Annotated in this window: 51 protein-coding genes and 2 tRNA genes (1 of these 53 running past the window's edge); 31 read left to right on the top strand and 22 right to left on the bottom strand. The window is 70.0% G+C overall.

Annotated elements, in window-relative coordinates; all coding sequences use genetic code 11:
• The first annotated feature begins 167 nt into the window (after positions 1-167).
• Positions 168-869 carry a hypothetical protein gene (locus E5671_RS24145; protein WP_160506027.1) on the top strand — a complete coding sequence of 234 codons (702 nt, stop codon included), beginning with the start codon at positions 168-170 and terminating at the stop codon, positions 867-869.
• A gap of 90 nt (positions 870-959) precedes the next feature.
• Here E5671_RS24145 and E5671_RS24140 read toward each other — a convergent pair whose 3' ends face one another.
• From E5671_RS24140 to E5671_RS24115, 6 genes are all read right to left on the bottom strand, one after another.
• Positions 960-2,366: a tyrosine-type recombinase/integrase gene (locus E5671_RS24140; RefSeq protein WP_160506026.1), complete on the bottom strand. Its 1,407-nt coding sequence runs from the start codon at positions 2,364-2,366 to the stop codon at positions 960-962.
• A complete protein-coding gene (locus E5671_RS24135; protein ID WP_160506025.1) occupies positions 2,360-2,554 on the bottom strand; it encodes a helix-turn-helix domain-containing protein in 195 nt (64 codons plus the stop codon). Before E5671_RS24135 ends, E5671_RS24140 begins: the two co-directional genes overlap by 7 nt.
• A complete protein-coding gene (locus tag E5671_RS24130; protein ID WP_160506024.1) occupies positions 2,551-4,017 on the bottom strand; it encodes a replication initiator in 1,467 nt (488 codons plus the stop codon). The genes E5671_RS24135 and E5671_RS24130 overlap by 4 nt, the downstream gene beginning before the upstream one ends.
• Before the next feature lie 151 nt (positions 4,018-4,168).
• Positions 4,169-4,822: a DUF2637 domain-containing protein gene (locus E5671_RS24125; protein ID WP_160506023.1), complete on the bottom strand. Its 654-nt coding sequence runs from the start codon at positions 4,820-4,822 to the stop codon at positions 4,169-4,171.
• Between the two features lie 41 nt (positions 4,823-4,863).
• Positions 4,864-6,282, bottom strand: coding sequence for an FtsK/SpoIIIE domain-containing protein (locus E5671_RS24120; RefSeq protein ID WP_336605831.1), 1,419 nt, complete (start codon positions 6,280-6,282; stop codon positions 4,864-4,866).
• Positions 6,283-6,349: 67 nt separating this feature from the next.
• The gene (locus tag E5671_RS24115; RefSeq protein ID WP_160506022.1) at positions 6,350-6,742 is read right to left on the bottom strand and encodes an SCO3933 family regulatory protein; all 393 of its coding nucleotides are present in this window, start codon (positions 6,740-6,742) and stop codon (positions 6,350-6,352) included.
• 157 nt (positions 6,743-6,899) lie between these two features.
• On the opposite strand from E5671_RS24115, the gene E5671_RS24110 reads away from it, so the two are divergent.
• Positions 6,900-7,382, top strand: coding sequence for a GntR family transcriptional regulator (locus E5671_RS24110; protein WP_160506021.1), 483 nt, complete (start codon positions 6,900-6,902; stop codon positions 7,380-7,382).
• 1,673 nt (positions 7,383-9,055) lie between these two features.
• Here E5671_RS24110 and E5671_RS24105 read toward each other — a convergent pair.
• Positions 9,056-10,396, bottom strand: coding sequence for a tetratricopeptide repeat protein (locus tag E5671_RS24105; RefSeq protein ID WP_202121240.1), 1,341 nt, complete (start codon positions 10,394-10,396; stop codon positions 9,056-9,058).
• Between the two features lie 661 nt (positions 10,397-11,057).
• Here E5671_RS24105 and E5671_RS24100 point away from each other — a divergent pair.
• Positions 11,058-11,642, top strand: coding sequence for a hypothetical protein (locus E5671_RS24100; protein WP_237330228.1), 585 nt, complete (start codon positions 11,058-11,060; stop codon positions 11,640-11,642).
• A gap of 5 nt (positions 11,643-11,647) precedes the next feature.
• Here the strand turns inward: E5671_RS24100 and E5671_RS24095 are convergent, their stop codons facing one another.
• Positions 11,648-12,049 carry a hypothetical protein gene (locus tag E5671_RS24095; RefSeq protein ID WP_160506019.1) on the bottom strand — a complete coding sequence of 134 codons (402 nt, stop codon included), beginning with the start codon at positions 12,047-12,049 and terminating at the stop codon, positions 11,648-11,650.
• 72 nt (positions 12,050-12,121) lie between these two features.
• A complete protein-coding gene (locus tag E5671_RS47075; RefSeq protein ID WP_336605830.1) occupies positions 12,122-12,733 on the bottom strand; it encodes a DnaB-like helicase N-terminal domain-containing protein in 612 nt (203 codons plus the stop codon).
• A 927-nt stretch (positions 12,734-13,660) separates the two neighbouring features.
• Here E5671_RS47075 and E5671_RS45470 point away from each other — a divergent pair.
• Together E5671_RS45470 and E5671_RS24085 are read left to right on the top strand one after the other, a co-directional pair.
• A complete protein-coding gene (locus E5671_RS45470; RefSeq protein ID WP_202121239.1) occupies positions 13,661-13,894 on the top strand; it encodes a hypothetical protein in 234 nt (77 codons plus the stop codon).
• Between the two features lie 227 nt (positions 13,895-14,121).
• A complete protein-coding gene (locus tag E5671_RS24085) occupies positions 14,122-14,835 on the top strand; it encodes a sensor domain-containing protein (protein WP_160506017.1) in 714 nt (237 codons plus the stop codon).
• An 84-nt stretch (positions 14,836-14,919) separates the two neighbouring features.
• Here E5671_RS24085 and E5671_RS24080 read toward each other — a convergent pair whose 3' ends face one another.
• Positions 14,920-15,792: a bifunctional DNA primase/polymerase gene (locus E5671_RS24080; RefSeq protein ID WP_160506016.1), complete on the bottom strand. Its 873-nt coding sequence runs from the start codon at positions 15,790-15,792 to the stop codon at positions 14,920-14,922.
• 371 nt (positions 15,793-16,163) lie between these two features.
• Between E5671_RS24080 and E5671_RS24075 the strand changes: the two genes are divergently transcribed.
• The 9 genes from E5671_RS24075 to E5671_RS24035 all read left to right on the top strand — a co-directional run bounded on the left by E5671_RS24075 (position 16,164) and on the right by E5671_RS24035 (position 25,176).
• Positions 16,164-16,475, top strand: coding sequence for a hypothetical protein (locus tag E5671_RS24075; RefSeq protein WP_160506015.1), 312 nt, complete (start codon positions 16,164-16,166; stop codon positions 16,473-16,475).
• A 199-nt stretch (positions 16,476-16,674) separates the two neighbouring features.
• A complete protein-coding gene (locus E5671_RS24070) occupies positions 16,675-17,919 on the top strand; it encodes an acyl-CoA dehydrogenase family protein (RefSeq protein ID WP_160506014.1) in 1,245 nt (414 codons plus the stop codon).
• The gene (locus E5671_RS24065; protein WP_160506013.1) at positions 17,916-18,824 is read left to right on the top strand and encodes an OB-fold domain-containing protein; all 909 of its coding nucleotides are present in this window, start codon (positions 17,916-17,918) and stop codon (positions 18,822-18,824) included. Before E5671_RS24070 ends, E5671_RS24065 begins: the two co-directional genes overlap by 4 nt.
• Before the next feature lies 1 nt (position 18,825).
• Positions 18,826-19,905, top strand: a complete 1,080-nt coding sequence (locus E5671_RS24060) for an acyl-CoA dehydrogenase family protein (protein ID WP_160506012.1) — start codon at positions 18,826-18,828, stop codon at positions 19,903-19,905.
• A 77-nt stretch (positions 19,906-19,982) separates the two neighbouring features.
• Positions 19,983-20,420 carry a MaoC family dehydratase gene (locus E5671_RS24055; protein WP_336605829.1) on the top strand — a complete coding sequence of 146 codons (438 nt, stop codon included), beginning with the start codon at positions 19,983-19,985 and terminating at the stop codon, positions 20,418-20,420.
• Positions 20,417-21,583, top strand: a complete 1,167-nt coding sequence (locus E5671_RS24050) for a lipid-transfer protein (protein WP_160506010.1) — start codon at positions 20,417-20,419, stop codon at positions 21,581-21,583. The genes E5671_RS24055 and E5671_RS24050 overlap by 4 nt, the downstream gene beginning before the upstream one ends.
• 52 nt (positions 21,584-21,635) lie before the next feature.
• Positions 21,636-22,565 carry a DUF1906 domain-containing protein gene (locus tag E5671_RS24045; RefSeq protein ID WP_237330227.1) on the top strand — a complete coding sequence of 310 codons (930 nt, stop codon included), beginning with the start codon at positions 21,636-21,638 and terminating at the stop codon, positions 22,563-22,565.
• A 173-nt stretch (positions 22,566-22,738) separates the two neighbouring features.
• Complete coding sequence (locus E5671_RS24040) at positions 22,739-23,302, top strand: SigE family RNA polymerase sigma factor (protein ID WP_202121238.1); 564 nt, start codon at positions 22,739-22,741, stop codon at positions 23,300-23,302.
• A 224-nt stretch (positions 23,303-23,526) separates the two neighbouring features.
• Positions 23,527-25,176 (top strand): long-chain fatty acid--CoA ligase, encoded by a 1,650-nt coding sequence (locus tag E5671_RS24035; protein ID WP_336605828.1) that lies wholly within the window; start codon positions 23,527-23,529, stop codon positions 25,174-25,176.
• Between the two features lie 32 nt (positions 25,177-25,208).
• Here the strand turns inward: E5671_RS24035 and E5671_RS24030 are convergent, their stop codons facing one another.
• Positions 25,209-26,477: an MFS transporter gene (locus E5671_RS24030; protein ID WP_160510379.1), complete on the bottom strand. Its 1,269-nt coding sequence runs from the start codon at positions 26,475-26,477 to the stop codon at positions 25,209-25,211.
• Positions 26,478-26,676: 199 nt separating this feature from the next.
• Here E5671_RS24030 and E5671_RS24025 point away from each other — a divergent pair, with 199 nt between their 5' ends.
• Entirely contained in the window at positions 26,677-27,252 is a 576-nt protein-coding gene (locus tag E5671_RS24025; RefSeq protein ID WP_160506008.1) for a TetR family transcriptional regulator, read from the top strand.
• A 58-nt stretch (positions 27,253-27,310) separates the two neighbouring features.
• Here E5671_RS24025 and E5671_RS24020 read toward each other — a convergent pair whose 3' ends face one another.
• Positions 27,311-31,810 (bottom strand): PAS domain-containing protein, encoded by a 4,500-nt coding sequence (locus E5671_RS24020; protein ID WP_160506007.1) that lies wholly within the window; start codon positions 31,808-31,810, stop codon positions 27,311-27,313.
• A gap of 256 nt (positions 31,811-32,066) precedes the next feature.
• On the bottom strand, positions 32,067-32,561 hold the full coding sequence (locus E5671_RS24015) for an SSI family serine proteinase inhibitor (protein WP_336605827.1): 495 nt from the start codon (positions 32,559-32,561) through the stop codon (positions 32,067-32,069).
• 172 nt (positions 32,562-32,733) lie between these two features.
• Between E5671_RS24015 and E5671_RS24010 the strand changes: the two genes are divergently transcribed.
• Together E5671_RS24010 and E5671_RS24005 are read left to right on the top strand one after the other, a co-directional pair.
• A tRNA-Ser gene (locus tag E5671_RS24010) sits at positions 32,734-32,824 on the top strand.
• A 191-nt stretch (positions 32,825-33,015) separates the two neighbouring features.
• A tRNA-Arg gene (locus E5671_RS24005) sits at positions 33,016-33,088 on the top strand.
• Between the two features lie 148 nt (positions 33,089-33,236).
• Here E5671_RS24005 and E5671_RS24000 read toward each other — a convergent pair.
• Positions 33,237-34,448, bottom strand: a complete 1,212-nt coding sequence (locus E5671_RS24000; RefSeq protein ID WP_160506006.1) for an NAD(P)/FAD-dependent oxidoreductase — start codon at positions 34,446-34,448, stop codon at positions 33,237-33,239.
• 117 nt (positions 34,449-34,565) lie between these two features.
• On the bottom strand, positions 34,566-35,510 hold the full coding sequence (sigJ, locus tag E5671_RS23995; RefSeq protein WP_160506005.1) for an RNA polymerase sigma factor SigJ: 945 nt from the start codon (positions 35,508-35,510) through the stop codon (positions 34,566-34,568).
• Positions 35,511-35,731: 221 nt separating this feature from the next.
• Here sigJ and E5671_RS23990 point away from each other — a divergent pair, with 221 nt between their 5' ends.
• Genes E5671_RS23990 through E5671_RS23975 form a run of 4 tightly spaced genes read left to right on the top strand, consistent with a single transcriptional unit; the run spans position 35,732 to position 38,947 of the window.
• Positions 35,732-36,154, top strand: coding sequence for a hypothetical protein (locus E5671_RS23990; protein ID WP_160506004.1), 423 nt, complete (start codon positions 35,732-35,734; stop codon positions 36,152-36,154).
• A 32-nt stretch (positions 36,155-36,186) separates the two neighbouring features.
• Positions 36,187-36,996, top strand: a complete 810-nt coding sequence (locus E5671_RS23985; RefSeq protein ID WP_336605826.1) for an ATP-binding cassette domain-containing protein — start codon at positions 36,187-36,189, stop codon at positions 36,994-36,996.
• The gene (locus tag E5671_RS23980) at positions 36,996-38,336 is read left to right on the top strand and encodes a DUF7224 domain-containing protein (protein WP_160506003.1); all 1,341 of its coding nucleotides are present in this window, start codon (positions 36,996-36,998) and stop codon (positions 38,334-38,336) included. The genes E5671_RS23985 and E5671_RS23980 overlap by 1 nt, the downstream gene beginning before the upstream one ends.
• Entirely contained in the window at positions 38,333-38,947 is a 615-nt protein-coding gene (locus E5671_RS23975; protein ID WP_160506002.1) for a hypothetical protein, read from the top strand. Before E5671_RS23980 ends, E5671_RS23975 begins: the two co-directional genes overlap by 4 nt.
• Before the next feature lie 93 nt (positions 38,948-39,040).
• Here E5671_RS23975 and E5671_RS23970 read toward each other — a convergent pair whose 3' ends face one another.
• Positions 39,041-39,391 (bottom strand): hypothetical protein, encoded by a 351-nt coding sequence (locus E5671_RS23970; RefSeq protein WP_160506001.1) that lies wholly within the window; start codon positions 39,389-39,391, stop codon positions 39,041-39,043.
• A gap of 140 nt (positions 39,392-39,531) precedes the next feature.
• Here E5671_RS23970 and E5671_RS23965 point away from each other — a divergent pair, with 140 nt between their 5' ends.
• Both E5671_RS23965 and E5671_RS23960 read left to right on the top strand, forming a co-directional pair.
• Positions 39,532-40,398 carry a DUF2797 domain-containing protein gene (locus tag E5671_RS23965; protein ID WP_160506000.1) on the top strand — a complete coding sequence of 289 codons (867 nt, stop codon included), beginning with the start codon at positions 39,532-39,534 and terminating at the stop codon, positions 40,396-40,398.
• A gap of 732 nt (positions 40,399-41,130) precedes the next feature.
• Positions 41,131-41,487, top strand: a complete 357-nt coding sequence (locus E5671_RS23960) for an antibiotic biosynthesis monooxygenase family protein (RefSeq protein WP_160505999.1) — start codon at positions 41,131-41,133, stop codon at positions 41,485-41,487.
• Between the two features lie 78 nt (positions 41,488-41,565).
• On the opposite strand, the gene E5671_RS23955 is transcribed toward E5671_RS23960, so the two are convergent.
• Together E5671_RS23955 and E5671_RS23950 are read right to left on the bottom strand one after the other, a co-directional pair.
• Positions 41,566-41,850 carry a hypothetical protein gene (locus E5671_RS23955; protein WP_160505998.1) on the bottom strand — a complete coding sequence of 95 codons (285 nt, stop codon included), beginning with the start codon at positions 41,848-41,850 and terminating at the stop codon, positions 41,566-41,568.
• Positions 41,850-42,143: a hypothetical protein gene (locus E5671_RS23950; protein WP_160505997.1), complete on the bottom strand. Its 294-nt coding sequence runs from the start codon at positions 42,141-42,143 to the stop codon at positions 41,850-41,852. Before E5671_RS23950 ends, E5671_RS23955 begins: the two co-directional genes overlap by 1 nt.
• A 169-nt stretch (positions 42,144-42,312) precedes the next feature.
• Here E5671_RS23950 and E5671_RS46375 point away from each other — a divergent pair, with 169 nt between their 5' ends.
• The 7 genes from E5671_RS46375 (at position 42,313) to E5671_RS23915 (ending at position 51,396) form a co-directional block, all read left to right on the top strand.
• On the top strand, positions 42,313-42,801 hold the full coding sequence (locus E5671_RS46375) for a GntR family transcriptional regulator (RefSeq protein ID WP_237330696.1): 489 nt from the start codon (positions 42,313-42,315) through the stop codon (positions 42,799-42,801).
• Between the two features lie 169 nt (positions 42,802-42,970).
• Positions 42,971-43,732 carry a response regulator transcription factor gene (locus tag E5671_RS23940; protein WP_160505996.1) on the top strand — a complete coding sequence of 254 codons (762 nt, stop codon included), beginning with the start codon at positions 42,971-42,973 and terminating at the stop codon, positions 43,730-43,732.
• Positions 43,733-43,736: 4 nt separating this feature from the next.
• The gene (locus tag E5671_RS23935) at positions 43,737-45,311 is read left to right on the top strand and encodes a sensor histidine kinase (protein ID WP_160505995.1); all 1,575 of its coding nucleotides are present in this window, start codon (positions 43,737-43,739) and stop codon (positions 45,309-45,311) included.
• A 26-nt stretch (positions 45,312-45,337) separates the two neighbouring features.
• Positions 45,338-46,714: a bifunctional glycosyltransferase family 2/GtrA family protein gene (locus E5671_RS23930; RefSeq protein WP_160505994.1), complete on the top strand. Its 1,377-nt coding sequence runs from the start codon at positions 45,338-45,340 to the stop codon at positions 46,712-46,714.
• Positions 46,711-48,876, top strand: coding sequence for an ArnT family glycosyltransferase (locus tag E5671_RS23925; protein WP_160505993.1), 2,166 nt, complete (start codon positions 46,711-46,713; stop codon positions 48,874-48,876). Before E5671_RS23930 ends, E5671_RS23925 begins: the two co-directional genes overlap by 4 nt.
• 100 nt (positions 48,877-48,976) lie before the next feature.
• Positions 48,977-50,494: an MFS transporter gene (locus E5671_RS23920; RefSeq protein ID WP_160505992.1), complete on the top strand. Its 1,518-nt coding sequence runs from the start codon at positions 48,977-48,979 to the stop codon at positions 50,492-50,494.
• 131 nt (positions 50,495-50,625) lie between these two features.
• Positions 50,626-51,396, top strand: coding sequence for a TetR/AcrR family transcriptional regulator (locus tag E5671_RS23915; protein WP_160505991.1), 771 nt, complete (start codon positions 50,626-50,628; stop codon positions 51,394-51,396).
• A gap of 20 nt (positions 51,397-51,416) precedes the next feature.
• Here E5671_RS23915 and E5671_RS23910 read toward each other — a convergent pair whose 3' ends face one another.
• The 4 genes from E5671_RS23910 to E5671_RS23895 all read right to left on the bottom strand — a co-directional run bounded on the left by E5671_RS23910 (position 51,417) and on the right by E5671_RS23895 (position 56,370).
• The gene (locus tag E5671_RS23910; RefSeq protein ID WP_160505990.1) at positions 51,417-51,878 is read right to left on the bottom strand and encodes a PPOX class F420-dependent oxidoreductase; all 462 of its coding nucleotides are present in this window, start codon (positions 51,876-51,878) and stop codon (positions 51,417-51,419) included.
• Positions 51,879-52,348: 470 nt separating this feature from the next.
• Complete coding sequence (locus tag E5671_RS23905) at positions 52,349-53,167, bottom strand: YceI family protein (protein WP_160505989.1); 819 nt, start codon at positions 53,165-53,167, stop codon at positions 52,349-52,351.
• A gap of 171 nt (positions 53,168-53,338) precedes the next feature.
• On the bottom strand, positions 53,339-55,876 hold the full coding sequence (locus tag E5671_RS23900) for an MFS transporter (protein ID WP_160505988.1): 2,538 nt from the start codon (positions 55,874-55,876) through the stop codon (positions 53,339-53,341).
• A 14-nt stretch (positions 55,877-55,890) separates the two neighbouring features.
• The gene (locus E5671_RS23895; RefSeq protein ID WP_160505987.1) at positions 55,891-56,370 is read right to left on the bottom strand and encodes a MarR family transcriptional regulator; all 480 of its coding nucleotides are present in this window, start codon (positions 56,368-56,370) and stop codon (positions 55,891-55,893) included.
• A 172-nt stretch (positions 56,371-56,542) separates the two neighbouring features.
• On the opposite strand from E5671_RS23895, the gene E5671_RS23890 reads away from it, so the two are divergent.
• Positions 56,543-56,715, top strand: partial view of a hypothetical protein gene (locus E5671_RS23890; RefSeq protein WP_160505986.1) — the 5' portion only. The gene runs 34 nt beyond the window's last position; only the first 173 of its 207 coding nucleotides appear in the window; its start codon is at positions 56,543-56,545; its stop codon lies off the right edge, out of view.

Below are 56,715 nucleotides of genomic sequence, written 5' to 3'. Positions count from 1 at the left end.
TCTCTCGCTGAGAGGCACCCTTCTTCGTGGGGGACGTGTCTCACCTTGATCCGCGACTGTCACGCCTTTGACCAGTGTGTGTGGACCAGGTGTGGACCACCGGCCTCCGTTGCGGCGCTCGTGGGGAACACCAGCGGCGTAGCACCATTAACTGGCAGACTCTGGGCGTGACTCCACTGATCCTCGCTGCGGAGCAGCAGAGCAGTGCCTCTTTCACCGCAGCCGCCTTCGTCGCGGCGTGTGCCCTTGTCTTCACGGTGGCCTCGTTTTGGTGGATCAATGCCCACCAGGGAGACCTGAAAGCCTGGAAGCCGCATTCGTTCGCGGCCTGTGTGACCTCTTCGATGGCTCGTATCCGGTTCCCGCTTGTTCTCTACAACACGGGTGCCAAGCCGATCGTGGTGCTTGACGTGCGTTTGCGCTTCCCCGATGAGCCTCGACCCGAACTCGTGCTGCCGTGGACCAGCACACGTGATCGCCTGCGGCCAGAGAAGGAGGACGCTCTTCGTCTACCAGCGTGTTTCGCTGTCGCAGGACGCACAGCTGAGCAACTGTTCATCGAGTTTGGAGCGCCGTATCCCACTTTCGTGCCGGAGGCACGTGACTACAAAGTGGTCATCGAAGCGAAGCTGGGGCACCGGAAGCTGCGGCATCGTGTTCTGAGACGGAGGGTGGAATGGGAGTCTCTCGTGGTGTTCACGCTCTGCGTTGCCCAGATCGCTTACCCCAAGTCCTACATCGCGTACAGCAACTCGCCCCGCGACATCACAGAGGAGGACCGCCGGAAGGCTGAAGCAGCGCTTGGCGACTTGCGCACAATGCTTCAGGTCAGCTTGGCGCGCCGGGTGCCGAAACCTGAGTCCGAGTAACGTCCACCTCGTTATGAGAGCCCTGAATCGAGCGATACACAGGGGAAGGGGGGCGCCCCGATTTAGGACGCCCCTTTCGAACTCGTTCGACTACCGCTCTTCCGTCTCCTCCTCGGCTTCCTCCAGTGCCCGCTCGATTTTCTGGTTCGAGCGCTCTTGACTGCGGTGAATGGCCTTCGCGTAGAAGCGAAAGAGGACCGCGATGCTGTGGCCAGCGCGGCGGGCGACCTCTGCCGGGGAGACCCCCGACTCAAGCCAGAGCGAGACGCCCGCATGCCGCAGCGAGTAGGGCACCTCCGCCAAGGGCGAGGCCGCTTCGGAGTCCGACAGCACCGCGAGCCGTGCCGCCTTCCAGAGCTCCCCGTACTCCTTGGACAGGAGATGCCCGCCCTGGACCGCACGGAACAGGCGGCCGTCATCGGCGGTACCGAACTCCTTGACGTGCTCGCGGATCATACGGACCAGTACGGGCGGAATGGGGACGGGCCGAGTCGCCTTGCGGGCGCGCTTCTTCAGGCCGCGTGAGTCGAACGACTCGCCCGTGTCCGTCCACCCAGAGCCGACGCGGGGCGTGCTGATCGACAGGAGGACTTCTCCCCAGCCCTCTTCGGGCAGGGTGAAGTCCGACTCACAGAGATTGGACGCCTCACCGGGGCGATTGGCCGCGTAGTACAGGCAGCCGAAGAATGCCCTCAGGTGTCGGCCGCGCTCCCCCTGAGATCCCACACCTTCGATCAGCCTCCGTGCCAGCTTTGGGCCGGGCACGAACCGGAAATCGATCTCGCCATCGGTTTCCGGGGGCGTCCAGTCCACCTTGTCGAGGGGGAGCGTTGTCAGCAACTCCCGCTCCACGGCGTAGCGCAGGCAGTTGCTGAATACGGTCCGTTTGCGGTTCACCGTGTTGTCGGCGGCGGCCGTACCGTCCATCCTCTGTGAGAGCGCGTCGAGGGCGGAGCGCACCACGGAGGGGGTGTTGAGGTCGGTGATGTCCACGGACTTGCGGGCGATCCAGTCGAGCGCCGCCGCGATGTCCTCGGGGGGTGTCACCACATCCGCACGGCGGTTCCACTTTCCTTCGTCGTCCAGGACGAAGCGGAAGGCCCAGGAGTAGAGCGCGGCCCGGAGCACCTTCGTCGACGGGGCCCCACGGTTGTCCTTGATCAGCCGAGGCGTAACCGTGGCCAACGCATCAGCGATGCCCGCACGGTGCTTGGCCGAGACACCGGGCCACTTCATGTCCGTGTACGCGAGGGTGTGCGCGTACCAGGTGGGTGGCTTGGGAGCCTGGATCTCAGAGGAAGGCAGACCAGTTTCCGAATCGAACTGCTCGCGGTTGCGCAGGGCGGACAGCAGCTCTGAACGGCGGCCGTCAGCTTGGGCCTTGATCTTGTAGCTCTTGGAGAAGGGACGGAGCCCGACACGCCAGCGGAGTTGGTAGGCCGCAGCGCGATTGGCGCGCTTCCGGATGCTCCAGACCTGAACGTCGTACGTCAGCATGTGGAGACCTCACAGGTGGCGAACCAGGCGTCGAGGTCCGAACGGCGTATGCGGATATGGCCGTTGGGGAGTTTCAAGCACTTCGGGGCATAGCCACGCGCTCGCATTCGATAGAACGCCGCCCGTGAAAGCCCGATCTCGTCGAGCGCTTCCGCCAGGGTGAGCTTCTGGTCACGGTGGGAGGTCACAGCCAGTGAGCTCCTTCGGTCTTGGCGCGTTCCTTCTCGGCGCGGGCTTCGCTGAGGTCATTACGGACTTGAGCGGCAAGGAGCTCTTCTCCGGGGCTGTAGCCGGTGCCCAGAAAGGTCCAGTCGGAGAACACGAGGGTGGTGTCGTCGGTTGCTTCGGTCTCGGCATCTTCCACGTCGAGGACTGCACGGCGTTGTTCCGCCTGCCAGGCTCGGCGCTCTTCTCGCAGTGCGCCGAGGGTGGTGGAGTAGCGCCGGGATTTCGTGGAGAAGTGGCCGCGAAAGCCGAGCATATGGGCCCACTTCCAGAGCTTGAGCTCTTTGAATTCGGGCAGTGCTCCGAGGTCCCAACAGGTTCGGATCATCTGCCGAACGTGTCCGGCCACGGGAAGGTGTGCGAGGGATTCGCGACCGGTTCCGGTGCAGGTATCGCAGGGTTCAGGGACGCCAGCCACAGAGGTGGTCATCCCGCGCCCATGGCAGTCCCGGCAGTAGAGGGGGCGGTCGATGGTGCCGGAGTCTTCAGCGCCTTTGGTGGCGTACTTGGCGATGTATCCGGCGACCGCTTCGGCCGTCACCCGTCCCTTGCCGTCATCGGCAGTGATCTGCCGTACGTCGACCTGCCGCCCCCACCGAAGCGTGCGTGTGCCGATGCGGTCGGAGTCCACGGCGAGGGTCACATGCCGGGCCGCGAGTTTAACCGCCTTGGCGAGCACGCCCGCCGTGGCTTCGGCGGGCGGGGGCGTAGAGCTACCTTCGGGGCCGTCGAAGCGGACGATGGCATGAAAGTGGACGACGCCGCGCTTCTGATACTCGGCGACCTTGGCGAAGGACACCCGTACGACTTCGGCCGCCGCCTTCTGCGTCATGTTCAGCAGGTGGGCGACGTAGCGGCGAAGGTAGGTGGTGAACCGCCCCCACAGCTCGCCCGCGTGCGCATTGAAGAGGACCGCACCGGTGTAGTCGTAGCGGACGGGGTCCACCGGCGTGCCAATGGCAGGGTCGTTGTCAGCATGCTGGCTGCCGCAACGGCAGCCGGGGCGGTCGCGCCAGGTGAGGCCGTGCACTGCGCCAAAGCTGGGGGCGGTGAGGGTCGCGAACACCCTTGGATGTGTGCGGACTTCGGTGGGGACGCTCTTGCCGCCCACCACACCAGCCTTGATCAGTTGGTAGGTGTCCCCCGCGTAGATGCGTGAGCAGGAGGGGCAGCGCGAGGCACGACGGTTTCCGCAGGCCACCAGGATGCGGCCCGTGGGGTCGTCGGCCGTGTTGAAGCTGTGGAGCACACGCCCGGTGAGGGCATGGACAGTCTGGGTGTACCCGGCAAGTCGGATGGGGTGGGTACAACCGCGGACTGCTTTGACCTGGTTGTGGACGCGGTCGAAGTTGTCGCCGTTGGCGAGTTCGATGAGGTCCCGTACAGCCAGGCTCGCCACGTGGCGGAGGTCCAGAGGCTGGGGCATGGGCGACGTCCCTTCGTTCTCAGAGGTACGGGGATGGGGCCCGAACCGCACCGGGGCAGGAGTGGGTGCGGCTCGGGGCAGGGAGAACCGTGGCCGGACACGGCCAGCGGTGAGGGGGAAAATTCGCCGAGCCAGGTGGCCGGCGGGCGGCTCAGGCTTTGAGCTGAGCGGCGATGGTGCTCGCCAGGTCCAGCAGCGGGGCGGGCGCCTGGGTGACCGGATCGGCCGGGGCCGCCGGGGCGGGCGCCGGGTCCGACTCAGGAGCAGGAGCAGGAGCAGGAGCGGGAGCCGGAGCCGCGACGGTAGCCGGGGCCGGGTCAGGAGCTGGGGCGGGCACCGGGTCCGGGTCCGGGACAGGAGCCGGAGCCGGTACGGGAGCCGGGGCCGGGTCGGGGATGGGTGTGGCGATGGTGTGGAAGTGGCGGAGCATCTGGGGGCCGACTGCTCCCCAGCCGAGCAGGAGCAGCGGGGCGACCGCGTCGAGGGCGGCGCGGCCGTAGTGTCCGGCGGCGATGGGTTCGGCCACGTTGAGGGCGAGGGTGAGCAGCCCGGACAGGTGCATGAGCCGGGTCGCGCCGCGCAGTTCCCTGCCGGGCACGCCTCGCAAGGAGAGGTAGCGCAGCCCGACGAGGAGGCCGACGACCGACAGATCGACCATGGGGGCGATCAGTGGGGCGATCGGGCGGGGCACGCCCAGGCGCAGCGCCAGGGACCAGACGTTGCCGAAGCTGAACACGAACGCCAGAGCGGCGATGGTGGCCATGACGATGGTTACGGTCCGCTGCGTCACCCGTTCTCCAGCCATGCGAGTCACCTCCTTTCAGCAGGTCTGAGGGTCAGGGGAGTTCACGCGGCGACGAGCGGGCCGCCGTCGTCGTCCGGGGGCAGGACCTTGCGCAGGACCAGGCGTCCGCCCGCGAGGTCGTCCAGGAGCAGGATGGGGCAGCGCATCAGGTGCGCGGTCGCCTCCGCGATCCGAGCCGTGTCCGCATCGGAGACGTAGGGGGTGCGGATGCGGATAAAGCCCTTGCGGTCGTGCGCCTTCATGACCAGGACGCCGACGTAGTCGGGGCCCTGAAGCTCCACCGGGTCCATGTCGGGCCACTCGCGGATGTTGTCGCCCAGCGCGGCCACGGAGGCGTCCGTGGTCTTCTGCGCGAAGGACAGCCCGTAGGGGCACACATCCCGGATGAAGGTGGGGATCGCATCCCCGGTGGCCTTCTGCGTGAGCGGCAGGGTCACGATGCCCGACGAGCGGCCCTTCTTGACGAGGTCTTCCACCAGGCGCGCGTTCTCCGCCGCCAGGGCCGCGAGCCTCTTGGACTTCTCGTCCCGACCCTTGTGGTCGCGGAAGAAGGTGTGCGCTTCGTCGATGATCAAAAAGACGATCGGCCAGTCCTCACGCGGCCCCTTGTGCCACATGTCCGTGGTGCCGAAGACGCTCTTGGTCAACTGGGCGCGGCGCTCCCGCAGTTCAACGAGTTCGGTCAAGAACGCGTTGGCCTCTTCCACGTCATCGCCGACGTAGCGGAACAGACGGTGCGCGATGCTGGCGTAGTCGCCCTGCTCTGCCTTGGACGCCTTGCCGTCGATGACCGCGAACTGAACCAGGGGCGAGGGCGCGAAGTCACAGATCAGGCGGTTGATGAGTGAGGTCTTCCCGTAGCCGGGCAGACCGGCCACCGTGACACCGGGCACCTCCTTGATCGTCGCGGAGGCCGGGACGCCGTACTCGTCGGTGCCCAGGTTCCAGCACGTCACGTCCTTCGGGGGCGCACCCGTGGGCACGTGGGTGGTCGTGATGGCCAACGGGTCCTCCCGCACGCCACGGATGATCACGTAGCCGGGCTTGAGGTCCGGGGTGACCGAGACCCGCACGCACCCCCAGGCGTCCGCCAGGAACCGGGCCGCCTTCTGGAATTCCTCACGGGACACCTTGGGCAGGCACTTGGCCCGCACCACCACGCCGAACCGGTCGGGCGTGACCTTGATGACGGGGGTCAGAATCCGAGGTTCGGGCTTCTGGCCTTCCTTCGTGGTGAGCGAGGCGAGCATCGTGGGGGTCCGGTCGGTCACGGACAGACCCGCCATCGGGGCAAGTCGCTTCCAGCCGCGCCGCACCCGGCCCGCTTGCAGGATGCTCGCCCGCAGCATTGCATCCGCCCGTATGTAGCGGACGATCCACCACACGAGCCAGACGAAGATGAGGGCCAGGCCCGCCCCGACGAGAATCGGGGCGAGCTGCGAGATTTCGGCCAGGCTCACTCACCCGCCTCCCTTTCACCAAGGCCGCCCAGCAGGGCAGCGGGATACGACGTGCAGTCGGTCGTCATCACGCGGCCTTCTTGGACTCGGTTGAAGCGGCGGGCTGCGCGGCCGGAGCGGGCGGCGTGGCCAGATCCAGGGACTTGGCCCGGTAAGCGACACCGTCGGACAGGTTGCCGTTGTTGATGCGCGCCCACGGGGTGGCGAACAGGTCCACCGGGCGGACCACCGACCCGATCTGGAGGCCGTTGGGCAGTCCCGACTCGGGAACGGTGATGCGCATCATCTCCGCGCGGCCGTCCTCCATCAGCATCACCGTGACGTGGAAGAGCCGTTCACCGGTGTCACGGTCCTTGGACTCCTGCGTCTTCTCCATATCCACGTAGCGCTGCTCGGGCAGCGTGCCGACGATGCCGATCGTCGTGTCCAGAATCCGCACGGGGATACGGGTCATTGCCATGAGATGGCTCCTTCATTGGTTCGGTGACCGCTTGTTCGGCCGCCGAGATCAAGTAGACCTAGCCAGGCTAGCCATGTCAAGTGGGATAGCCGACGTGGCTAGGTGCATTCAGGGGAAGGCCTGGGTTAGGTGGGCTAGGCCGGGCTACTCTGAGGCCATGACGAAGCCGACTACCGACGCCCGCCCGCCATACCAGCGGGTTGCCGACGTCCTGCGGCAGGAGATCCAGTCCGGCCACCTCAAGCCCGGCGAGCAGATGCCATCCCACCGCGAGCTGCAAGAGCGGTTCGAGATCGCGAACATGACTGCCCGCAGCGCGCTGCGCGTCCTACGCGAAGAGGGACTCGTCTACACGGTCCAGGGGCGGGGCAGCTACGTCATGGACCGCGAGGGCGCGGCGGACGGGGGCAGCGTCAACCACGCGCCGCCCGCCTGGTGGACCGCGAGCCAGGACACTCCGTCACCCAAGGGGGCAGCCGAGGCCGAGCAGGAGGCGCCGCAGGGCGCGAGCCTTACGGAGGTCCTGCGCGGCGTGGTGGGCCAGCTTGATGCGCTGACTTCCGAGATGGGTGATCTCAGGCATCAGGTGTCCCAACTTCGGGGGAAAGTCGAGGAGCTAGAGTGCCAAGACGGGCGTTGAGCTCTTCAATCCCCTCATGCAGTTCCCATATCTGCCCACGTAGGTCCGCGACCCTTTCCGTGATGTGTTCCAGCAGCCCGCGGATTTCCTCGCTCAGCGCGTCCCTCCCCGTCCTCGTGCCGTTGCTCATGCCGTCAGTACTCCACACAGCCCTTACCGCCCCGCTTACCAAAGCCGCCCGCAGCGGCCACAGTTGAGTCACAACGCCTGTGGTAAATGCCGTGGTAAGCGACCGTCGCGGCCGTGACTACCAATCTGGCGTACGTGTCGGACACCAGCGCGGGCCGATCCCGCCCCACGGGCAACAGTCCGGCGATTTCCCGCGCTGCGGCGATCTGATCCGTCTCTGTATCCCGCCTTGCGCATCACGCGTCGCCTCCTTCGGTACGCCGCAGGCCATGCACCCGCAGGGACACCTCTAGGTTCCGGAGAAACGCCGGTTTGGGTAACCGGTGATCGTCGGCTATGTTGCCGCCAGCTCACGCCCGACCGCCTCATGCCTGAACCTCCTTCTCTCGGGTCTCATCTGGTACAGGTCGAATTTCCGGCCCCGGTGTGACACCTGCGCCGTCCCAATTTCCAGTCGCCCCCCACATCACAGTCACAGCCCTGCGGACAAGTCGAACCAAGTACGCATAGTGGGAACTCTCTTCCTGGAAACGGGCACCTTCTGACACCCCCGTAGAGGTGTCGTTTCTGCTGAATGTGTGACCCCCGCCAGGCGTGACGCGCACCACTTCGCCTTCAGATCAACTCCTTCCTACGGGAAGGGGATCGCCAGAACTCTGTTTGTGACACCGGACCTGAAATTGCCCAGAACATCCCGGTAACGCCCCCTTACGGCCAGCAGTGCGATCACCCGTGTGATCGACGGGCGCAATGAATCACAAGAACCGGCTGTGGATAACTTTTCGCGACCAGACGCCCCTTGACGCCCAGGAGCATCCTGGCCCGATCAGCCTGTGGATAGATCTGGGCGACCCGGAGCACAGACCAAGTTGAACTTGGGCAATTGCTAATCAATCGGGAATTTCTGCCGCCAAAGTCCGAGCACGGGCAGCGCTCGCACAGAACGAGGCAGGCCGCGCCGAAGCAGCACGCAAGCGCGAAGCCGAAAGCGCTCGGCAGGCGCACGTGTTCAGACTTTCTCTACTGATTCAAGGCGGCCCGCTGACGCGGGCCGCGCGGCGCGGCGGCCGTGCCGCCGCTTCACTCCTGTCTGCCGCCCCGCTGCGCGACGCCCCCGCCACTCGCGCCGCAAGCCCGAAGAGGCGGGCAGCAGGACCCAGGCAGAACCCCGACCAGGTAGCAGCCGAATGGCACGGCCAGGCGCAGCGAGAGCACCACCGAGGCAGCCACGACCAAGCCCAGCGCGCCCAACTCGCCAGGGCAGCAGGAATCCGCGGTGACCACATGCCGTGCTCGCCGAGGCCCCGTGGCTGGGGCGGACGGCCTCCACGGCTTTAGCCACCTCTTCGGGCCGGGGCCCGCGTCGGGCAAGGCCAGGGGGCCACTCGTTCAAATTCCGGGCAGGTGCAAAGCCTGCCCGAGTTGCCGGGAAGCGTACGGCCCCCTGACCATGCCCGACCCCAACCCAAACAGGACACCGGCCAAAGCCGCTCCGGCCGGCCGCGTGGGTCAGTGCGCCGCTCATTGGGCTGAGGCGCCGCAGATCAACTGACCAATGACGGGGGTGCGATCGTTCGCGCGCGGTCGTAGAGGTCGCGGGCCGCAGCGTTCTTCAGGTGCGGCCGGATGAGGCTGAACATCGTCTTCACGCGGTCGTCGGCCCGTCCGGATTGGACCATGGGGTAGTCGTCGAGCGCCTGGTGCCAGGTGGAGCAGGCCGCTTCCAAGTGGCCTATCTCCAGTTGCCGTTCTGCCAGCGTGGCACGGTGCCGAACCCGTGCGCGCCGGTAGACGCTGAAGCGGACCTTGTCTGACTGCTGCATGGCTTCGACTGCCCCAGGCACATCGCCGAGCTCGTAACGCACTTGGCTGATGTGGTAGTTGAGCGACGACGGATCGTACGAGCCGAACGCCTTACCGCGAGACTCGGCACGGTCCATGGCCGCCTCTGCCTCCCGGATATACCGCAAGGCGTTCGCGCGGTCGCCTGTCTGCGCAGCCGTGTGCGCCTGCTGACCGGCCAGGAAGGCCCGCATCCGAGGACCGGCTTTCGGGGACGCTGCGGCAGCAGCATCCGCGAGTTCCATGGCTTTGGACCCATGGTGCAGGTCGACCGCTTGAACGCTCATGCCACGCAAGGTCGTGCAGTACGTCAGGTGATCCTCAGCCGCCCCAGCCAGCTCCAGGGCCTTGATGTAATAGCGCTGGGCGAGCCCGTGCAGCCCCTCATCCACGGCCATGTAGCCGGTCAGGTAGAGCAGGTCCGAGGCAGCGGACTGCATCGCTTGCCGGACATCGGCGGGAGCATCGGCGCGCAGGTACGAGGCGACTGTGTTGACCATGAACGAGGCCGCCATGGGACGTGCGTGACGTCCGCCGAATTGGTCGTCCAGCTCTGAGACGCGCTCAGTCATCGCTATGACCATGTCTACTTCGTTCATGCCGATGCGTGACGCGCGTCCGGACTGCACGGCCTCAGCGCGTCCGATGACGTCGGGCCACCCGGGGATCGTCAAGGCGACCGAGAACAGGCCCGCACCGAGGACTCTGCGGCGGGACGGGTCCATATCTTGCCTCCCCAGATCGATCAGCCCTTCCACGGTATCCGTGGAGACAGGGGAGTGATCGAGGGGAACGGGCAGGCCCGCTTCAGCATGCGTGACCGGACGGCCGAGCCGACGGGAGAAGGCTTCGAGGATGCAGCCCCGCACGGCGTCACGCGGGACGGTGCCGCCAAGCCAGTGGCTCACGGCTGACTCGTCGTAGCGCAAGGGGGTGCCGGTTTCCGTGCCTATGCGGTTTACGGCCCGTGCGAACTGGCGGTACGTCCAACGGCTCTCAGTGAGCAGGTGGCCGAGCGCCCCGTTCGGTTCGCGCTTCGCCATGACTCTCAACTCCCCACGCTCTTGCGTGCTTTCAAGGCTTTCAAGTCCCGAGGGTGCTGCAACGGTACCGCCGTGCGTGGTCGCGCGGTTGCGTAGAGCACACGAAAGATCGGCGAACGGCTCGCCACAGAGATCTCCGCCGAGGAGCTGAGTCATGAGAAGCGAAGCGCGGGCAGTGCTTGCCCAGATGACCGAGAAGCAGGGCACAGACGGAGTGCTGAAGCTCGACACCGGTGACGGGCGCGAGCTGCCTCCAGGGTCGATGAAGTACCCACCGTGCCAGTGCCCCCAGCATCGCGCCGGTCAGGCACAGGAGCCCCCCAGTGACGTGCTCGGAGCCAAGGTTCGAGAGGCCAATGCACGCAGTGCTGGCGGCCAGCCGTGAGCCGGTTAACCGCCCGCGTAACGAGCTACGCCGGGCCCCTCCTGATCATCGCCATCTCGGCATCGATCGGGTTCGTACTCGGTGTGACTGCCGCAAGCCCGACCACCCCATGAACTCCTCCCTGGCCGCGTGAAGTGGCTCCCCCACGGGCGGCCAGGGAGGGCTGTACTGCCGCCCACGTACGGCGGTAGCTCCCCGTTCGACTGCCTTGGCGTGACGGCGGTTGGCAGCCGGACGAGCCCACCGATGCACCAACCAACGAAGGAGAGTGCAGCAGTGTCCACAACGCTAGTACGGCCCGCGCCGGAGATCGTGGCGCGGCGAGCCCGCGACATCCTCGCGATCGTCGAGGCTGACCGGGAGTTCGACCGGTTGCGCACGGCATGCTCGAAGTACGACGAGGACTGGCAGTGCTTCATGGGGTACGCCCTGGTGAACGGGTTCGACGTCGCGAAGGACACCGAGCCTCTGTTCCCCGAGGCCATGCGCGCCATGGCGATCAAGTCGGCCATCTACGAGATGACGGACCAGAATGAGGAGGCAGCAGAGATTCCCGTAGCGGTGCCCGTCGACGAGATGATCCATGCGCTTGCCGCTCAGTTCACCGTGCTCTGCCGCATCCAGGACCGTACGAACATCAGGTTCGTGCACGCCACTGACCGCGAGGCCATCGGCGAGTGGGACCACGGCGACTACACCCACCAGGTCTACCGGGCGGCGTGGGGACCGATGAACGAGCGCTACTGGTTCGGCAAGGAGGAGACCGCCAGGCGCAAGGCGGTCGTCACCGCGAAGTACGGCCCCATCGGCATCCTTGACGGTGGCCGCCGCTTCGCTCCCGGTTTCCCCATGGCGAGCTAGGAGCGCTAGTTGAAGGCACGGCGTAGCGCCAAGGTCGCGTCGACCTCTGGGAAGACACGCCGGATCTCGCGGTCTGCCAGGTCGATCAGCAGCTCCAGCGCGCCAGGGGCTGCGCCGTGCACCAGCTCACGCAGGTACCCATCGAGGTCCGCGACGTCATCGGGTAGCGCGACGTCCCCGAGTAGAGCCACACCGTCCGTCTTGTACGGCGCGGGCGGTAGGCCCACCTTCTCCGGGTGAACGCAGACAGGCACACCACGCAGGGTGTACCTGTGACCGTCCTCGGGACTGAAGGGACACTCACGAGACGGACGCTCGACCACGTCGAACTCACCGAGCGGAAAGAGTCGCGACGGACAGATGCCGCACGCTCGGTGGCCGTCACCGGACACGAATGCCTCAGCCATGGGCGGCAGCGTAGCGCGACCGGCACGGTGAGGACGGCGGGCTCTAGGGTCGCCACTCTTGAGGGCGGCCGATCAGGACGCCGGGCTTTCCCCTGTCGCCGACTGCTTCCAGTCCGGATGCAGCTTGGAGACCCGTTCGAATGCCCTCCGCACCCGGGCAGCGTCCGATTGAGGATCGAACACTGAGGCCAGTAGTTCTTCGCGGGCGTCTGAGGAAGCACGTACCTTTCGCGCGCTGAGGGCGGCAAAGTCGGGCACGCTAATTCCTGCTTTGTAGGCGCCCTTGATGGCTACCTTTACGCACTCGAACAGGTAGTCCTCACCACCGCAGAATTCGAGTTGTCCACGCCGTGCGAGCAGTGTGGCAACCTGCGGTACGCCTACGGGCTTCCCCGCATTGTGGAGATCCATGATCGCCTGGTGGATCAGGCCGTTTCGACTGACGAACGGACTGGCTAGGAAGCTGGAGCGAGTGGCACTGGATGACGAGCTGTTTCCGCTCGCTGACTCTCGTGTGGGGCTGTCACCTGGAGTCTGGGCGGCAGAGACTGCTGCATGCGCTTCGTCCCACAGAGCCTTGAAGCGGTTGATCTCAACATCTGCAACAAGGCGAGGCCTGGCTTGGTGAGCTAGCTGCTCCACAACCACTTCCACCACGCCCCACGACGGCAGAGAGGGCTTCACGAAGGCATGGTGGATGTTCGTGTGGCTGGTTGCCTTCCCTACGGCTAGATAGAGCTTTCTAGCTGAGGGGTAACCCGCCTTGCCGTGCAGTGTGTGGAGTTCGCGATTGAGGGCCCGGAGAGGGCCTTCAGGCAGCTTCGGCCTAAGCCACTGTGGCATGTGGTGACCCCCTGGCTGTCTCCCCCATATGACCTGTCCATGATGTCACCTAGCGTCATGAACTGTAAGGGACCGTAAGAGATCACAAGGGGACTGTCAGAAGCCGTCAATCTAGGCTGACCACTGCTGACGCTGGATCCAAGACATCTACTTGGAGAGGTAAATGGATCGCATCAGCACCCGCAGTCTTCTGCTCTTGCTCGTCGGGGCCTTCACGGTCTACTTGGTCTTGGAGCACCCGACCATGGGAGCAGCCATTGGGGTGGCCGCCGCAGTGGTGGCCCTTCTGCACGAGCTTCTGCAAAGGTAGCCGAGGCAGCGGCGTCCCACGGATCGAACGCAGCGCGTGGTTCGTAGGAGCGGAACCGAGGCAGTGGACCCGGTGTGGACCAGAGGCGGCCGATCCAGTCGGCATCCTAGAAAACGTGCAGGTCAGACGCGGCCCATCCACCCTCCCAGCACGTTCTTGAAAACCGTCGTGGCGAGAGTCACCGTGGGTTCAAATCCCACACCCACCGCAGTGATTGAGAGCCTCTGACCAGCGGAACCGGTCGGGGGCTCTCGCTGTTTCAGGGCCCCGTGGCTGCGCCCTCCTCCCGTGGTTGTCCGGCCGTTCGGGCATGTGAGGGACATTGCGCCGGACTGGGCACGCGCCATGGATGAACCCAATACTCCACGTGGACGCTGCCCGGCGAGCCTCGGAGGAGGTGTGGGGCGAGTGCGGTGTTGTTCTACAAGATCACTGGATTCGTCTCCAAGGAGAAACTCGTGTTGAAGCGCATCGCATCCGCCCTCGCCGTAGCCACCGTCGCCGGATTCCTGGCCGCCGGCACCGCCGTCGCTTCCGACGGTCCCACCGGCACCTTCGACGAGGGCCGCTACGCAGGGCAGTCGTTCACCAACATGGGCGGCCAGTACGGGATCACCACCGCCGGCCATGTGGACGGCGGGCACCGCGACGGGACCGCCCTCAACGGGGTCTTCGACGGGTTCAACCACTGACGGCTTCTCCGTCTGGCTGGTCAAGGGGGTGTCTCTCACTGAGAGGCACCCCCTTCCCGCACCCCGGACGCTTCGGCCTCGCTCGGGGGTGGTGTCAGCAACACCCCCGAGAGGGCGGGTCGCCGTATGTCCCGGGCCGCTCGGATTCGCGAACGTGGAGGACGTCAGCACGGCACGTCCCCGGCATGTCCCCGGCACGTCCCCACCGCGAAGATTCGAGGCCCTTCATGAGCACCAGTGCACTGCCGCAGCCGTACGCAGCCGCTCCCTCTGCTCCCTCCTCCGAGCGCTCCGCGGGGTCGCCGGGCTTCTGGCGGGCGCCGTTCGCCGCCTCCACGTACCGGGAGATCGGCTACACGGTGGCGTCGCTGCCCATCGCCATAGTGGGCTTCACCTTCGCCGTGACGATGTTCTCGCTCGGCATGGGTCTCTTCGTCACCGTGCTCGGACTGCCGGTCCTCGCGGCCGCGTTGGGCGGAGCGCGGGGGCTCGGCGCCGCCGAGCGGGGGCGGGCTCGGGCGCAGCTGGGGCTCGATGTCGCCGGGCCCGCTGCGGTGGAGACGCCGCGGGGCGCGGGTGCGTGGGCGGGGATGCGGGCACGGCTCTCGGACGGCGCGGGCTGGCGGGCCCTGCTCTTCCAGGTCGTGATGTTCCCGTCGCGCGTCGTGTCCTTCGTCTTCAGCGTGACGTTCCTGGTCACCGGCTGGGTGGTCGCGCTCCTCCCGGCGTACTCCTGGGTGTTCCCCCGTTACGTCGACTGGCCCGGCTACCGGCTGTTCGACTACACCTCCGGCGGCGAGCGCCACGCGTTCTACCTGGAGTCGCCGGTGCAGATCGCGGGGGCGTCCCTGGTCGGCCTCGCCATTGTCTTCCTCACACCGAAGCTGGTCCGCGCCCTGACGAACATCGACCGTGCGGCCATCCGTTCGATGCTCGGATAGCCGCGACGGCCAGCGGTAAGGGGCGTCCGCCATTGCGGGCGCCCCTTACCGCGTGCTCCTCTACCGCGCGCTCTTCAGCTCCCGTCACGCGTGTCCCGTCAGCCGTGCCGCCGACGCGATCGTCGAGCGGGCCTCGTGTTGCGTGAGGCCGACCCGGAGCGCGGCAGCGACGAGTTCGTCGGCCAGGGGCTCGCCGATGCCGTTCTCGTAGGCGCGGCAGGCGGCCCAGAACAGGCGGGTGTTGCGCTGCCCCTCATGCGCGGCGAGCACGAACTGGACCAGGCCCTGGCCCCGTTGGACCGGGGCCGGCATCTGCGGGAGCGTGGGGTGGTGGGCGCGGGGCGGGGGCGTGAGCAGGCGCAGCAGCGCTGGCGGACAGTTCGCCGGAGGGAGATGTGCGGTGCCGGCCACGGCGCTGTAGACGCCGTGCTCGGTGCGCGAGCCGGGGCCGACGAGGTAGCCGCCGGCGCCCCTGATGTCGATGCCGGGGGCCAGACGCCCCGCGGAGTTGGGGACGACGGCGTCGGGAGGGCCCGCGAGCCAGATGTGGCGGCCACCGCTCGGGGTCGCCACGACGACCGTGGCCGGGATCGTGAAGAGGTGGCGCAGCGCCAGTTCCCGCAGGGCTGCCGGAGCGTCCGTACCGGACTTGGTGTCCAGGTCGATGCCGATCAGATGGTGCGGGGCCAACCCGCACGCGATGCCGTAGCCGGTGGCCCAGGGGGCGGCGGTGAAGAGCTCGCGGATGCGCCACGGATCGGTCGACGCGTCGTACACGCCGTGTCCGGGGCGGCCGCATTCGCCGTGACAGGGGGCCGGTTCGGGCTGCTCGTGGTGGGGGGAGCGGAGCGCAGGCAGCTTGGTCCGGGAGAGCGGGATCACCGCGAGGCCGCGCTCGGCGGCGGACAGGGCGTGGGCGAGTGCGAGTGCTGTGGCATGGCGGTCGATGGTGGCCATGCCTTCATTTTCGTACAAGCGTTCGAAGAAGGGAAGAGGGGGCGGGCACGGCGCGCGGGCGAAACACGGATGCGCCCGCCGATCTTCCTTGAGAGCCGGAACGCTTCAGCCCGTGCGGCGCCTGGGTTTGGGCGGGTTATTGGGGGCTGAACAGGGGCTTTGATGGAACGAAGCATGTTTATCGACTTGTACTCACGCTTGCGGGGGAATTGGGGCTTCCGGGGTGGTTCGCCGGGGATTCGGTGGGCAACTCTGGACTCGCGACGTCGTACAGAACCCACGAGGCGGTCGGCCAACCGCCTTGAAACAAGCGGCACTTCAGGTACTCCCGGCACGTCGCCGGTGCGTACCCCCGTAACGGAGGAACTGACATGGCAAGCATCCGTACCGCCCGCGTCATCGCTGCAGCCGCAGCCCTGCCCCTGGCTGCCGCACTCTTCTCGGGTGTCGCGACGGCTGACAACGGCGCCTTCGCGAACGACGGATCGAATGCGGGCGTAGCGACTGTCAACGGCAGCGGCGTCGGCGGCAACAACAGCGGCAACTCGTCCACGTCGCAGCAGCAGGCCGTCGGCTCAGGCGCCTCGAACCAGAACAACACCGCCCAGGTGAACGGCTCGGCGTTCACGGCGATCGACCAGTCGAACGAGAACATCGCCGTCAACTTCACCCACCTCTGGTGAGGTGACGGCCCTCCGGGGTAGCTCCTGGGGCCTGCTCGATGGGGTGTGTGACGTTCTGCGCGGCGGTGCATCTGCACCGCCGCGCAGGCGCGTCCGGCTCCCGCATCGAGGGAGATCTCTTGACACCGCGCCAGTTTCTGACGGACAGTCAGAAACCAATGTCGGTGCGACGCCCTTACGCGAAGGAGAGGCCGCCGCCGTGCACCTCGCCCCCACCGAGCGCCAACAGCAGCTGCGCGCCGAACTGCGTGCCTACTTCCGCGATCTGATGCCGGCAGGTCCGCCCGAAGGGGGCGACCTGGAGGGGCAGCGCCGGCTGCTGCGGCGCATCGGGGCAGACGGCATGCTGGGCCTCGGCTGGCCGGTCGAGTACGGCGGGCAGGGGCGCGGGCCCGACGAACAGTTCGTCTTCTTCGACGAGGCCTACCGCGCGGGCGCGCCCGTATCGATGGTCACCCTGAACACCGTCGGGCCGACCCTCATGAAGTACGGCACCGAGGAGCAGAAGGCCACCTTCCTTCCGCGCATCCTCAGCGGTGACCTCGTCTTCGCGATCGGCTACAGCGAGCCGTCGGCGGGGACGGACCTGGCCTCGCTGCGGACGCGGGCGGTGCGCGAGGGCGAGGGGTCAGGGAGGCCCGCGGGGTCTGCGGGGCCCGAGGGGTCTGAGGGGTCTGCGGGGTCCGATGGCACGTGGGTCATCGACGGGCAGAAGATCTTCACGTCGAACGCCCAGAACGCCGACTGGATCTGGCTGGCCTGCCGCACCGACCCCGAAGCCCCCAAGCACCAGGGCATCTCGATCATCCTCGTGCCGACCGACGCGCCCGGCTTCTCGTGGACGCCGATCGAGACGGTGGGCGGTCTGACGACGACGGCGACGTACTACGACGGAATCCGCGTGCCCGCCACGAACCTCGTCGGTGAGGAGAACGGCGGCTGGGGGCTCATCACCAACCAGCTCAACCACGAGCGGGTGGCGCTCGCCGCGATCGGCATGCAGGCCGAGGATTTCTACGCCGCTGCCCTCGCCTTCGCCCGTACGCCCGATCCGGTGACGGGCGAGCGCCGGATTGACGCTCCGTGGGTCCGGTCCAGGCTGGCCGAAGCACAGGCGCGGCTGTCGGCAACGCGCCTGCTCAACTGGCGTTTGGTGGGGGATGTCGGGGCGGGTGCGCTGGCGCCGGGAGACGCGAGCGGCGTGAAGTTCGTGGGAACCGAATCGGCGGTGGAGGTGTACCGAATATGTCAGGAAGTCACGGGCGAGGCGGGCCTGGTCCGGGCCGGTTCATCCGGGTCCCTGACGCTCGGCACGGCCGGTGAGGGGGAGTTGGAGCGGATGAACAGGGCGGCACAGATCAATACGTTCGGGGGCGGGGTGAGCGAGGTGCAGCGGGAGATCGTGGCGACGATGCGCCTCGGGATGCGGAGGGGACGGCGGTGACCGATCTTTCGTACGAGACGCTGAAGGCGTTCGAGGGGCGGGCGGCCGCCACGTCGGGCGTGGGCAAGGACCCGGTCAACGAGCCGATGATCCGGCACTGGTGCGAGGCCATGGGCGACACGAACTCGGCCTATGCGGGGGCGGACCCGATCGCTCCGCCGACCATGCTCCAGGCCTGGACGATGGGCGGGCTCTCCGGACACCAAGGGCGTTCGGCGGCGTACGACGAGTTGTTCGCGCTCCTGGACGGCGCGGGGTACACCTCGGTCGTGGCCACGGACTGCGAGCAGGAGTATCTGCGGGCGCTGCGGCCGGGGGACGAGATCACCTTCGACGCGGTCATCGAGTCGGTGTCGGAGCGCAAGACGACCAAGCTGGGCACGGGCCATTTCGTCACGACCCGGATGGACATCAGAGCGGACGGCGAGCCCGCGGGGACCCACCGCTTCCGAATCCTGAAGTACGCACCCGCGCAGCGAAAACCCCAGGGCAAGCGGCCCCGCCCGGTGATCAATCGGGACAACGCGGGATTCTGGGAAGGCGTGGCCCGCCACCAGCTCCTGATCCAGCGCTGCGGCGGCTGCCAGACGCTGCGCTTCCCCTGGCTGCCCGGCTGCAATGCATGCGGTGCGCTCGTGTGGGACACGGTCGAGGCGAGCGGCGAGGGCACGGTCTACTCGTACGTCGTCATGCACCACCCGCCCTTCCCCGCCTTCGATCCCCCGTACGCCGTCGGGCTCATCGACCTGGCGGAGGGCGTGCGCATGGTCAGCAATGTGGTGGGCGTGCCCAGCGACAAGGTGCGGATCGGGCAGCCGGTGCGGCTCGAATTCCAGCAGGTGGACAAGGAGTTGGAGCTCCCGGTGTTCCGGGCCGTCGAGAGCATGGCGGGGGGCGGGGTCTGACATGGACTTCACACCCACGGAGGAGCAGGCCGCCGCACGGGACCTTGCCGGAGAGATCTTCGGAGACCTGGCTACTCCCGAGCGGCTCACGGCGGCGGGCACAGCATCGGACGCCGAGCTGTGGAAGGCGCTGTGCGCCGCGGGGCTGCCGGGTGCGGTGGAGGAGGTCGGGTTGCTCGGCCTCGTGCTGCTGCTTGAGGAGCAGGGGAGGACGACGGCACAGGTGCCGTTCGCGGCGAGCTGTGTCTTCGGGCTGCTCGCGGTAGCGGCGCATGGCACGGAGGAGCAGCGGGGGCGTCTGCTGCCGGGGCTGCGGGACGGCACGGCGGTCGCGACGGGAGCTTTTCCGGCGCGGGGCGGCGTGGTGGCCTCCGGGGAGGGAGCCCCGGGCGGTGCGACTGCCGCGAAGCTGACCGGGGTCGTGCCATGGGTGCCGTGGCTGCGAGATGCCACGGAGGTCCTGGTGGCGGTGCGCGACCCGGCGCCGCGGGGCGGCCACAGCCTGTGGAGAGTGCGGGTGGCCGACGCGGAATCGGAGCCCGTGGAGCTGACCGCGCCCTGGGCGGCGGGGCGGCTGGTCCTGGACGGGACTCCCGGGGAGCGGATCGGAGGGGAAGGGGCATACGAGGACGTCCTGGCGAGCGCGCGGACGGCCTTCGCCGGACTGCAGGCCGGAGTGTGCGCGGGATCTTTGGCCCGCGCGGTGGCGCACACGAACGAACGGGAGCAGTTCGGCCGGCCTCTCGCGGCCAAGCAAGGGGTTCAACTCCGGGCGGCCGACGCCCATATGGACACCGAGGCGATGCGGGTCACGGCGTACGAGGCGGCCTGGCGGCGCGACGTCGGCCTGCCGTACGGCACGCATGCGCTGACCGCCGCGTGGTGGGCGTCGGAGGGTGGAAAGCGCGTCGTGCACGCGGGCCAGCATCTGCACGGCGGTATGGGAGCCGACCTCGACCATCCCGTGCACCGGCACTTCCTGTGGGGACGGCAGCTGGACGCGTATCTGGGGTGCGGGAGCGAAGTCCTGGAGGAAATGGGCGACTTGATCGCACGGAGCACGCACGAGGGGGCGGCATGACGGGGGGACAGGGTGCTGTAGGAGGAGACGGCGTGACGGGGAGGGGGAGACGGTATGCCGCAGGAGAAGAGGGCGGTGTGAGGGTCGGTGACGAGCTGCCGGAGCTCACCATCCCGGTCACCCGGACGCTGATCGTCTCCGGTGCGATCGCCTCGCGGGACTACCAGGACGTGCACCACGACGCGGCGGCGGCCAAGGAGAAGGGCTCCCCTGACATCTTCATGAACATCTTGACCACGAACGGCCTGGTCGGACGGTATGTCACGGACCACTTCGGTTCCGCGGCGATCCTCCACAAGGTGGCGATCCGGCTGGGGGCGCCCAATTACCCCGGGGACACGATGGTGTTGACCGGTTCAGTGGAGCGGGTCGAGGGCGATACGGCCACGGTCAAGGTCGTCGGGGCCAACGGCATCGGCAAGCACGTCACCGGCACGGTCACGGTCACCGTCCAGCGCGGGACGGTCCCGGGCGCGGCGGTCCCGGGCGGGGCGTCGGCAGGGGGTGCGGCATGAGCGTACGCACACGCGACCTCCTCGGCGGGAAGGCCGCTGTCGTCGGGATCGGGGCCACCGAGTTCTCCAAGGACTCGGGGCGCAGCGAGCTCAGGCTCGCCGTGGAGGCGGTGGGGCTCGCGCTCGACGACGCCGGGCTGAGCCCCGCAGACGTCGACGGCATGGTCACGTTCACCATGGACACGAACCCGGAGATCACCGTCGCGCAGGCGGCCGGGATCGGGGAGCTGTCGTTCTTCTCGCGCGTCCACTACGGCGGAGGCGCGGCCTGCGCGACCGTCCAGCAGGCCGCGCTCGCGGTGGCGAGCGGAGTGGCGGAGGTCGTCGTCTGCTATCGCGCGTTCAACGAGCGCTCGGGGCGGCGGTTCGGTTCGGGCGTGCAGCACCGGGAGCCGTCGGCGGAGGGCGCGGCGCTCGGCTGGTCCCTGCCGTTCGGATTGCTGACCCCCGCGTCCTGGGTGGCGATGGCGGCCCAGCGCTATCTGCACACCTACGGCCTCACCCCCGACGCCTTCGGCCATGTGGCGGTCACCGACCGGAAGTACGCGGCGACCAACCCGGCGGCCTATTTCCACGGAAAACCGATCACGCTCGCCGAGCACGCCGCCTCGCGCTGGATCGTCGAGCCGCTGCGGCTCCTGGACTGCTGCCAGGAGACCGACGGCGGGCAGGCGATCGTCGTGACGAGCGCGGAGCGGGCCCGGGATCTGCCGAAGCCACCGGCGGTGATCACGGCGGCGGCCCAGGGGTCGGGCCGCGCGCAGGAGCAGATGACCAGCTTCTACCGCGACGACCTGAGCGGGCTGCCGGAAATGAGCGTGGTGGCCCGGCAGTTGTGGCGCAGCTCCGGTCTCGCGCCCGACGACATCGACGTGGGCATTCTCTACGACCACTTCACTCCGTTCGTGCTGATGCAGCTGGAGGAGTTCGGCTTCTGCGGGCCGGGTGAGGCGGCGGACTTCGTGGCCGAGGAGATGCTGCCGCTGAACACCCACGGAGGGCAGCTCGGGGAGGCGTATCTGCACGGGATGAACGGCATAGCGGAGGCGGTCCGACAGGTGCGCGGCACGTCCGTGAACCAGATACCCGGCGCGGCGCGCACACTGGTCACCGCGGGCACCGGTGTGCCCACATCGGGGTTGATTCTCGCGGCGGACGGCTGAACGCGGCGCGTGTCCCCGGCACGGCGGGGGCCCCGGGCCGTTCACTCGGCGTATGCGCTGCCGAAAGCTGATGATGGGACTTGTCCTTGCCGTCGCCCTTACTGCCACGGCCGTGGGCGCGCCGCCGACCGGCGCCGTGAGCAGACCCGAGGCCGCGGTTCGCGGACCCGACACGGGTCGCGGACCCGACGCCTCGGGTCGCGCGGCCGGGCCCGAAGGACGTGCGGCCGCGGCGGGGGGTCGTGCGGCCGGGTGGCCGGCGGGGGTCTCGGTCTACCGCGGCCGGGCCTTCGACACCTGCCTCGCGCCGTCCGCCGACACGATGCGCCGCTGGAAGACCTCCAACTACGGAGCGGTGGGCATCTACTACGCGGGCCGCGGCCGGGCGTGCAAGCGCCAGCCGCAGCTGAGCCGCAGTTGGATGCGCACGGTGCGGGGGCAGGGGTGGAAGGTGCTGCCGGTGTACGTCGGGTCGCAGTCGCCCTGCGTCGTCGCGAAGCACAAGAAGCACGTGCGCATGGGGCGGTACCCCGTGCGGCAGGGAACACTGGAGGGGCGTGACGCGGTACGGAAGGCCAGGGCACTCGGGATGCAGCGGCTCAGCCCGCTCTATCTGGACATGGAGGCGTACACCTACCGGGAAAAGTGGTGCGCGCACGGCACCCTGGCCTTCGTGCGGGCCTGGAACCGTGAGGTGCGCAGGTTCGGGTACGTGCCGGGGTTCTACAGCAGTGCGAACTCCGGCGTACGGCACATGGAGACGGCGCGGCGGGCGGGGGTGCGGGATCTGCCGTCGGTGATGTGGTTCGCGCGCTGGCGCGTGCGGCCGCACCTGTACCGCGAGCCGGTCCTTCGGCGCGACGCGTGGAGCCCTGAGCGGCGCATTCACCAGTACGCGGGGAACGTCACGGAGCGGCACGGCGGGCGCACGATCAAGATCGACCGGAACCTCGTGCACGCGCCGGTTGCCCGGGTCCGCTAGGCGGGGAGCGCGGCGCCTTTCGCCGCCTTCTCAGGGATGAACCCTCAGGGGTGTGCTCCGCCTCCTCCACCTTCAGGAGGTGGGGCTACCACCCCGCGTACAACCTGAGGCGGACACCGCTTCGGGACCTGCGGCCGATCCGCTGAAGTAGGGGGCGCTTCTAGCGTGGAGCCATGACCGTATCCATGGTGCCCATGTGCACCAGCGCATCGAAGGCCGCGACGCGGACAGCGAGTCCTTCGGCGTATCCGTCGTTCGCGTCGTACGTACGGGCACGTCAGCCCGTGTTGCTGCGCACCGCGCGCTCGCTGACCGCGAATCCGAGCGATGCCGAGGATCTGCTGCAGACCGCCCTCACCAAAACCTATGTCGCGTGGGACCGGATCGAGGACCATCGGGCCCTCGACGGCTATGTGCGCCGGGCCCTGCTGAACACCCGGACCTCGCAGTGGCGCAAGCGCAAGGTCGACGAGTTCGCGTGTGACGAGCTGCCCGAGCCCGAGGTGGCGCCGGTCGCGGACCCGGCCGAGCAGCAGGTGCTCAGGGACGCGATGTGGCGCGCGATCATGAAGCTGCCCGCCCGGCAGCGGGCGATGGTCGTCCTGCGGTACTACGAGGATCTCAGCGAGGCCCAGACGGCCGAGGTGCTCGGGGTGTCCATCGGCACCGTCAAGAGCGCGGTGTCGCGTGCGCTGGGCAAGCTGCGCGAGGACCCGGAGCTCACACCGGTCCGGTGATGGCCCAGGCAGCCCGGTGATGGGCCGGACAGCCCGGTGATGGCCCGGACAGCCCGGTGACAGCCCGGACAGTTCGGTGATCGTCGCAGCTCTGCCGGACCTTTCTTCTCCCGACCTAGTGACATACCGTGCGGTATGCGGCAAGAATCTGGCGAGCCCTACTGCCAGGTAGGTCATTCGGGAGCCGCCCCGGATGAATGCCGCGCGCCCACCGGGAGGACGCCGTGCTGAGCACGATGCAGGACGTACCACTGACCGTCACCCGCATCCTTCGGCACGGGACGACCGTGCACGGGTCGTCGCAGGTCACCACATGGACCGGCGAGGCCGCCCCGCAGCGCCGCAGCTTCCGCGAGATCGGTGAACGCTCGGCCCAGCTGGCGCACGCACTGCGCGAAGACCTCGGGGTCGACGGCGACGAGCGCGTGGCCACGTTCATGTGGAACAACGCCGAACACGTCGAGGCCTACTTCGCGGTCCCCTGCATGGGCGCCGTCCTGCACACCCTCAATCTCCGGCTGCCCGCCGACCAGTTGACCTGGATCGTGAACCACGCGGCCGACCGCGTCATCATCGTCAACGGCTCCCTCATCCCGCTGCTCGCACCCCTGCTGCCGCAGCTGCCGACCGTCGAGCACCTGGTGGTCTCGGGCCCCGGCGACCGCTCGCCGCTGGCCGGAATCCAGGCGCGGGTGCACGAGTACGAGGACCTGATCGCCGCCAAGCCGACGACGTACGACTGGCCCGAGCTCGACGAGCGCACGGCCGCCGCCATGTGCTACACCTCCGGCACCACCGGCGACCCCAAGGGCGTCGTCTACTCCCACCGCTCCATCTACCTGCACTCCATGCAGGTCAACATGAGCGAGTCCATGGGCCTGACGGACGCGGACACCACCCTCGTCGTCGTCCCGCAGTTCCACGTCAACGCCTGGGGCCTGCCGCACGCGACTCTGATGGCCGGCGTGAACATGCTGATGCCGGACCGCTTCCTGCAGCCCGCCCCGCTCGCCGAGATGATCGAGACGGAGCGGCCCACGCACGCGGCCGCCGTCCCCACCATCTGGCAGGGCCTGCTCGCCGAACTCAGCGCGAAGCCGCGCGACGTCAGCTCGCTCGGCCAGGTCACCATCGGCGGCTCCGCCTGCCCGCCCTCGCTGATGGAGGCGTTCGACAAACTGGGCATGCGCGTCTGCCATGCGTGGGGCATGACGGAGACCTCCCCGCTCGGCACGGTCGCCCGCCCGCCGGCCAAGTCCCTCGGCGCCGAGGACGAGTTCGCCTACCGCCTCACCCAGGGCCGCTTCCCGACCGGCGTCGAGGCCCGCCTGGTGGGCCCCGGCGGCGAGCACCTGCCGTGGGACGGAGAGTCCGCGGGCGAGCTGGAGGTGCGCGGGCCGTGGATCGCGGGCGCGTACTACGGCGGAGCGGGTGGCGATGAGATCAAGCCCGAGGACAAGTTCAGCGCGGACGGCTGGCTGAAGACCGGCGACGTCGGCGTGATCAGCTCCGACGGCTTCCTGACGCTCACCGACCGAGCGAAGGACGTCATCAAGTCCGGCGGCGAGTGGATCTCCAGCGTGGAGCTGGAAAACGCGATCATGGCCCACCCGGACGTCGCGGAGGCGGCCGTCGTCGCCGTCCCCGACGACAAGTGGGGCGAACGCCCGCTCGCCACCGTCGTGTTGAAGGAGGGCGCGAGCCTCGACTACGCCGCCCTGCGCGACTTCCTCGCGGGCACCATCGCCAAGTGGCAGCTGCCCGAGCGCTGGGCGATCGTGCCCGCCGTGCCCAAGACGAGCGTCGGCAAGTTCGACAAGAAGGTGCTGCGCAGGCAGTACGCGGACGGGGAACTGGACGTCACGAAGCTCTGACGGCCGCCCTCCCTCCCAGCACTCACTCGGTGTTACGCCGCTCCCCCGCCGGAGCGGCGTATCGCCGTGGCCCAGCCCAGGGCGAGCCAGGCCGTCGCGATGGCGCAGACCCCGCCCCAGCCCCAGTGGGTGAAGGCCGTACCTGCCAGGGCCGAGGCCCCCGCGCCGCTCGCGAAACCGGCCACCACATAGGCGGTGTTGGCGGTGGCGGGCAGGCTCGTGGTGGTCAGCGCCAGGGTCTGGTTGGCGACATGGCTCGCCACGAGGGCGGCGTGGATCAGGATCCCGGCCGCGCACAGCGCCCACAACTGCCGCCCGCCCAGCCAGAACAGCGGCAGGCAGAGCGCCGCTCCGACGTACGCGGTCGCCGTGACCCGCGCCGCCCCGAACCGGTCGACGAGCCCGCCGGCCAGCGGGGCGACCGCGGTCGCGGAGAGCCCGAGGAGGCCGAAGAGCCCTGCGGCTCCGGTCGACATGCCGTACGCACCGCTGGTGAGGAGCAGGGCGAGCGAGGTCCATACCGCGCTCCACGCTCCGTACATCCCGCCCTGGCGCAGGCAGGCACGGCGCAGCTCCGGTGACTCCTTCAGGACCCGGGGCAGGCGGGCGAGACCGCTGAGGGCCGGGCCCGCGTGACGCGGCCGGTCCTCAGCGGGCAGCAGCGCGGCGGTGGCGAGGCCGAGCGCCAGTGTCAGGACGGCAGCGCCCACGAAGACGACGCGCCAGCCGTGGGCCTGACCCACGAGCCCGCCGAGGACACGCGCGGCGACAACTCCCGCGAAGAGCCCGGCGATCACGGCCGCCACATGCCGGGCACGGCGGCCGACGGGCGCGCGCTCGGCGACCAGCGGCACCAGGAGCTGGGGTATGACGCTCGCCGCCGTGGCGACGAACAGGGCGCAGGCGAGCGCGACGGGCCCCGAACAGACCGCGGCCGCCGCCAAGGCCAGGGCCGCGCCGGCCGAGAGTATGCCGACGAGGCGGCGGCGGTTCGCCGTGTCCCCGAGCGGGGCGAAGAAGAGCAGCCCGGCGGCGTACCCGAGAAGGGACACCGAGGCGAGCCAGGCCAGGTCGGACGGCTGGGTGCCGAAGTCGTGGGCCATGAGGGGGAGCAGGGGCGCCGCGAGGTAGATGTTGGCGGCGGTCACCGCGGTGCAGACCGCCACGACGGCGAGCAGCAGGCCGGGCCGGACGGAGCGTTCGGTCGGAGAGTCCCCGGCGATCCCGGAGTCCCGGGCGATCCCGGAGTTCCCGGCGATTCCGGGAGCCCCGGGTGTCCGGCTCCTGGCGGCTGAGGGCATGGGCGGTGACATGAGGGGCGGGCTCCTTGCGTTGCGCGATCAGGCGGCGAGTGAGCGGCGAGTAGGCGACGAGCAGGCGAGTCGAAGGCAAGCAACTAACTGGTTGGTTGGTTGGTTGGAAAAAGTCTGCGCCCACAGCCCGCGCAATGTCAAGCAACCAACCAGTTGGTTACCCGCAAGGATTAGCTACCCTGTCCCCATGGCAGTGAGAGACCCCGAAGCCACCAAGGCCCGGATCTTCGAGGCGGCGGTGACCGAGTTCGCGCGGTACGGCATCGCGGGCGCCCGTATCGACCGCATCGCGAGCGAGGCGAAGGCGAACAAGCAGCTCATCTATGCCTATTTCGGCAACAAGGCCGAGCTGTTCACCCAGGTCCTCGAGAAACGCATGCTCGACATGGCGGTCAGCACTCCCGTCGACGCCGACGACATGGACGGCTGGATGGACCGGCTGATGGATTACCACGCCGCACACCCCGAGCTCCTGCGCCTGCTCTTCTGGGAGGGCATCGAGTACGGCACCGACGAGCTCCCCGACGAGCGGGAGCGCCGTGACCACTACGACCGCAAGGTCGCCGTGCTCGCCGATGCCCAGGCCCGCGGCGTCATCAGTGACGAAATCCCCGCCTCCCACCTGCTGTTCATGGTGGTCGCGCTGGCCGGCTGGTCGACGGCGGTTCCGCAGATGCGGCGGATCCTGGTCGGTGAGACGGACGACGACGTGGCGCGGCTGCGCACCTCGATCAAGGCCGCGATGCGACGCATCACGGCTTGAGTCGCTCGCACCACGGCGGCCTGCACCGCCCGAAGCGCGAGCCCCAGGGCCGCCCGCCCTAGTTCGTACCGATCTTCGCCAGCAGATCCACGATGCGGCCCTGCACCTCGCTGCTCGTCGACCGCTCCGCGAGGAACAGCACCGTCTCCCCCGCCGCGAGACGCGGCAGTTCCGTCTGGTCGACGGCGGCGGTGTAGACGACGAGCGGGGTGCGGTTCAACTGGCCGTTCGCGCGCAGCCAGTCGATGATCCCGGCCCTGCGGCGACGCACCTGCATCAGGTCCATCACCACCAGGTTCGGCCGCATCTGCGCCGCGAGCGTCACCGCGTCCGCGTCGCTCTCGGCCCGCGCGACCTGCATGCCGCGCCGCTCCAGCGTCGCGGTCAGGGCGAGCGCGATCTCCTCGTGCTCCTCGATGAGCAGGACGCGCGGCGGGTGCTGCTCGCTGTCGCGGGGCGCGAGCGCCTTCAGGAGCACGGCGGGGTCGGCGCCGTACGCCGCCTCGCGCGTCGCCTGGCCGAGTCCCGCCGTGACGAGCACGGGGACCTCGGCGGCCACGGCGGCCGTGCGCAGCGACTGCAGAGCCGTACGCGTGATCGGTCCGGTCAGCGGGTCCACGAACAGCGCCGCGGGGAACGCCGCGATCTGGGCGTCGACCTCCTCGCGGGAGTTCACGATGACGGGACGGTAGCCGCGGTCGCTCAGCGCCTGCTGCGTGGTGACGTCGGGCGCGGGCCACACCAGGAGGCGGCGCGGGTTGTCCAGCGGCTCGGGCGGCAGTTCGTCGTCCATGGGCTGCGGCTGGGGCCGGTTGGCGACCTCGACGGCGCCGCCGGGGCCGTCCAGCGGCTCCGGGCCCTCGTCGGCGTCCTCGTCCGGTGCGCCGATCGCGTACGCGCGGCCTGTGCCCTCGGTCGAGGACGCGATCCGGGACTGCGGGTGGCCCTGCGCCTGGGGGTGCGGGCGTGCAGCGGCCTCGGGGCGGTCGTCGCCCGCGGGGTCGGGGGGAGTGGACAGCCTGCGGCGCCGCCCCGAGCCGCCGACGGAGCCGCCGAGAGAGCCGCCGAGGGTGTGGGACTGCGACTGTCCCGTAGCCGCGGGCTGCGCCGGCGCCTGCTCCGGGAGCGGTCCCGCGGTGGGGGGCTGCGGGGCCTCAGGAGCGGCCGGGGCGGCGGGAGCGGTGGGGGCAGATGCGGCGGGCTGGGCCTGCTGCGGCTGGGGAGCCTGGGGGGCCTGGGGAGCCTGCTGGGCCGCAGGAGTCTGCGGGGGCAGCGGAGGCTGGGGTGCCTGTGGGACCTGCGGGTTCTGCGGGTTCTGTGGGGTCTGGGGATTCTGCTGCGGCTGCGGCTGCGGCGTCTGCGGTGCCGTCGCCGGGGCGGCCGGGGCATGGCCCTGCTGCAGCCCGCGACGGCGCTGCTGCTGCTCGGCGATCTGCTGGCCGAACGGCACACCCTGCCCGAGCGTGCGCACGCTGATCGCGCGCCCCTGCGTCGAGTTGGGGTCGCCGGGCGCGGCCTCGGCGGGCAGCGGCTGCGCGGCCCGACCCTGGGCCCCGCGCTCGGGCGGGAGCGCGACGCCCCTGCCGGGTGTGTGGACGCCCCGCGCGGGAGTGCCTTCGGCGTACGTAGTGGGCTGCGAGGGAACACCGGCGGGCGGGGTGCCCTGAGCGTCCCCGGCCGGACCAGCGGCTGCGGGCGCCGCAGGAGCAGAGCCAGCAGGACCAGCAGGGGCAGCGTCCGCCCCCGGTGCGGCGGACGCGCCGGGAGCCTGCCCCAGCCCGTTCTCCTGCCCCTGCCCCGCTGCCTGCCCCTGCCCCTGCGCCGGACGCGACCGGCGGCGACCCGTCGGCGTCTCCGCGGGGTGAGGCTGCGGCGGGGTGTGGTCGTCGGCCGGGTGGTGCAGGGCCGCTTCGTGCTGCCCCGTGTCGTCCTGGTCCGCGGAAGCGGGCGGCAACGCGAATACGCGCCCGCTGGGAGCCTCCTCGGCAGCGGCCCGCTCCTTGGCGGCGGCCAGCGCACGGCGACGCCGCCCCGTCGGACGGGGAGAGGCCTCGCCCGAGTCACCGGCGACAGCCACAGCCGTCCCGACCCCGGAAGCCCCGGAAGCCCCGGAGCCCCCGGCGACAGCACCCTCCTGCCCACCACCGCCCGAAGGCAGAGCGGGCGGCAACGCCAACTGCTCGTCGTTCCGTCGAGCCCGCTGCCCGGAAGCGGCAGGGGCCACCCCACCCGCGGGAACCGGCACGCCCTGCGGCGGCACCGTCTGCCCGAGAGCCGCGGACCCGGCCGCATGCTCGGCAGCGGTCACCACAGAACCGACGGAGCCCCCCGAACTCACGGAGCCCCCCGAACTCACGGAGCCCCCCGAACTCACGGAGCCCTCCGCGGCGCTGGGCCGCCCACGCCGCCGCCCGGTACCACCCGAAGTCTGTGCCTGCGCAGCCCCCTCGCCCCGCGCGACCGCCTCCGGAGCAACCGGAGTAACCGGACCAACCGACGCGATCGACGCCTCGGCCTCGGCAACCTGAGCCGCCGCGATCTGCGCCGCGTCGGCCTCCGCCGCACGCCGCCCTCGACGCCGCCCGGTCCCACTGGACGAAGCCCCGCCTACGGAATCGGCCCCCTCAGGCGCTGCACCTCCCGAGGCGGCACCTCCCGAGGTGGCACCTTCAGGAACCGCACTCTCCAAGAACGAGTCCACCGAAGGCCCGGCAGCCCGCCGAGCCCGTCGGCGCCCGCCACCCGTGGCGGGCGAAGCCTGCGCGGGCACCACGACAGAAGAGCCAACAGAAGAGCCGACAGAACCACCCACCGCCTCGGGGGCCGCGGAAACCGCCCCACCCCCCGCCCCGATCGGCACCTCAAGAACGTACGCATTGCCGCTCATCCCCGGCACCTCATGCGTCTGCAGCACGCCGCCGTGCGCCCGCACGATGCCCCGGACGATCGGCTCGTGCACCGGGTCTCCCCCGGCGTACGGCCCCCGCACCTCGATGCGGACGACCTCGCCACGCTGAGCCGCGGCCACGACCACGGTCGAGTCCACGTACCCACCGGCGGCGGACACGGCCGAAGGACCCGTACCGGCACGGGCGTTGCCCGTGGCGTCGATCCCCGCCACGTCGGCGACCAGGTGGGCGAGCGCGGTGGCGAGCCGCCCCGGGTCCACCTCGACCTCGATCGGCGGCGCGTGCACCGCGAACTGCGCGCGTCCGGGCCCGATCAGCTCGACCGCGCCCTCCACGCCGCTCGCGACGACGGCATCGAGCATGACCTTCACGCACGACAGCTGATCCGCACCCGAGTCGAGCAACTGGAAGCCCAGCACATTGTCGACAAGCGTGGTGATGCGCGCGTACCCGGCGGAAAGATGATGGAGAACCTGATTCGCCTCGGGCCACAACTGCCCGGCGTCGTCCGCCGCCAGGGCCGACAGCTCACGCTTCAGCTCGTCGAGCGGACCCCGCAACGACGACCCGAGCACGGCGAGCAACTGCTCGTGCCGCGCGGCCAGGGCGTCGTACCGCGCCTTCTCGCGCTCGGTGAGCTCCTCGAACCGGTCCTTCTCGCGCTCGGCGAGCGCCGCGTACCGCTCCTGCTCGGCGGCGATCTCCTCGGCGCGCTGCTCGGCCGCGGCGGCGAGTTCCGCCGCGTGCCGCTCCGTCGCGGCCCGCAGCTCCTCCGTGCGCCGCTCCGTCGCGGCCTTCATCTCCTCGGCGTGCGCGGCGATCGCGGCCTCGTGCTCCTCGGCCAGCGCGTCGTAGGGGCGCCGGTCGGTGAACGTCATGACCGCGCCGACGAGCTGGTCACCGTCCCGCACCGGCGCCGTCGTCAGGTCGACCGCGACCCGGTCGCCGCTCTTGGACCACAGGACCTGCCCGCGCACCCGGTGCTTGCGCCCGGAGCGGAGCGTGTCCGCGAGAGGGGACTCCTCGTACGGGAAGGGCTCACCGTCGGCGCGGGAGTGGAGCACCAGGTGGTGCAGTTCCTGCCCGCCCAGGTCGCTGGCCCTGAAGCCCAGTATCTGCGCGGCGGCCGGATTGACGAGGACGACCCGTCCTTCGGTGTCCGTCCCGACGACACCTTCGGCGGCTGCACGCAGGATCATCTCGGTCTGCCGCTGGGAGCGCGCGAGTTCGGCCTCGGTGTCCACAGCGCCCGAAAGGTCGCGTACGACGAGCATGAGCAACTCGTCGCCGGTGTAGCCGTAATTGTCGTAGGCGTCCCGAATGTCTTCCAGGTTCGAGCTGGTGACCTCGACGGGGAACTCGCTGCCGTCCGTGCGGCGCGCGGTCATCCGCGTCGGCTTCGTACGCCCGCGCCCGTCGACGGAGTCGGGCCTGCGCATCGATCCGGGAATGAGCCGGGAGTCGAACTCCGGCAACAGATCGAGGAGCCCGCGTCCCACGAGGGCTGTGCCCGGTGCCTCGAACGCCTCGAGCGCGATCGCGTTCGCGTTCACGACGGTCCCGTTCGCGTTCACGAGGACCAGCGCGTCCGGGAGCGCGTCGAGTATGGCTGCGAGGCGAGCAGCGCCTCGGGATGGCCTGCTGCTCACGACGACGCTTCCTCCCTGGTTACTGCTGCTTGCCGACTCGCCCAGGCCATCTTGCCCCGCGGCCCGCGGCGTGTCACGGGAGGGAGTCTACGGGGAGTGGTTGTGCGCGCGACGCCGGATGAGAGGGAGGTCGCACGCAGAAGATGTGAGGCTTCCGTACGGCCTGGTCACGAGGAGGTGGCGGCCGGACGGATTCGGCCGTGGCCGGGAAGCGCCTCGGAAGTGGCCGAAACGGATCGTCCGGAGTCATCCGGAGTCAGGCGCCGGCCTCGGGAAGCACCGGGACGAGCTTGTTCCACCGGGAGATCTCGCATCCGTTGCTGCGGTTGTACGTCGCCTCGACGGGCCGCCCGTTCCAGGTGCCGGTGATGTGCGCGGTGGCGGGACCGCCGTACTGCATGGTGCAGTTCGCGTCGGCCGGCGTGGGTGCGAACGCGTCGCTGCCCCACCTCGTCCCTTGGTCGAGCTTCGCGCACGCTTCCTCCGCCTGAGGGTGCGTGCCGCCCGTCGGGTGGCACGTCAGCTCGAACGTCCCGTCGCGGCCGTCCCCGGCGTCGTCGACCTTCACCGTGAGCCGGTCAGGGGTCGCCCCGGACTCGGTCACGGGCGTCGGCAGGGGGAGGGGCTCCATGTCGGCGTGGGCGACGAAGGGCGCGGCGGACAGCGCGGCGACGGACGCGGCGGCGGTGAGGACGAGACGGCGCAGCATGACGGGGCTCCACTGGGTGCGGGGTACCGGGTACGCGAACACGTACGGGCTCTACCGCGTCTAACGCCGTTGACGCCGCGACGTTGCGGGCACGGAAAGACGCTTTGCTCTGCGGGCCGCCCGACTAGTACCGTGGAAGCCGCGATTGGTGACACGCCGCCCGGCTGTGTCATCATCTGCACGCACCCCTCGCGCTCGCGCAGGAGTGCAAGCTGGAGGCGTCGCCTAGTCCGGTCTATGGCGCCGCACTGCTAATGCGGTTTGGGACTTAAATCCCATCGAGGGTTCAAATCCCTCCGCCTCCGCTGCAAGATCCCGAAGCCCCGGTCCACTGGACCGGGGCTTCGGCGTTTCGCCGCCGCGAAGCACGTTTCCGCAGGTCGCAAGCGGTGCGGCAAACGGATTTCACATGGCGGCGGCGGTCATGTAATGTTCTTCCTGTCGCCGCGAGCGGGCCGAAAGGCCGGGGAGCGAAGGCAGAAAAAAGAAAAATCAAGCACTCGTAGCTTAACGGATAGAGCATCTGACTACGGATCAGAAGGTTGCAGGTTCGAATCCTGCCGAGTGCACACAGATGAGAGGCCCCCGGTTGAACCGGGGGCCTTTCGCGTTGTCCGGGAGTTGTCGCTCCGCCGCCCGCCGCCCGCCGCCCGCCGCCCGCCGTCCGCCGCCCGCCGTCCGCGGACCGCGGTGCGCGGTCCGCGGGGACGTGGGCGGTCAGGCCGAGGCCTTCACGCCCGTGGCCTGGCGGGGGGTGTTCTGGGTGATGGGGCGGGGGCGGGTCGGCAGTCCGAGTGTCGGGTTGGCGACGCCCCAGGCCGCGCCCTTGCAGACCAGTTCCTTGTAGACGGCGGCGAGCCGTCCTGTCAGGGCCGCGTTGACCGAGCGGTCGTCGGCGGTGACGTACTGGATCAGACCGTTCCTGCGGCCGAGCGAGATGCACTGGTTGAAGTAGCGCATCGGCGTCTTCGGGATCTTCCCGCCGGTCAGGCGGGCCGCGATGGCGTCGGCGGCCTGCCATGCCATGGGGGTGCCCGTCGCGCACGACATCCGCAGCGGCTTGTCGCCGGGGCCGATCGCCATGGCCGCGTCGCCGACGGCGTACACGTCCGGGTGCGAGACCGAGCGCATGGTGCGGTCGACGATGATCTGGCCGCTGTCGGTGACTTCGAGGGCGGTGGCCTCCGCGATCGGGTGGACCGCGAAGCCGGTGGTCCACACCGTGACCGCGGCCGGGATGGCCTTGCCGTCGGCGGTGGTGACGCGGTCGGCCTGTACGCCGGTGACGGCGGCCTGCTCGTGCGCGGTGATGCCGAGCCCGGCGAAGACCTTCCGTACATGGCCGCGGCCCTTGGGCGAGAGCCAGTCGCCGAGCTCGCCGCGGGCGGCGAGGGCGACGTCGAGGTCCGGGTGTGCTTCGGCGATCTCGGTCGCGGCCTCCAGGCCGGTGAGGCCGCCGCCGACGACGACCACGGTCTCTCCGGCGTCCAGGCCTGCCAGGCGCTCGCGCAGCCGGCGCGATCCGGGGCGGCTCGCGATCTCGTGGGCGTGCTCGGCGGTGCCGGGGACACCCTGGGCGTTCCAGCCGCTGCCGAGGGCGTAGACGAGGGTGTCGTACTCCAGGTCCTCGGTGCTGCCGTGCGCGTCGCCGACGGTGACGGTCTTGCGGTCGACGTCGACGGCGGTGACCTTGGTGAGCTTCAGTTCGACGCCGGTGCCCGCGAACATCTCGCTGAAGGGCCGGTGCGGGAGGTCCTGGCCTGCCGTCAGCTGGTGCATCCGGACGCGCTCGACGAAGTCGGGTTCGGGGTTCACGAGGGTGATGGCGACGTCCTCGCGGCGCAGCCGCTTGGCGAGGCGCCCGGCGGCGGTGGCTCCGGCGTATCCGGCTCCGATGACGACGATGCGGTGCTGCGTGCGGTGCTGCATGTCCTTGCTCCTGTCATCAGCTCTTCAGCTCTTCAGCGGGTTCGCCTCTTGAACCGGGCAGCCCGCCGTTTCCTGACAGGAAGCTGTTGTGAAGCAGCTCACATCTAGCTCGGGGCGTCAGAACGCGTGGAGCAGGGGTTCTCCGTGGTCGGTGGCCGCCCATCGCCGGGTCGCGCGTTCCAGCTTGTCGGGGTTGACCTGGTTGCGGAACGCGACGATGCCCTCGGCGGTGATCTCCAGGCACATGACGCCGACGACCCGGCCGTCCACGACCGCCACGACGGCGGGGGTGCCGTTCGCGGTCGTGCCGTAGATCTCGGGGGAGCCGCCGACGTAGGAGCGCTTGACCTCGCTGGGCTTGAACAGGCCCCGCATGAACTTCGCGACCGCGACAGCGCCCTCGAACGCCTTGGCGCGCGCAGGGACCTTGCCGCCGCCGTCACCGATGGAGATGGCGTCCTGCGTGAGCAGCCGCACGAGCGGCTCGGTCTTGCCGCTGGTGGCGGCCGCGAGGAACTCCTCGACGATCCGCTGGGCGGTGGCCTCGTCGATCTCGGTGCGGGTCTTGCCGTCCGCCACGTGCTTCTTGGCGCGGTGGAAGATCTGCTGTCCCGCGGTCTCGGTGATGTCGAGGATCTCCGCGATCTCCCGGTGCGAGTAGCCGAAGGCCTCCCGCAGCACGTACACCACCCGCTCGTTGGGCGACAGGCGCTCCATGAGGGTGAGGACGGCGTACGAGACGGATTCGCGCTGCTCGGCGGTGTCGGCGGGGCCCAGCATCGGGTCCCCGGCGAGCAGGGGCTCGGGCAGCCACTGGCCCACGTAGGTCTCGCGGCGGGCGCGGGCCGATGTGAGGTGGTTGAGGCACAGGTTGGTGAGGACCTTCGTCAGCCAGGCCTCGGGGACCTCGATGCGCTCGACGTCGGCGGCCTGCCAGCGCAGGAAGGCGTCCTGCACGGCGTCCTCCGCGTCGCTCGCGGAGCCCAGGAGGCGGTAGGCGATGGCCTCCAGGCGGGGCCTGGAGGTCTCGAACCGGTCGACGTCGTTCATGGTCAGAGCCATGCTCCGGATCCTAGCTCTCGCGCATGCTTCGGAACCTGGCTCTCACGCATGCTCCGGGGCCAGGCTCTCCCGGCTCTCCCGGCTCTCGCGGCGCTCCCGCCGTTGTCGCCGATGTGATCGTCGATGTGATCGTCGGCACAGCTGAAGCATTGGCCACCGGAGCCTCAGATTCCCCCATAGCGTGATCAACGACCAAGTAAGTCCTGCTTGTTGGAGGATTGATGCGCAAGTTGTACACGGGGAAGCGCAAGCTCGCGGTCGTCGGGACGCTGACGGCGATCGCCATCGGTGTGCCGGCCGTGGGTGCGGTCGCGGCGGAGATCAGTGGAAGCAGACTTCCCTTCTCCATAGCCACCGCGGGCAACAAGGAAGACGGTGACCGCTGGAAGGGCAAGAGCAGCGGTCACGCCAAGGCCTGTGGTGATGTGCCGGTGAGTGACACCAGGACGTTCAGCGCGTACATCTACCAGGACAAGAACTTCCGCCCCGACCCGAAGATAGCCAGCACGTCCCGCAGTTACCGGCAGGCGTACGGCTGTGGTGCGTACAAGGGCACCAGCACGAGTGGCAAGTACTACACCAAGGCCACCTGGGCGGGGATCCCCGGCAGCCGGGCCTACGGTTACGTGAACGCTCAGAACTGATTCGTGAACGCCCAGAACTGATCAGGAATCACGTGACCACTAGCAAGAGCACCGCCGCGACCGGCTCCCAGCCGGTCGCGGCGGTCGCGGCCGTGACCGTCCAGTACGGCTCCACGGTCGCCCTCGACGACGTCTCCCTCGAATTCCCCTCCGGGGTCACCGGTCTTCTCGGTCCCAACGGAGCGGGAAAAAGCACCCTGTTGTCCCTCCTGAGCACGGCCCGCAGACCCAAGTCCGGGTCGGTCACCCTCCTCGGTGACGAGGCGCCGGGGCGGGCGCGGGTGCAGCGCATCCGGCAGCGGATCGGGGTGCTTCCGCAGTCCTTCGGGTTCTATCCCCGTTTCACCGTCCTTGAGTTCACCGAGTACGCGGCCTGGCTGCGGAAGGTCCCGGCGGCCAAGCGGCGCGAGCGGGCGCTCGACGCCCTGCGCCTCGTACAGATGGAGAAGCACGCGGACCGCAGGATGGGCGCCCTGTCCGGCGGCATGCTGCGCCGCGTCGGGATCGCCCAGGCCATGGTCAACGAACCGGCCCTGGTGCTCCTCGACGAGCCGACCGTGGGCCTCGACCCGGCCCAGCGCGTCGGATTCCGCGGTCTGATCCAGGAGTTGGGCGAGCGGTCCGCCGTGGTGATGAGCACCCACCTCGCCGAGGACGTGGCGCACGTGTGTGACCGGGTCGCCGTCCTCCTCGAAGGCTCGGTCCGCTTCACGGGGACGGTCGCCGAGCTGTGCGCGCTGCCGGACGGGGCCACAACTGGCGCGGACGGCAAGGCAGTCGACGGGGGAGCCGTGGAAGCCGGGTATCTGCATCTCGCCGGTACGGAAGCGGTGGCGACCTGATGCGTGTGCTCCTTACCGAGATGCGGCGCGGCGAGGCCAAGTGGGCCGCCGCGCTCATGGGCGCGATCGGCGTGTACTACTTCACCGCCGAGAGCCCGGCCGAGAGCGACTGGATCGGCTGGTGGACCCAGACCAGCCTCCAGGTCCAGCTCTACTCGGTGATCGTGATGGGCTCGGTGATGAGCGCCGCGGCCTCCTGGGGAGCGGGCCGCGCCTTCCGGCACCGGACCAGGGTGTGGGCGGACACCGGGGCCCGGGGCGGCTGGGCGCAGTCGCTGCTGCTGTGGCTCGCGGTGTGGCTGTGGTCCCTGCTCGCGTACGCCGTCCTGGTGGCCGTCGCGTTCTCGCGGACCGCGGGGGTCAGTGACGTCAGCGAGCCCGCCTGGACGCCGCTGCTGCTCGGGGCCGGGATGATGGGCCTGGAGATCGCCGTGGGGGTCGCGATCGGTTCGGCGCTGCCCTCCCGCGTGGTCGCGCCCTTCGCGGGAATCTTCTGGTACGGGCTCTTCGTCTTCGTCGCGTTCGTCCCGGACACCCCGCTGGACAAGCTGTTCCCGGCGATAGACGAGTTCTGGAGCTCGGAGTTCGAGCCCAACACGGCGCGCATGCTGATCGCCGTCGCCTGGTGCCTGGCCCTCGGCCTGCTCCTGACCGCACTGCCCGCCCTGCGGCGCCGTGCGTCGCTCGCCCCGCGGCCCCTCGCCCTCGGGGCGCTCGCCGTGGCGGCCGTCGTCGCGGGCGGCGCGCTTGTGGCCTTCCGCACGCCGACGCCCGACTCGTACTGGGCGGTGCGCAAGGCCCAGCCGGCGCGGCAGCTCTGCGCCGATGCCACCGGCGGGCGTACGAAGGTGCGCCTGTGGCCGGAGGACCGCCATCTGCTGTCGGCGGCCCGCGCCGCGGTGAAGGCCGTCGACGCGCGGCTCGGCGACCTGAAGGGGCTCAACCGCGCCTTCTACGCGAGCGGCCTCAAGCGTCCCGCGGGCGGCGCCGAGCTGTCCCTGATGACGCCCGCGGAGACCGAGGCCGACCTGACCGACGCCCTGTTCGCGGCGGCGCTCCCCCAGCCCAAGTCCCCCGACTGCGAGCCCCACTTGCTGAAGGAGACCGGAGGCTACCCCGACACGTTCCTCTTCGAAGCCGTCATCCGCGACCGCGCCGGAGCGCCCGGCGAGTACTACGGCGAGAAGTTCGGCCGCGCCCTCGCCCGCGTCACCGGGGCCCCGGCCGCGCAGCAGGACGCGTGGATCGAGGCGGCGGCCGAGGAGATCCGCGCCTGCCGCCCCGTTCCGGAGCTTCCGCCGCGTCCGGAGCGTGCGGAGCGTGCGGGGGCGCCGCGGTGAGTGCCGTCGTCGCCTTCGTACGCTGCCGTGGCCTGCCCCGGGCCACCGGCGTCGCGCTGCTGATCGCCCTGGCGGCGACGGCGTTCGCGGGGCAGCGCGTCGCGGTGCCCGAGTTCCGCTACCTGGTCGACTTCAGCGTGCCGGTGGCCGAGATCGTGCCGCTCGCCCATGCGGTGGTCCTCGCCACCACGCTGTTCTCGCCGATGGCCGACCTGGAGCAGACCGCGGCCCAGCCGATGAGCCGCCTGAGGGGCGGCTACTTGGTGGTGCTGCTCGCCCTTGCCCTGGGCCTGACCGCGCTGCCGCTGCTCACCGGCGCGACCGCGGAGGTGTTCGGCTCCGCGGCCCGCAATGTCATCGGCTATCTCGGCCTCGGCATGATCAGCGCCCGCCTCTTCGGCAGCGGGCTCGCCTGGCTGCTGCCGCTCGGCATGTTCGGCCCCACGCTGCTGCTCGGCGTGGACAGCGACAACACCCCGGAGCCGTGGGCCTGGTCGCTGCACGCGTCGTCCAGCACGTCGGCCGCTGTGGTGGCGGGGGTGCTGTGGGTGGCCGGCGCGGTCGCGGCCGCCACGGGGCGTCCTCGGCAGACGGAGCGGGCGGAGCAGTAGCGGAGCAGTAGAAGACGGGGGTGGGGCGGGGTGGGGTGGGGCGTGCGTGGGCCGGGGCCCCTGGTCAGGCGACGACCAGGGGCCCCGGTGCGGTCACTTGGTGGGGTGCAGGCAGGCGCTCGGGACGTAGCCCTTGGTGCCGCGGTACGAGACGTAGCCCCAGCCGTCCCAGTTCTTGCCGCCGCACAGGTTGTACTTGGCGCCCTTGACGCCCTTGATCCAGCAGCCCGTCGTGTTCTTGTACCAGAGGCGCAGAGCGGGGGAGCTCTTCGTGGGCTTCTTGTGGATCTTGACGTTGTTCGGCGCCTTGGCGATCTCGCCACTGCAGTCAGCGGCAGCCTTGGTCCCCGTCGGCGCCTGGTCGACGACGGCGGAGGCGGAGGGCGCCATGCCCAGGAGGGCGATGGCGGCTACCGCCGTGGGGACGATCAGGCTCTTCTTCATGCAGGTCTCCCGTTTGTGTTCGTCGGCCCTGGTGCGGCCGGGCCAGACACTACTTGATCAACAAGAGCCCCTCCGACGGGAGTTGCAGAGGCTCTCCGGCGCTGGTCGGCCGGGCCGCGGGTCTGCGCGAGACTGGTCACATGGAGTGGCGTATCGCGGGCTTGAGCTGGGCGGATGCGGAGCGCCCCGTGCTCGTGTGGGAGCGGGGGGACGTCAGTCCGCTGGTCGTGGGGCGGCGGGTGGGGTTCCGGGCCGCCGGCCGCCGGGAGTGCGTGGGCGCGCGAGGCAATCCCTGCCCGGTCGCCGCCGCCGTGCCGGGGCGGGGGACGCAGGCCCGCTGTGCGGAGTGCGCGCGGCTGGACCGGGCGCACTCGGTGGCCGCGGACACCATCGCCGACGATCCGAGGACCTACCGCGTCTACCTCGCGTGGTTCGGGGCGGGCCTTGTGAAGGTGGGTCTCACCCGCGAGGAACGGGGCCCGGCCCGGCTGCTCGAACAGGGGGCTGTGGCCTTCGTCTGGCTGGGGCGGGGTCCCTTGATGGCCGCGCGGCGGGCCGAGGAGTTGCTGCGGGTCGCACTCGGGGTGCCGGACCGGATCTCGTACGCGAGAAAGCGTGCCGTGAGGGCGAGCCTGCCGGGGGCGGAGGAGCGGCGGCGCGAACTGGAGCGGATGCGTGGCTTCGCGCTCGGGCTGGAGGGGTGGCCGGAGTCGCTGGAGCGGGTACGGCTGGGGGAGCACGGTGTGGTGGACCACGGTGGGGTCTTCGGTTTGGAGAGCCTCGCGGGCGTGGGCGCCTTCGCGGTCACCGAGCTCGTGGACGGCGGGGTCGTACGGGGGGATCTGTTGGCGGTGGCAGGGCCGGACATCTGCCTCGACGACACCGGCCGCCTCGTCGTGCTGGACAGCAGGCTGCTGCGGGGGTGGCGGCTGGAGGGGGCGAGGGAAGCGGGGCGTACGACTGTTCCCGTACGGGAGGTTCCTGTGGCCCAGGGGGGCCTCTTCTGAGCTTTACAGGGCGGTGGCTGCGGGGGGGGGGGGCTTCACAGGCGGTGGCTGCCGGGGGGGGCTTTGAACGGGCGGAGGCTGCGGGGTGCTTCACGCTGACGGAGGCTGAGGCTGCGGGGCGCTTCCCACGGCGGTGGCTGCGGGGTGCTTCACGCCGACGGAGGCTGAGGCTGCGGGGCGCTTCCCACGGCGGTGGCTGCGGGGCGCGCTTCACGCCGACGGAGGCTGCGGGGCGCTGGCCCGCTTGCTGCGCGCGTCGGTGCCCGTGGCTACCGCATGCGGCCGAAGCTGGGGGGTGCTGCCGCGCTCGCCCCGCGTGCGGAGGAAGCCGCGGGTTGCTGGCGCGCCTGCCGCGTGCTGCTGCGCCGCTGCGTGCTGACGCGCCTGGCTCGTGCTGCCGCACCTGTCGCACCTGCCGCGTGTCTGCCCGGCGGGCTGCGGCCTCGTTCCGTCCTGGCGCACCCATCTCGTACTGACAGGCCTCCGGCGTGCTGGCGTACCCGCCGCGTGCTGCCGCGCTCGCCGCGCTTGCCGCCTGCTGGTGCACCCGCCGCGCGTACGGTCGGGGCGCCCGCCTCATGCTGGCGCTGCCTGCCGCGTGCGGACCGGGGCTGCGGCCGACCGCCGCGTTCGTCGCCGCTGGCTGACCGGATGGTCAAGTCTCGCTGTCCGTACGGCAATGAAGGCGGGGAGAGGGTGGACAGGGGGGTGGGCGCGGTCGAATCTGGGGACATGAGTGATCAACCCGTCACACCTGTCCCCCCTTTCGAACCGCCCTACTACACCGTCGTGTTCACATCGGTGCGAACTGAGGCCGAGGACGGCCCCGACGACGGCTACGACGAGACCGCCGACCGCATGGACGAGCTCGTCTCCGCCGTGCCGGGCTTCCTCGGTATGGAATCCGCGCGGACGCCCGGCGGACTCGGCATCACCGTCGGGTACTTCCGGGACGCGGACGCGATCCAGCAGTGGCGCGGCAATGCCGAGCACCGCACGGCGCAGAAGCGCGGGCGCGGTGAGTGGTACGAGAAGTACGTCGTGCATGTTGCCAAGGTGGAGCGGAGTTACGGGTTCGAGCGGGGCTGACCAAGTCGACTGCAGGAAAGTCCCAGCGGCCCGCCGCGTTTCGCGTGCGTTCGCGGGACTTTTCTGCAACGGAGCTGCTCAGCGCAGCCTGAGCCCCCGGCTCTCGGCCACCCGTAGTGCGTCCTGTAGCGCCTCCGTCAAGCGCTCGGCGAGGTAGCGGAGTTCGCCCTCGGGGGCGTCGGCGAGCATGCCGCGGGCGTACGTGAGCAGTTCGCCGCCCATGCCGAGCTGTACGGACTCCATGGCGTCGGCGACCCGGGACACGGGGCCCGTGGCGTCGCCGATCAGGTAGCAGGGTTTGCCCTCGGGGCCGGGCCAGGGCAGCAGGCGGGCGGGGTTGATGAGGTCGTCGTCGGCAGCCATCAGGCGACCTCCACGCCGTGGATCCAGTACGGGCCGGGTGTGTCCAACCCGAGGGTGGCCAGGGCGAGTTCGCGGCGGCGAGTGTGTTGTTCGTGGGCGGTGAGGTAGGGGCGTACTAGGCGGATCGCCTCACCGGGCAGGGGGAGCAGGGCGTCGAGGCCGTAGCGGCTGCGGGGGGTGGCCGGTTCGGGGCTCGGCGGCGTCGGCTGTACGGGGGCGGTCGCCGGGTGTGCGGGGCTGGGGGTCAGGAGGAGTCTCGTCCAGTTGGCGAGGCGGCGGATAAGGTCGGTCATGTCGTCAGCTCCTTAGCTTTGGCTGATGGCCACGCCCCCGGACGGTTGCGCCCGTCGCGGGGGTCTTTGCTTCCGTCACGGTATCGAAGGTTAACCGAGCATGCTAGGGCTAACTGAACAATTCCCTGAATCGCACTGGAGTGCATAGCATGCCCATCATGGTGTGGTGATGGAATTCGCCCCAGACAAGGCTCGCTGGCGCCAAGTGGCCGAGGTGATCCAAAACCGGATTGAGGACGGCACGTATCCCCCGCGCACCCGGGTGCCGTCCGTCGTCCAACTGACCGCCGAGTTCGGCATCGCCAACGCGACCGCGCACAAGGTGCTCACGGGGCTACGCGCGAAAGGGCTGACCTACACCGAGTCGGGTCTCGGCTCTTCCGTCTCCCCGGCTTCCCGGTCAAAGGGACTCGCTGAGAGCGAGGACACCCAGCCTGTCTGGCGCCAGGTCGCCTCGGCCATCGCCACGCGTATCACCGACGGCAGCTATCCCGTGGGGGCGCGAGTGCCGTCCGCATTGGAACTGTCCGCCGAGTTTGAGATCGCGACATCCACGGCTCAGAAGGTGCTTGCCCACCTTAAGGACGAGGGGCTCGTCCGAGCTGAGGTCGGCCTCGGCTCGTTCGTGGCCGAACGGGCTGATGAGGCCGGGCAGTAGCCCGTAGCCCGGACCGGAGCCTCCCGCACCCCGGACCGGAGCCTGCCCGCAGCCCGCAGCCCGCGACCCGCAGCCCGCCCAGAGGCTGGCCGTAGCCCTCCCCCGTTTCTCAGGGAATTCACAGGTTGCCGAAAGCTCTCTCTCACGGCCCCCGCGCAGGCTGTCTGCCATGACTACGACCTCGCCCCAGGGGCGTACCGAACTGCTCAGGGCGGACGGGAGCCCCGTCCGCGTGCTCGTCGTCGACGACGAGGTGTCGTTGACCGAGCTGCTCTCCATGGCCCTGCGCTACGAAGGCTGGCAGATCCGTAGCGCGGGGGACGGCGCCGGTGCGGTGCGCGCCGCTCGGTCCTTCCGGCCCGATGCCGTCGTGCTCGACATGATGCTGCCCGACATGGATGGCCTCGCCGTGCTCGGACGGCTGCGGCGTGAGCTGCCCGACGTGCCGGTGCTCTTCCTGACCGCCAAGGACGCCGTCGAGGACCGGATCGCCGGGCTCACCGCCGGGGGCGACGACTACGTGACCAAGCCCTTCAGCCTGGAGGAAGTCGTCGCGCGCCTTCGCGGGCTCATCCGCCGGGCGGGGGCCTCCGGCCGCCGTAGTGAGTCCGTCCTCGCCGTGGGGGATCTGACCCTCGACGAGGACAGTCACGAGGTGACGAGGGGCGGGGACTCCATCCACCTCACCGCCACCGAGTTCGAGCTGCTGCGCTTCCTGATGCGCAACCCGCGGCGCGTGCTCAGCAAGGCGCAGATCCTCGACCGCGTGTGGAACTACGACTTCGGGGGCCAGGCCAACGTCGTCGAGCTCTACATCTCGTATCTCAGGAGGAAGATCGACGCCGGGCGTGAGCCGATGATTCACACCCGGCGCGGCGCCGGGTATCTGATCAAGGCCGCACCGGCGACCGAGGCGGCCGCCGTCTCATGAAGCGATGAAGCGGCGGCGGCAGCCGCGGTCGTTGCGGACGCGGCTCGTCGTCTCGGCGGTGGCGCTGATCGCCGTCGTCTGCGCGGTGATCGGCACGGTGACGACCATCGCGCTGCGCTCGCACCTGTACGAGCAACTGGACAAGTCGCTCGGTGCCGTGGCGATGCGTGCGTCAGGGCCGGTACCCAAGCCCGGTGAGGACGTGCCCGGCGGTCTGTCCGAGGATTCGGGCGGCCCACTGCGGTTCGTCTCCAAGGGGCCCCAGGAGGTCGGCACCATCGGGGCCGTCGTCGAGGACGACGGCTCGGTCGGCCAGGCCCTGGTCAGCGACGAGCCGGACACCGGCACCTTCGAGCCGAAGACGGACCGGCTCGACGCGGCGCAGTCCGCGGCCCTCGGCTCCGTGCCGCGTGACGCGAAGCCGCACAACGTCGACATCCCCGGCCTCGGCGAGTACCGCGTGGAGTACGCGTCAGGTCCCCACGGCGACTTCCTCGTCGGCATCCCCACGGACAAGGTGCAGAACACTCTCGAGACGCTGATCATCGTCGAGGTCAGCGTCACCGCCGCGGGCCTGGTCGCCGCCTCGCTAGCGGGCGCCGCCATGGTCGGCGTCGCGCTGCGCCCGCTGCGCCGGGTCGCGGCGACCGCGACCCGGGTCTCCGAACTCCCCCTGCACAGCGGCGAGGTGACGCTGTACGAACGCGTCCCCGACGCGGAGCCGAACACGGAGGTCGGGCAGGTGGGCGCCGCGCTCAACCGCATGCTCGACCACGTGCACTCCGCGCTGCACGCGCGCCAGGAGAGCGAGACGCGGGTACGTCAGTTCGTCGCGGACGCCAGCCATGAGCTGCGTACGCCGCTCGCGTCGATCCGCGGATACGCCGAACTCACGCGCAGGGGGCGGGAGTCGATGGGCCCCGATACGCGGCACGCGCTCGGCCGGATCGAGTCCGAGGCCCAGCGGATGACGGGTCTCGTGGAGGACCTGCTGCTGCTCGCCCGCCTCGACGAGGGGCGTGACATCTCGTGTCAGAGCCATCAGAGCCGTCAGAGCCATCAGAGCTGTCAGAGCACTGATCTCTCGCCGCTGGTCGTGGACACCGTGAGCGACGCGCGAGCCGCAGGACCCGAGCACATCTGGTCCCTGGAGCTGCCTGACGAGCCCGCGCTCGTCCTCGCCGACGCGGCCCGCCTCCACCAGGTCGTCGTCAACCTCCTCGCCAACGCGCGTACGCATACGCCACCGGGCACCAAGGTCACCGCACGGGTGCGGCGGTCAGGCCCCGCCGTCTGCCTGGAGGTCGAGGACAACGGGCCCGGCATCGCCCCCGCCCTCCTCCCCCACGTCTTCGAGCGCTTCGCCCGCGGCGACGCCTCGCGCTCACGCAACGCCGGGTCCACAGGGCTCGGCCTTGCCCTCGTGCAGGCCATCGTGGCGGCGCACGGCGGCGGGGTGACGGTGGACAGCGTGCCGGGGCGGACGGTCTTCACGGTGACACTGCCTGCGGGATCCGAGCAGGTCAGCGATACCGGCCAGCACTCACAGGCGGGCCACAGGCTCACCACACGGCCCTGACAGACCACTTGGCGAATGTCGGTGCCATGCAAACCGACTCTTCCCCGGACGCTTCCCCGGAGGCTTCTCCGGGCGGCGCTTGCTCGGTCCCTCTGCCGGCACGGGCACACCTTCCACGGGCACATCCCGCCGGGCGGCGCGATGCGCCCGTCCTGGACATCGTGATCCCCGTCTACAACGAGGAGAAGGATCTGGGGCCGTGCGTGCTGCGCCTGCACGACCACCTCGTCCGCACCTTCCCCTACCCCTTCCGCATCACCATCGCGGACAACGCCTCCACGGACCGCACTCCCGAGGTGGCGGCGCGGCTCGCGGCGTCCGGCGAAGAGGTCCGCTACACGCGCCTTGAGCAGAAGGGGCGCGGGCGTGCCCTGCGTGCCGTGTGGTCCGCCTCGGACGCCCCCGTCCTCGCCTACATGGACGTGGACCTGTCCACCGACCTGAACGCGCTGCTCCCGTTGGTGGCGCCGCTCATCTCCGGGCACTCCGACCTGGCGATCGGCTCCCGGCTCGCGCGCAGTTCACGTGTGGTGCGCGGCCCCAAGCGGGAGTTCATCTCGCGTACGTACAACCTCATCCTGCGCGGCTCTCTGCACGCGCGCTTCTCCGACGCCCAGTGCGGGTTCAAGGCGATCAGGGGTGACGTGGCGGGGGTGCTGCTTCCGCTGGTCGAGGACACGGGGTGGTTCTTCGACACGGAGATGCTGGTGCTCGCCGAGCGCGCGGGCCTGCGCATCCACGAGGTGCCTGTCGACTGGGTCGACGACCCGAACTCGACCGTCCACCTGGTCAAGACGGCCACGGACGACCTCAAGGGGGTGTGGCGGGTCGGGCGCGCCCTCGCGGTCGGCGCGCTCCCGCTCGACCGTCTCGCGCGCCCCTTCGGAGACGACCCGCGCGACCGGCAACTGACCGGTGTACCAGGCGGGTTGGCCCGCCAGCTGGTCGGCTTCTGTGTGGTCGGCGCGCTCTCCACGCTCTTCTATCTGCTCCTGTACTCCGGCTTCCGTACGTTCTCGGGCTCGCAGGTGGCCAACGCCCTCGCCCTGCTCGTATCTGCCGTCGCCAACACGGCCGCCAACCGCCGGCTGACCTTCGGGGTGCGCGGCCGTGACCGCGCGATGCGGCACCAGGCGCAGGGCCTGGTCGTGTTCGGCATCGGCCTCGCTCTGACCAGCGGTTCGCTGGCCGCCCTCGGCGCGGCGTCGGGCGACCCGTCCCACTCCACGGAACTCGCCGTGCTGATAGCCGCCAACCTCGCGGCGACGGTCCTGCGGTTCCTGCTGCTTCGGGCCTGGGTCTTCCCGGAGCGCCGCTCCGATCCGGCGCCGCTGCCCGACGCCTCGTCCTCGTACTCCTCGTACGAGCCCGCTTACGCACACGACCCGAGGAACGCACGATGACGACGACTTCCCCGCCTGCGCCGCTGCACGCGGCGCCGGGTGCGCGAGCCCATCGGGGCCCGCGCACGCTGCCCGCGCGCCTCTGGCGCGGACGCCCCGACGACCCGCGCTGGGCGCGCCCCGCCTTCCTGGGGCTACTCCTCGCGACCGCGGTCCTCTACCTCTGGAACCTCAGCGCGTCCGGCTACGCCAACTCCTTCTACTCCGCGGCCGTTCAGGCAGGCAGCCAGAGCTGGAAGGCGATGTTCTTCGGCTCGCTCGACGCGGGCAACGCGATCACCGTCGACAAGCCCCCGGCCGCGCTCTGGCCGATGGCGCTCTCCGTACGCCTCTTCGGGCTCAACTCCTGGGCGGTCCTTGCCCCGCAGGTGCTCATGGGCGTCGCGACGGTCGGTGTGCTCTATGCCGCCGTACGTCGCCGCTTCAGCCCGGCGGCCGGGCTGATCGCGGGCGCGGTGCTCGCGCTGACGCCCGTCGCCGCGCTGATGTTCCGGTTCAACAATCCGGACGCGCTGCTTGCGCTCCTGATGACGGTCACCGTGTACTGCGTCCTGCGCGCCCTGGAGCACGGCCGCACCAAGTGGCTGGTGTGGGCGGGCGTCGCGGTCGGCCTCGCCTTCCTGACCAAGACGCTGCAGGCGTTCCTGATCCTGCCGCCGCTCGCCGCCCTGTACGCGGTGTGCGCACCCGTGCGGCTGCGCAAGCGCTTCGGTCAACTCGCCCTCTCCGGGCTCGCGATGGTCGTCGCGGGCGGCTGGTGGGTCGCGATCGTGGAGCTGTGGCCCGCGTCATCGCGCCCGTACATCGGCGGCTCGCAGAACAACTCCTTCCTGGAGCTGACCTTCGGTTACAACGGCCTCGGACGCATCAACGGTGAGGAGACCGGCAGCGTGGGCGGCGGGGGAGGCCCCGGCGGCGGCGGTGGCGGCGGTGGTGGCGGTGGCGGTCAGTGGGGCGAGACCGGGCTCGGGCGGATGTTCAACTCCGAGGTCGGCAGCCAGATCTCCTGGCTGATCCCCGCCGCGCTGATCCTGCTCGTCGGCGGCATCGTCCTCACCTGGAAGGCCCGCAGGACCGACACCGCGCGCTCGGCGTTCGTGGCGTGGGGCAGCGCGCTCCTGATGACGGCGGCCGTCTTCAGCTTCATGGCGGGGATCTTCCACCAGTACTACACGATCGCCCTCGCCCCCTACATCGCGGCGCTGATCGGCATGGGCGCCACGGTCCTGTGGGAGGAGCGGGCCAAGTGGTGGGCGGGCGCGCTGCTCGGAGTGAGCGTCGCGGGGACGGCGTGGTGGGGCTACGTCCTGCTCGGCCGTACGCCCGACTACGTGCCGTGGCTGCGCTGGGCGGTGCTCGTCGGCGGCCTCGTGGGCGCGCTCGGCCTGCTGCTCACGGCGCGGCTCGGGCGTCAATTCGCCCTCGCGGCAGTGGGGCTGAGCCTCGCCGCTTCCTTGGCGGGGCTGGTCGCGTACACCCTCTCCACCGTGAACAGCGCGCACACCGGGTCGATCGTGACGGCGGGCCCCGCGTCGGCGGGCGGTATGGGAGGGCCTGGCGGAGGCGGTGGTCGGCCGGGTGGCGGCGGTGGTGGCGGTGGCGGTGGCGGTGGCGGGATGCAGCCTCCCGGTCAGAACGGGCAGCAGGGTCAGAACGGCAAGCAGGGCAACAACAACGCCATGCGGCCCCCCACCGGTGGCCAGCCCCAGGGCGGCCAGCAGCGCACCATGCCCGGCGGCGGAACCGCCGAGCGCGGTGGCATGGGCGGAGGCGGCATGGGCGGCCTCCTCGACGGGGCCCAGGTCAGCAGCAAGGCCAAGAAGCTCCTGGAAGAGGACGCCTCGGACTACACCTGGTCGGCGGCGGCCATCGGCTCGCAGAACGCCGCGAGCTACCAACTCGCCACCGGCGACCCGGTGATGGCCATCGGCGGCTTCAACGGCAGCGATCCGTCCCCGACCCTCGCGCAGTTCAAGCAGTACGTCGAGGACGGAAAGGTCCACTACTTCATCTCGGGCGGCGGCATGGGAGGCGGCGGCGGAGGTGGCATGGGAGGCGACAGCGGCACCTCCTCCAAGATCAGCTCCTGGGTGGAGGACACCTTCAAGAAGGTCACGGTCGGCAGCGCGACCTTCTACGACCTGACCCAGCCGAAGAGCTGACCCAGCCGAAGAACTGACGGCGCCTTGTACGCCGTACGGGAGATGCTTTACGGTGTACGTCGCTGACCACACGTACACCGTATAAGCAGAAGGAGAGGGCATGACGGCAACGACGACCGCCGAGACCCCCACCGCCCCCCAGGGCCACCCCCAACGCTGGCTGATCCTCGGCGTCATCTGCCTGGCCCAGCTCACCGTCCTCCTGGACAACACCGTCCTGAACGTCGCCATCCCCTCCCTCACCGAGGAGCTGGACGCGTCCACGGCCGACATCCAGTGGATGATCAACGCCTACTCGCTCGTCCAGTCCGGGCTCCTGCTCACGGCGGGCAGCGCGTCCGACCGTTACGGCCGCAAGAAGATGCTCACCGCGGGCCTCGCCCTCTTCGGCATCGGCTCGCTGGTCGCGGGCCTCGCCCAGTCGTCGACGCAGCTCATCGCCGCGCGGGCCGGGATGGGCATAGGCGGCGCGCTCCTGATCACCACCACGCTCGCCGTGATCGTGCAGATTTTCGACGACACCGAGCGGATGAAGGCGATCGGCCTCTGGTCGACCGTCAACTCCCTCGGCTTCGCCGTCGGCCCGCTGATGGGCGGGGTCATGCTCAACCACTTCTGGTGGGGCGCGATCTTCCTGATCAACATCCCCGTCGTGATCGTCGCGCTCGCCGCGGTCGTGAAGCTGGTCCCCGAGTCCAAGAACCCGCAGGGGGACCGACCCGACCTGCTCGGCGCGCTGCTCTCCACCATCGGCATGGCCTCGGTCGTCTACGCGATCATCTCCGGCCCCGAGCACGGCTGGACGTCGACGCAGGTGCTCGTCGCGGCCGCCGTGGGCGTGGTCGTCCTCGGCGTCTTCGTCGTGTGGGAGCTGCGCATCCCGTACCCCATGCTGGACATGCACTTCTTCCGCAACCAGCGCTTCATCGGCGCCGTCGCGGGCGCCATCCTGGTCGCCTTCGGCATGGGCGGCTCGCTGTTCCTGCTCACCCAGCACCTCCAGTTCGTCCTCGGTTACGAGCCGTTGGAGGCGGGCCTGCGCACGGCGCCGCTCGCGATCACCGTCGTCGCGCTCAACCTCACCGGCCTCGGAGCGCGGCTCCTGAAGCGGACGAGCACCCCCGCGACGATCGCCATCGGCATGAGCCTGCTCTCCGCGGGCCTCGCCGCGATCGCCGTGCTCGGCGGCGACAACTACGCCGGGATGCTGGCCGGTCTCATCGTGATGGGCGCGGGTATCGCGTTCGCCATGCCCGCCATGGCCAACGCGATCATGAGCGCCATCCCGCCGGAGAAGGCGGGCGTGGGCGCGGGCGTCAACGGCACGCTCGCGGAGTTCGGCAACGGTCTGGGCGTGGCCGTGCTCGGCGCTGTCCTGAACTCACGCTTCGCCTCGCTCGTCACCGTCTCCGCGGTCTCGCTGCCCGCCGCGCTCGCCGCGGCCGGGTCGGACGCCGAACGCACGAGGATCGCCGACGCGTTCTCCTCGGGTCTGGAGACCAGTCAGCTGGTGGGCGCGGTGGCCGTGCTGCTCGGGGGCATGCTGGCAGCCGCGTTGCTGAAGCGTGCGGAGAGGGCAGACTCTGCGAAGACGGACCCGGCAGCGGCGTCCGCATAGCATCGACGGGTGGGCGGCGGACCGGCCTGTTCCGGTCTGTCGCCCGCCTCGGAACCACCGGTATCCGGTATTCGGGACCGCTATCCGGGTACGCCACAAGAGCTCAGAACCAGGAACCAGGAAGGTGCGCCATGGCGAAGGCAGCCGACCGCGCGAAGCGCCCCGCGCGGACCAGCGTCTGGCTGGAGGGCAAAGCCCCCCGGAACGGCGCGGGCCGCAGGAGTGATCAGCCGTCGGGCCTGGACCGCGAGCGCATTACGGAGGCCACGGTCCGTCTCCTGGACGAGGAGGGCCTCGCCAAGTTCTCGATGCGGCGCCTGGCGGCGGACCTGAACGTCACGGCGATGTCCGTGTACTGGTACGTCGACACCAAGGACGACCTACTCGAACTGGCCCTTGACGCGGTCGCCGGGGAGATGGTCCTGCCGGACCCGGACGCGGTCACACCCGGCCGGTGGCGCGAGACGCTGCGCGAACTGGCCGAGGAGTACCGGGGGTTGCTGGTCCGGCACGCCTGGGTGTCGCCGCTGGTCGGCAACTTCCTCAACATCGGCCCGAACTGGATCAAGTTCTCGCTCGCCGTGCAGGGAGTGGTCCGCGGGACCGGCCTGCCGGCGGAGAAGCAGGCCGGGGCGATCGCCGCCGTCTTCCAGTTCGTGTACGGATTCGGCACGGTGCAGGGCCACTACATCGCGCGGTGCGCGGCCGCGGGGCTCACTCCGGAGGAGTACTTCAAGGAAGCGATGGGCGCGGTCAGCGCTCACCCCGCCCTTGAGGAGACCCTGCACAGCTCCACCGACATGATGGAGGCGCGGGGCGGGTCCACGGTGGAGGAGATGTGGGAGCTGGACTTCGCCGTTGCCCTGGACCTGCTGGTCGCGGGAATCGAGGCAACGTTGTAGCGCTTTCGCTTTCGCTAGCGCTAGGCCTTGGCGGGCGGGAAGCCGCCGGTGGCCACCGGGCCCCATCGCTCCGGGGTGATCCGGATGATGGACTTGCCCTGCTTCACCATGGCCTCGCGGTACTCGTCCCAGTCCGGGTGCTCGCCGGAGATGTTCCGGAAGTACTCGACCAGGGGCTCCACCGAAGCCGGGGAGTCGATGACCTCGGCCGTGCCGTCGATCTGGACCCAGGGGCCGTTCCACTCGTCGCTCAGCACGATGATGCTGACCCGCGGATTCCGCTTGGCGTTCCGCGTCTTGGCGCGCTCCGGGTAGGTGGACACCACGATCCGCCCGGCGTCGTCGACGCCGCAGGTCAGGGGGGATCCCTGCGGGGCGCCGTCCGCGCGGGCGGTGAGCAGGATCGCCCGGTGACGGGGCCGGACGAAGTCCAGCAACTCCTCCAGGGATACGGCGGTGTTGGACGCGATGTTGGCTGCCATGCGGGCACCCTACGCCGGGGGCGGCGGGGGGGGGCGGGGTCGTGTCTCCCCCACCCACCCGCCCGTAACCCCGCATCCACCCCTGGACGAACAAGCTCTCCCGCCCACCCACCCGATCACCCGCGTCCGCCCCTGGACGAACAAGCTCTCCCGCCCACCCACCCGATCACCCGCGTCCGCCCCTGGACGAACAAGCTCTCCCGCCCACCCACCCCCTGGCACCGCGGGGCAATCGGGCGGGTGGGTGGGAAAGCTCGTTCGTGCAGGGGTGGATGCGGGGTAAACGGGTGGGCGGGTGGGAGAGGCTTTGGGGCAGCCGATGCCGTGGGGTACCCGGTCGAACCGCCGTTAGCCCTGCGGGAGAGGCTTTGGCGTAGCCGTAGCTGCGGGGTACCCCGTCGAAGCGCCGCTGGCCCTGCGGGAGAGGCTTTGGCGGAGCCGTTGCCGCGGGGTACCCGGTCGAGCCGCCGCTAGCCCTGGGGGAGGGAGTCCCCCTGTACCGCCTGGATGTCCAGCTCCACCCGCAGCGTCGTGCCGATCGCCGAGATCCCCGCCTGCACCACCTGGTTGTAGTTCATGGCGAAGTCCTCCCGCCGCAGCTCCGCCGTGGCCCGGAAGGCCGCGCGGGTTCCGCCCCAGGGGTCAGCCCCCGTGCCGAGGTAGCTAAGGTCCAGGTCGACCGGCCGTACGACACCGTGCATCTGCAGCTCCCCATGGACCGTCCAGCGGTCCGAGCCGGCGGGCGTGAGCCCGGACGACCGGTAGGTGAGCTCCGGGTACTGGTCCACGTCCAGGAAGTCGGGCGACTTCAGGTGACCGTCCCGCATGCCGTTGCCGGTGTCGATCGAGGACGACTTGATGGACGCCTCCACACGCGACTTCTCCACGTCCTCCGCGATCTCCACCCTCCCCCCGAACTCCGTGAACCGGCCGTGCACGCTGGTGATCCCCAGATGCTGGGCGACCGCGCCCACGGTGGAGTGCGCGGGGTCGATGGTCCAAGGGCCGGGCGGCGGCAGCTCCGTGCCGCCCTGCCTGGCCAGGACGATGTTGCCCACCTCGGCACGGCCGCTCGCCGTGACGAGCGCGGTCGAGGCCACGGGCGCGTAGCCGACCGCCGTGACGATCACGGTGTACGGGCCCGGGGGCAGTTCCGTCGCGTCGCGCACGGCACCCTCCCCGTCCGCCGCGGCCCGCAGCACCTGCGTACCGGTCATATCGGTGAGGGTGACGACGGCGTGCGACACCGCCCACCCGTCGCGCGTCCGGATCCGAGCGCTGAGTCCCATCCCGTTTCTCCTTGCCAAAGCCAAAAGCCCAAAAGCTCAAAAAGAGTGCGGCCCCCGGCGGCGGTGACACGGCCGTCCCCTGCCGTGTACGTCACCGCCGACCCGGGGGCCCTTTCCCAACCGGCCCGTGCGCGCGCATCCGCTCGAAGCGCGCGCACGGGCCGGGGTCAACTACTCGCCGGGGTGGGAGAGTTCGATGTCGTGGTCGCCGACACCTTCACCGGCGACGGTCAGGCCCGTCGCCACCGGCGGGTAACCGGTCGCGATGACCGTGTACTCGCCGCTGTCCAGGTCGGTGAAGGCGTACGCGCCGTCGGACCCGGTGGTCGCGGTGGCGACGACGTTGCCCGCCGCGTCCACCAGCGTGACCCGCGCGTCGTTCAGCGGACCGCCCGCCGCACGCACCGTGCCGAGCACCTGCGCACCGGAGTTCAGCTCGACCTCGACCCGGGTGACGCCGACCGCGCCGACCTCGACGGGCAGCGCCATCGGGCGGTGCCCCGCGGCGTTCACCGCGATGGTGACCTGGCCGGGGACCAGCTCGGCGAAGGTGAACTCGCCCTGCTCACCGGTGAGCCCGGTGGCCAGGACGTCGCCGCGCACGTCGGTCACGATGACCATCGCGCCCGCGACCGGCAGCTTGCCGTCGGAGGCCCGCACCACACCGCTGAGGCCGCTCGTGCCGCTCAGCAGGATGTCGTACGCGAGGGCCTCGTCGGAGACGACGATCGTGGAGGCCTGCGGCTGGAAACCGTCGGCCGACGCGATCAGTACGTACGAGCCCGCGCCGGGGGCGTCGACCGCGTAGGAGCCGTCGCCCTGCGCCACCGCACGGCCCAGCTGCCGTCCCCCGAGGGAGATCAGCGTGACCGCGGCCCGCGGGACCGGAGTGCTCTCCGCGCCACGGACGAAGCCGTGGACCGGAGTGCCGCCGCCGGTGGTCTGCAGGGGGGCGTCACCGGTGGCCGACGAGGCGACCGCGGCGAGCTTCTGCGTGCCGTCGGGGCCCGCTTCGGTGTGTGCGCCGACGGAGGCGAGGACCGGCTGCTCGTCGGCGCCCGCGGAGGCCGACCCGGCGCCCGTCGGGGCAGCGGCCGGAGTCTCGGCGGCCTGGGCGAGCCCACCCGACGTACGCAACGGAACCTCCTTGATGAACAGCGTGATCAGGAGCGCGATGAGCGCCATCGGCGCGGCGATCAGGAAGACGTCGGCGATGCCGTGCCCGTAGGCGCTCTCCATGACCGTGCGGAACGGCTCCGGGAGCTTGTCCAGGTCCGGGATGCCGCCGCCGCCCGTGCCGCCGTGCCCCATGCCGGCCGCCTTCGGACCGAGGTCCTCCAGGCCGTCCTTCACGTAGTCGGTGATGCGCGTCGACATCACGGCGCCGAGCGCCGAGACACCCATGGCGCCGCCGAGGGAACGGAAGAAGGTGACGACCGAGCTCGCGGAGCCGAGGTCCTCGGGAGCGACCTGGTTCTGCGTGGCGAGCACGAGGTTCTGCATCATCATGCCGACGCCGAGCCCCATCAGCGCCATGAAGATCGCGATGTGCCAGTACTCGGTGTCGTACCGGATCGTGCCCAGCAGGCCGAGGCCCGCGGTCAGGAGCACACCGCCGGAGACCAGCCAGGCCTTCCACTTGCCGGTCTTGGTGATGACCTGTCCGGAGACCGTCGAGGAGACGAACAGACCGGCGATCATCGGGATCGTCATGACGCCGGACATCGTCGGCGACTTGTCGCGCGCCAGCTGGAAGTACTGGCTGAAGAACACCGTGCCCGCGAACATCGCGACACCCACGAAGAGCGAGGCGAGCGAGGCGAGGGTGATGGTGCGGTTGCGGAAGAGCCGCAGCGGGATGATCGGCTCGCTCGCCTTGGACTCGACGAGCAGGAAGATCAGGCCGAGGACGATCGAACCGCCGACCATGGCGCCGGTCTGCCAGGACATCCAGTCGTACTTGTCACCCGCGAAGGTCACCCAGACCAGGAGCAGGGAGACGGCGGCCGAGATGAAGAAGGCGCCGCTCCAGTCGACCTTGACGTCCCGCTTCACGACGGGGAGCTTCAGGGTCTTCTGCAGCACGATCAGGGCGATGATCGCGAAGGGCACGCCGACGTAGAAGCACCAGCGCCAGCCGAGCCAGTCGGTGTCGGTGATGACACCGCCGAGCAGCGGGCCGCCGACGGTGGCGACGGCGAAGGTGGCGCCGAGGTAGCCGGAGTAGCGGCCGCGCTCGCGCGGGGCGATCATCGCGGCCATCACGATCTGCGCGAGGGCGGAGAGACCACCCACGCCGATGCCCTGGACGACACGGCAGGCGATCAGCATGCCGGCGCTCTGCGAGAGCCCGGCGACGACCGAACCGCCGACGTAGATGATCAGTGCTATCTGGACCAGGGCCTTCTTGCTGAAGAGGTCCGACAGCTTGCCCCACAGGGGCGTGGTCGCCGTCATCGCCAGGAGCGAGGCGGTGACGACCCAGGTGTAGGCGGACTGGCCGCCGCCCAGGTCGCCGATGATTTCAGGCAGGGCGTTGGAGACGATCGTCGACGACAGGATCGCGACGAACATGCCGAGCAGCAGGCCGGAAAGGGCCTCCATGATCTGGCGGTGCGTCATCGGAGCGTTCTCGTCGTGCGCCGCTCCGTGCGACGCTCCGTGCTTGGCGTGGCTGCCCCGCACACCGGATGGTGTGGTTGTTGCCATGGGCTTCCTCTTCGTTACGCGGGTGTACGGGTGGTCTCTTCCAAGGGGAGCCGGGCCGAAGCCGCACGGCAGTCCCCGAAGCTGTCGCGCAGGCGCGCGAGCAGCGTGCTGAGCTGGACGACCTCGTCGTCTGACCAGTCATGCAAGTAGTGGGTGAGTGTCCTGATGGACAGGTCGGACAGCTCATTGACCTTCGCCTTGCCCGTGGGCGTGAGGCGCAGGATCCGGGAGCGCTTGTCGGCGGGGTCGGGATCCCGCAGGATCCACTCCTTCTCGGCGACATGGGCCACGTGGCGACTGGTCACCGACATGTCCACGGCGAGCAGCTCGGCGAGCTTGCTCATCCGCATCTCTCCGTGCCGGTCGATCAGGACGAGTACGGCGGCGGACCCTGCCGGGCAGTCGTGCGGCAGCCCTCTTCCGAGACCACGTTTCACGGCGCCGATGGCGCTGAGCTGTCGGGCCAGCTCCTCGTAATGACGCTGCGCGGCCACGGCACCTCCTATGTTGTTGCTTAGGGCAACGATAGAGACAGTTGGTTGCCGCAGGCAAACTAAAACTGGACCAAGGCCCTAAAGAGTCGGCAAAGGTCTGGGGCCCGGCTCGTAAAGTCCATGGTCAGCGGGGGTTGGGCCGAGCCCCGTTGGTTCGCTAGGGTCCTGCGCTATGGCACACAACCCCCAGGGCCCCCAGAACACCCCCGACCCCTCCGGCAGCACGCAGATGTTCCGCGCCTTCGTCGACGAGTCCCCGCAGGGCGGCCGAGCCCAGCAGCCGGCGACAGCGTCCGCGGGCCCGCGCATCGGCCTGATCATCGGCGTCGTACTCGCGATCGCGGT

It is taken from the genome of Streptomyces sp. BA2 (assembly GCF_009769735.1).
Taxonomy (GTDB): Bacteria; Actinomycetota; Actinomycetes; order Streptomycetales; family Streptomycetaceae; genus Streptomyces.
Note: the sequence above shows the minus strand (reverse complement) of the source record. Positions and strands in the feature narration are given on the sequence as shown.

What these genes read in the sequence shown, in the direction of transcription:
- E5671_RS24075 (WP_160506015.1), top strand. Translation starts at nt 16,164, where the DNA reads ATGGCAAGCATCCGTACCGCCCGCGTCATCGCTGCAGCCGCAGCCCTG.
- E5671_RS23980 (WP_160506003.1), top strand. Translation starts at nt 36,996, where the DNA reads ATGCGTGTGCTCCTTACCGAGATGCGGCGCGGCGAGGCCAAGTGGGCC.
- E5671_RS23960 (WP_160505999.1), top strand. Translation starts at nt 41,131, where the DNA reads ATGAGTGATCAACCCGTCACACCTGTCCCCCCTTTCGAACCGCCCTAC.
- E5671_RS24060 (WP_160506012.1), top strand. Translation starts at nt 18,826, where the DNA reads ATGGACTTCACACCCACGGAGGAGCAGGCCGCCGCACGGGACCTTGCC.
- E5671_RS24000 (WP_160506006.1), bottom strand. Translation starts at nt 34,448, where the DNA reads ATGCAGCACCGCACGCAGCACCGCATCGTCGTCATCGGAGCCGGATAC.
- E5671_RS23910 (WP_160505990.1), bottom strand. Translation starts at nt 51,878, where the DNA reads ATGGCAGCCAACATCGCGTCCAACACCGCCGTATCCCTGGAGGAGTTG.
- E5671_RS23950 (WP_160505997.1), bottom strand. Translation starts at nt 42,143, where the DNA reads ATGACCGACCTTATCCGCCGCCTCGCCAACTGGACGAGACTCCTCCTG.
- E5671_RS23940 (WP_160505996.1), top strand. Translation starts at nt 42,971, where the DNA reads ATGACTACGACCTCGCCCCAGGGGCGTACCGAACTGCTCAGGGCGGAC.
- E5671_RS23990 (WP_160506004.1), top strand. Translation starts at nt 35,732, where the DNA reads ATGCGCAAGTTGTACACGGGGAAGCGCAAGCTCGCGGTCGTCGGGACG.
- E5671_RS24080 (WP_160506016.1), bottom strand. Translation starts at nt 15,792, where the DNA reads ATGGCCACCATCGACCGCCATGCCACAGCACTCGCACTCGCCCACGCC.
- E5671_RS24110 (WP_160506021.1), top strand. Translation starts at nt 6,900, where the DNA reads ATGACGAAGCCGACTACCGACGCCCGCCCGCCATACCAGCGGGTTGCC.
- E5671_RS24025 (WP_160506008.1), top strand. Translation starts at nt 26,677, where the DNA reads ATGGCAGTGAGAGACCCCGAAGCCACCAAGGCCCGGATCTTCGAGGCG.
- E5671_RS23970 (WP_160506001.1), bottom strand. Translation starts at nt 39,391, where the DNA reads ATGAAGAAGAGCCTGATCGTCCCCACGGCGGTAGCCGCCATCGCCCTC.
- E5671_RS24045 (WP_237330227.1), top strand. Translation starts at nt 21,636, where the DNA reads ATGCGCTGCCGAAAGCTGATGATGGGACTTGTCCTTGCCGTCGCCCTT.
- E5671_RS23920 (WP_160505992.1), top strand. Translation starts at nt 48,977, where the DNA reads ATGACGGCAACGACGACCGCCGAGACCCCCACCGCCCCCCAGGGCCAC.
- E5671_RS24140 (WP_160506026.1), bottom strand. Translation starts at nt 2,366, where the DNA reads ATGCTGACGTACGACGTTCAGGTCTGGAGCATCCGGAAGCGCGCCAAT.
- E5671_RS24040 (WP_202121238.1), top strand. Translation starts at nt 22,739, where the DNA reads ATGACCGTATCCATGGTGCCCATGTGCACCAGCGCATCGAAGGCCGCG.
- E5671_RS23900 (WP_160505988.1), bottom strand. Translation starts at nt 55,876, where the DNA reads ATGGCAACAACCACACCATCCGGTGTGCGGGGCAGCCACGCCAAGCAC.
- E5671_RS23905 (WP_160505989.1), bottom strand. Translation starts at nt 53,167, where the DNA reads ATGGGACTCAGCGCTCGGATCCGGACGCGCGACGGGTGGGCGGTGTCG.
- E5671_RS23925 (WP_160505993.1), top strand. Translation starts at nt 46,711, where the DNA reads ATGACGACGACTTCCCCGCCTGCGCCGCTGCACGCGGCGCCGGGTGCG.
- E5671_RS24030 (WP_160510379.1), bottom strand. Translation starts at nt 26,477, where the DNA reads ATGCCCTCAGCCGCCAGGAGCCGGACACCCGGGGCTCCCGGAATCGCC.
- E5671_RS24125 (WP_160506023.1), bottom strand. Translation starts at nt 4,822, where the DNA reads ATGGCTGGAGAACGGGTGACGCAGCGGACCGTAACCATCGTCATGGCC.
- E5671_RS23965 (WP_160506000.1), top strand. Translation starts at nt 39,532, where the DNA reads ATGGAGTGGCGTATCGCGGGCTTGAGCTGGGCGGATGCGGAGCGCCCC.
- E5671_RS23915 (WP_160505991.1), top strand. Translation starts at nt 50,626, where the DNA reads ATGGCGAAGGCAGCCGACCGCGCGAAGCGCCCCGCGCGGACCAGCGTC.
- E5671_RS23955 (WP_160505998.1), bottom strand. Translation starts at nt 41,850, where the DNA reads ATGGCTGCCGACGACGACCTCATCAACCCCGCCCGCCTGCTGCCCTGG.
- sigJ (WP_160506005.1), bottom strand. Translation starts at nt 35,510, where the DNA reads ATGGCTCTGACCATGAACGACGTCGACCGGTTCGAGACCTCCAGGCCC.
- E5671_RS24130 (WP_160506024.1), bottom strand. Translation starts at nt 4,017, where the DNA reads ATGCCCCAGCCTCTGGACCTCCGCCACGTGGCGAGCCTGGCTGTACGG.
- E5671_RS24095 (WP_160506019.1), bottom strand. Translation starts at nt 12,049, where the DNA reads ATGGCTGAGGCATTCGTGTCCGGTGACGGCCACCGAGCGTGCGGCATC.
- E5671_RS24115 (WP_160506022.1), bottom strand. Translation starts at nt 6,742, where the DNA reads ATGGCAATGACCCGTATCCCCGTGCGGATTCTGGACACGACGATCGGC.
- E5671_RS24085 (WP_160506017.1), top strand. Translation starts at nt 14,122, where the DNA reads ATGAGCACCAGTGCACTGCCGCAGCCGTACGCAGCCGCTCCCTCTGCT.
- E5671_RS24050 (WP_160506010.1), top strand. Translation starts at nt 20,417, where the DNA reads ATGAGCGTACGCACACGCGACCTCCTCGGCGGGAAGGCCGCTGTCGTC.
- E5671_RS24105 (WP_202121240.1), bottom strand. Translation starts at nt 10,396, where the DNA reads ATGGCGAAGCGCGAACCGAACGGGGCGCTCGGCCACCTGCTCACTGAG.
- E5671_RS23930 (WP_160505994.1), top strand. Translation starts at nt 45,338, where the DNA reads ATGCAAACCGACTCTTCCCCGGACGCTTCCCCGGAGGCTTCTCCGGGC.
- E5671_RS46375 (WP_237330696.1), top strand. Translation starts at nt 42,313, where the DNA reads ATGGAATTCGCCCCAGACAAGGCTCGCTGGCGCCAAGTGGCCGAGGTG.
- E5671_RS23935 (WP_160505995.1), top strand. Translation starts at nt 43,737, where the DNA reads ATGAAGCGGCGGCGGCAGCCGCGGTCGTTGCGGACGCGGCTCGTCGTC.